Raw genomic sequence first — 56932 nt, 5'->3', positions numbered from 1 at the left:
CACCGCGGCAGGCGCGCACCGCTGAGGAGGACCACGCCGAGCGTCGTCAGCACGGCGAAGGACGCGATGCCGATGAGCGGGTTCGGGAAGCCCAGCAGCGCCGCCTGCTCGGTCTCCATGACGCTGCCGCACGACAGGACCGGGTTGATGCTGCAGGAGGGCACGTAGCTGGGGTCGAGGGCCAGCTCGAAGCGCTCGACCGTGAGGACGAAGGCGGCGACGAAGCCGACGAGACCGGTGACGAGCATCCACGCGCCGAAGCGCCGGTCGCCGACGACCGGCGCGAGCGGGCCGTCCTCGACGTCGTCCGCCTCGTCGTACGGCTCGACGTCGTGGCGGTCGCCGGGGGCGCGCTGGTCCGTGGCCGACATACCACGCAGGGTAGGCCGCGCTCCCTGGGACCCGCCTGGACGTCACCCCTGCGCCCCGGGGTGAAGAGGGCGCCTCCTCCCCGCGGGAGGAGCCCCCGGACGCGAAGGTGGCGCCCCCTTCACCCGCGGAGCCCCTCACGAGGCGGAGGTGGCGCCCCCTCCGCGCCCGGCGACCGTCAGCGGCCGGCGCGGCCGCAGCGCCAGGGCGACGACGACGGCGGCCAGCAGCACGACGCCTCCCCCGATGGCGGCCGTCACGTCGACGCCGGCGGCGAAGGAGCCCTGCGCGGACGCCAGCAGCGCCGCGCCGTCGGCCCCGCCGAGCAGGCCCGCGGCCTCGACGGCGCCGCCCAGGGTCTGGGTCGCGGCGTCCGCGGTGGCGTGGTCCACGCCCGCGGGCACCGCCAGGTGCGCGCGGTAGACGGCGCCGAGCACGCTGCCGAGCACGGCCGTGCCCAGCACCGCGCCCACCTCGTACGCCGTCTCGGAGACCGCGGACGCGGCGCCCGCCCGGTCGGCGGGCGCCGAGGTGAGGATGGCGTCGTTCGTCAGCGTCTCGGCCAGGCCGACGCCCGCCCCGACGAGCACGGACGCCGCCACGAGCAGCTCCGCCTCGGGGGCGCCGCTCAGCTGCGTCGCGAGCGCGTACCCGAGGGCCGACGTCGCGAGCCCGGCCGGCACGAGGACGTGCAGCGCCCACCGGCGGGCCAACCGGACCACCAGGAGCCCCGTCGCGATGGTCGCGGCCATGCTCGGCAGCAGGTGCAGCGCGGCCGCGAGCGGCGAGAGCCCGACGACGAGCTGCAGGTACTGGGAGGTGAAGAAGAGGAGGCCGACGAAGGCGAAGATGCCCATGAGGTTGGCCGCGACGGACGCGCTGAAGACGGGCACCCGGAAGAGCGAGAGGTCGAGCAGCGGCCGCGTCCGGCGCAGCTGGCGGCGGACGAAGAGGACGCCGCTGGCCGCCCCGAGCAGCGCGGCCGCCACGACGACGTCCGTGAGCCCGTGCTCGGCGGCGCCCTTCACGGCGTAGACGAGCGGCAGCATGGTCGTCAGCGACAGCAGCACCGAGAGCAGGTCGACCGGCCCGGGCGCGCTCTCGCGGGACTCGGGCAGCAGCCGCGGCCCGGCCACGACGATGAGCGCGGACACCGGGACGGCGACGAGGAAGGCCGCGCCCCACCAGAAGTGCTCGAGGAGCACCCCGCCGACGACCGGCCCGACCGCCGCGCCGGCCGAGAAGCCGGTGGCCCAGATCGCCACGGCGAGGCGGCGCTGGCCGCCGTCGGGGAAGACCGAGCGGAGCAGCGCGAGGGTCGGCGGCATGAGCATCGCGCCGAAGACGCCGAGCAGCGCCCGCGCGCCGACGAGGGCGCCCGCCGTCGGCGCGAAGGCGGCCAGGAGCGACACGAGGCCGAAGCCCGCGCTCCCGACGAGCAGGAGGCGGCGGCGGCCGATGCGGTCGCCGAAGGACCCCATGGCGACGAGCAGCCCGGCGAGGACGAGCGGGTAGACGTCGACGACCCACAGCAGCTGGGTGGCGCTGGGGCGCAGCGAGGTGCTGATCGTCGGCAGCGCGAAGGACAGGATCGTGCCGTTCATCGACGTCAGCAGCGTCGGCAGGACGAGCACGACGAGCGCCAGCCACTGCCGGGCCGTGGCGCGGGAGGGTGCGACGACGTCGGGCCGGCGGCGCTGGACGGGCAGCGGGCCGGTGGCGGGTCCGGTGGTGCGGCTGTCGTGCGTGGCGGTGCTCATGGCGGTCCTTCGACGGTCGTGGTGCGGGCGCGCCGCGCGCCGGGCCCGACCGCCGCCGACGGCGGGGTGGTCCCGGGACGTCGGCGTCGCAGGGTGCTGGGGGTGGTGCTGCTGGGCGGCGGCCCCGTCGTCCGGTGCGGGCACGGACGAGCGGGGTCCGCCGTCGTCAACTGTACCGTCTGGACGGTCTATTCCTGACCGCTGGCTACGCTGCCCGGATGACGGCCCGCGACCGCGTGCTCGACGCCTACGAGTCCCTCCTCGTCGAGGCGGGACCGGCCGCGGCGACGCTCGACGCCGTCGCGTCCGCGGCGCAGGTGTCGAAGGGCGGCCTGCTGTACCACTTCCCCAGCAAGGAGGCGCTCGTCACCGGGCTCCTCGAGCGCCTGCGGCAGCGCGGCCTCGAGGACGCCGACGAGATGCGCGCCTCGGACAGCGCGGTCGCCACGTGGCTGCGCGGCTCCGCCCCGCCGCTGCAGGGCGAGAGCGGCCTGTCCCGCACGTACGTCGCCGCCCTGCGCATCGCCGGCGGCGACGAGGCCGCCGCCCTCGCCCGCGCCGTCTTCGCCGAGATCGACGACGCCTGGTTCGCGGCCCTGCTGGACGAGCTCGGCGACCCGGCGCGCGCCCGCCTCGTGCAGCTCGTCGGCGACGGGCTCTACCTGTCGGCGCTCACGGGCGCCGACGACGCCGGCCCGGTGCCGGTGGACGACCTGCTGGCGGCCCTGGCGCCCGTCCTCGACCGGCAGCGCTGACGCCCGGCGCACCGCAGTCGGCAGCGAGAGCTGTGCGCCGAGGTCGCGGTGCACCGCGACGTGAGCGCACCGCTCGGCGCGGGCCGAGGGCTGCCGGGCGCCCGACCGGTCAGAACGCGTAGCGCACGGTGAGCCACGGCGTCTTCTCGGCCATGAGGTCGAGCAGGCGCTGCAGCCAGACCTTCTTCCACCGGGCGCGGTAGCGGACGTTCTCCATGCCGTTCTGCGAGCGCTTGGCCTCCTGGATGTCCGGGCGCCAGATGGCCTCCTCGCCCTTCGGGTGCCAGCCCAGGTTGACCTCGTGGAGCCCCGCGTTGTGGGTGAGGAGGATGACCTCAGCGGCGGCCTGCGCCTTGGCGGCCGGCGACAGGACGTCGTCGAGCTCCTCCAGCAGCTCGGCCCACTCCTCGAGCCAGCCCTCGTGCACGACGACGGGCGAGAGGTTGAGGTGCACCTCGTACCCGGCGGCCACGAAGTCGTCGACGGCCGCGACGCGCTGGGCGACGGGCGAGGTGCGGACGTCGAGCAGGCGCGCCATCCGGTGCGGCATGACGGAGAAGCGCACGCGGGTGCGGCCCTGCGGGTCGTAGTCGAGCAGCTCGCGGTTGACCTGCTTGGTGGCGAAGGACGCCTTCGCCGTCGGCATCGCGCGGAAGGCGGTGACGAGGTCGCGGACGTTGTCGCTGACGACGGCGTCGACGGAGGCGTCGCTGTTCTCGCCGATGTCGTAGACCCACGCGGCGGGGTCGCACTGGTCCGGCCCCGGCTTGACGCCCTGGCGCGCGACGTGGCGCTGGAGGTAGCCGACGACCTGGTCGATGTTGGCGTAGACGGTGATGGGGTTGGCGTACCCCTTGTGCCGCGGCACGTAGCAGTACGCGCACGCCATGGCGCAGCCGTTGGCCGTGGACGGCGCGATCCAGTTGGCGGACCGCTCGTTGCGCCGCGCGGTGAGGGTCTTGCGGACGCCGAGCGCCAGCACCTCCGTCTTCGTGCGCACCCAGCGGTCGACGGACGCGGCGTCGTCGTGCAGGCCCTGGACCCGCTGGGCGGACGGCACCTCGACGACCTCGGCGCCGGGCCACCGCTCGACGACCTGGCGCCCGCGCTCGAGCTCCAGGGCCGCGGGCTCGGCGTAGATGGTGCGGACGTCGAGGAGCTGGCGCGGCGCGCGCGTCCCCCGCACGGGCGCGTCCTCGGCCGTCGCCTCCCGGCCCTGCGCCTCCTCCGCCGCCCCCGTCACGGACGAAGGCTACGAAGTCCGCCGCAGCTGGGCCTCACCGGGGAGAAGGGCGACGAAGTCCGCCGAGAGGAGGCGGGTCAGCGGCGCGGGCGCGAGCGGCGGGCGCCGACGAGGTGGTCGAGGCTCGCCCGGCCGGGGCCGGCGCCGAGGAGGGCGAGCGCGACCGCGGCGACCACGCCGACGAGCTCCCAGCCCCCGCCGTCGACGAGGACGCCGTTGCCGCGGTGCACGAGCCAGAACGCGCCGGCCATGTCCACCAGGACGAGCACCGCGACGAGCGTCGTCGCCGCGCCGAGGACGAGCAGGAGCCCGCCGAGCAGCTCGACGACGCCGACGGCCACGGCGGCCACCTCGGGGGCGGGCACGCCGAGGGAGCCGAAGAAGCCCGCGGTGCCCTGCACGCCCTGGTCGGCGAGCTTGTCCCAGCCGTGGACGGCGAGGACGACGCCGACGAGGACGCGGGCCAGCAGGAGGGCGAGGTCGCGGACGGGCTCGGGCAGCACGCGCGCCACCCTAGCGGCCGTGTGCATGAACGCTCAACGAGTGGTGGGCGTGGCGCCCCGAGCGCGCCTGGGAGCACGCCGACCAGGGCGTGCGCGTCAACGCCGTCGGGCCCGCCTTCATCGCGACGCCGCTCGTCGAGGCCTCGCTCGACGAGCGCTCCCGGACGGCCCTCGGCGCCGCCCACGCCGTCGGCCGCCTCGGCACCCCCGAGGAGGTCGCCGGCCTCGTCGCCTTCCTCGCCAGCGACGACGCCGCCTCCACCACCGGCAGCTACCACCTGGTCGACGGCGGGTACTCCGCCCGCTGACGCGCCACCCGTCCACCGCTGGGGTCCACCGCCGGGGCGTCAGAGCGGCGGCAGCGGCTCCGCCGGTGCGCCCAGCACGTCGAGCACCCACGCGTACTCGAAGGCGCGCTCCTCCCAGCTCTTGTAGCGCCCGGAGGCGCCGCCGTGGCCGGCGTCCATCTCGGTGCGCAGCAGCACCGGCCGCGAGCCCGTGCCGACCTCGCGCAGCCGGGCCACCCACTTCGCGGGCTCGACGTAGAGCACACGCGTGTCGTTGAGGCTCGTCATCGCGAGCACCGCCGGGTGGTCGACGGCGGCGACGTTCTCGTACGGCGAGTACGCCTTCATGTACGCGTAGACCTCCGGGTCCTCGAGCGGGTTGCCCCACTCGTCCCACTCGGTGACCGTCAGCGGCAGCGAGGGGTCGAGGATCGACGTCAGCGGGTCCACGAAGGGCACCTGCGCGAGGACCCCGGCGAAGGCCTCGGGCGCCAGGTTCAGCGCCGCGCCCATGAGCAGGCCGCCGGCCGACCCGCCCATCGCGACGGTCCGCTCCGGCGTCGTCCAGCCCTGCTCCACGAGCGCCGCCGCGGACGCCGTGAAGTCGGTGAAGGTGTTGGTCTTCCGCAGCTTCTTGCCGTCGTCGTACCAGTGCCGCCCCATCTCGCCGCCGCCCCGCACGTGCGCGACGGCGAAGACGACGCCGCGGTCGAGCAGCGACAGCCGTGAGATCGAGAAGGACGGGTCCATGCTCGCCTCGTAGGACCCGTAGCCGTAGAGCACCGCCGGCGCGGGCTCGCCGCGCTCGACGGCGGCGGCCACGTCGCGGCGCGCGACGACGGAGACGGGCACGCGGACGCCGTCGGGCGCCGTGGCCCACGTGCGGCGCTGGACGTAGTCCTCCGAGGCGTAGCCGCCGAGCACGGGCGTCTCGCGGCGGAGCACCTGCTCGCCCGTCGCGACGTCGAGGTCGAGCACGCGGGGCGGCGTGACGAACGAGGTACGCACGAGGCGCAGGAGCGGCTGGTCGAAGGCGCGGTTGCCACCGAGCCCGACGCTGAAGAGCTCCTCGTCGACCTCGACCTCCCGCGGCTCCCCGATCGCCTCGGACGTCAGCGGCGCGACGGCGAGGCGCGGCAGGACGTCGCGGCGGTAGGCCAGGGCGACGAAGCCCGCGAAGGGGGCGACGCCCTCGAGCCGGGTGCCGGGCACGTGCGGCAGCACCGTCTCCCAGCGCTCCGGCGACGGGTCGTCCACGTCGACGACGGCGAGCTGGAAGTCCTCGGCGCCGCCGTCGTTGTGGAGCACGAGGAAGCGGTCGCGCACCGAGCCGTCCGGCTGGGGCAGGGCGACGTGCTCGACGTCGTACTCCACGCCCGCCCGGCGCGGCGCCACGACCCGCAGCCCGGCACCGGGGTCGAGGGTGTCGAGCACGTGGGTCTCGCTCGTCGTCTTCGCCGCGCTCTCGACGACGAGGTAGCGGCGGCTGCGCGTGCGCCCGACGCCGACCCAGAAGCGCTCGTCGTCCTCGCGGAAGAGGACGTCGTCCTCCGAGGCGGGGGTGCCCACGCGGTGCCGGCGGACCTCGTGGGGGCGCCAGGCGTCGTCGACGACCGTGTAGTGGACGACGGCCGAGTCGGCCGACCAGGTGGCCCCGTAGAAGGCCCCCGGCACCTCGTCGGGGAGGTCCTCGCCGGTCGCGAGGTCGCGGACCCGCAGCGTGTACCGCTCGTCGCCGGTCGTGTCGCTGGACCAGGCCAGCAGCGCGCCGTCCGGGCTGACGGACGCGGCGCCGAGGGAGAAGAAGTCGTGGCCCTCCGCCTCGACGTTGGCGTCGAGGAGCACCTGCTCGCCGGGCAGGGCCCCGTCGGGGCCGGCGGCGGGCGGGTCCCAGCTGTCGGCGTCGGCCACGGGCGCGCGGCACGAGAGCCCGTACTGCTGGCCCTCGACCGTGCGCCCGTAGTACCACCAGTCGCCCTCGCGGCTCGGGACGGACAGGTCCGTCTCCTGCGTGCGGGCCCTGATCTCGCCGAAGACGGCGGCGCGCAGCCCCTCCTGGCCGGCCGTGACGGCGCGGGTGTGGGCGTTCTCCGCCTCGAGGTGCGCGCGGACCTCCGGGTCGTCCTTGGCGCGCAGCCACTCGTACGGGTCCTCGACGACGTCGCCGTGGTGCTCGCGGCGCACGGGGCGGCGCTCGGCGACGGGCGGGCCGGACGAGCCGCCGGCGGGGGCTGCGGAGGTGCTCATGCCGCGACCGTAGGCGGCGGTCAGCCCTGCCGGCTCGCCGGGCCGGGGCGCGAGGGGTGGGCGAGGGGCCCCGGCGCGCGGTGCTCGACGCCGCGCTGGGCGGGGGGCCCCGCGGTGCGCAGGCAGGCCCAGACGTGCTTGCGACCGTCCTCGACGTACCAGCCGCGGTGGCTGGCGAGCATGGCCACGAGCGGCAGGCCGTGCCCGCCGAGCCCGGGCGAGCGGTCGTGCTCGGGGGTGGGCGGCGAGTCGACGTCGGGGTCCGCCACGTCGAGCAGGCACGTGCTCTCGTCCGCGACCACCGACACCTGGGCGGGCGGGCGGGCGTGGCGCAGGGCGTTGGTGACGAGCTCGCTCAGCAGCAGCGCCAGGGTGTCGGGAAGGCTGATGGAGCCCTGCCACCCCTCACCGGCCGAAGGGAGCTCGGCCGCGTGCGCGGCGAGCTCCCGACGGGCGCTCGTGAGGTCGGTGGCGTTCTCGACGACCCAGGTGCCGACCAGGCGGCCCTCGACGTCGGGGCGCCGTCGGGGCCAGACGGTGCTGCCGCCCACCGTCCACCCCACCCTCGACCACCACGGTCATCGTCACCGGCGCTCGTCGTCGCCCCTGCCCGTCCCACGGTAGGTGCGACCTCCGCTCGGCGCGCGCCCGGTCCGGGCCGGGTCTCCCCGCGCGCGGGGGAGCCCGGCTCGAGGCACCCCGTCAGGCGCCGCGGGCGGCGGCGTCCACGCGGGCCGACGCGGCGGCGAGCAGCGAGGCCCACCGCGGGTCGTCGCGCAGCGGGGCGGAGACGGCGAGGACGCGGTCGCGGGTCGCCAGCACCGCGGTGAGGTGGTCGGCGTCCGGGCGCACGGCCACGGCGACGTCGGCGAGCAGGTGGAGCAGCGCCGAGACGACCATGGGGTCGCCCGACCCGTAGATCGCCGGCTGGCCGACGACGACGTCGAGCACCTCCGGCACGCCGTCGCGGCGCAGGACCACCCGCACGTCCCCGTCGTCGTCGCGCACGAGGGCGTCGCCCACCCCGTGCGCGAGCGCCTCCGGGACCGCGGCGCGCAGGTGCGTGACGGCGTGGACGGCCGTCGTCGGGTCGTTGAGGGAGGACGAGACGGCGCGCATGGCGACGTCGGCGAGCTGCCGCAGGCCGAAGGTGGGGTCCTGGTCGGCCGCCCGCTCCTCCCCCACGGAGACGGCCCGCCGGACCGCCCCCTCGACCTCGGCGTCGTGGGAGCCGGCGCCGGGCGACCGGCCGCCCGGCCCCGCCGCGAGGTCCCGCGGCAGGAGGCGCGCGAGCAGCGTGCCCGGCACGGCGACGGCGCCGGGCGTGGCCCGGACGTCGACGACGGCGTCGTGCTCGCGGGCCAGCTCGACGAGCGCGCCCTCGTCGACCGACGTCACGAAGCCGGTGCGCTCGGAGGTGACGGCGAGGCCGTCCTCGCGCCCCTGGAGGGAGGCGGGCACCACCTCGGCGGGCCGGCTCCGGGAGAGGACGCCGCTGGCCTCGGCGTGGACGTCGACGAGGATCGGCTCGATGCGGATCTTCCGCGACAGGTGGGCGAGGAAGACGACGAGCGTGACGACGCCGACGAGCGCGAGGAGCACCGCGAGGGTCACCGAGAGCCGGGGCACGAACTCGGCGGTGGAGTCGTCCGAGTCGCGCACCGTCCGCAGCACCACGAGGCAGTAGGCGAAGGAGCCGAGGAAGACGCCCAGCGTGACCTGCACCGCCCGGTCGCTGGCGAAGGTGCGCAGCAGGCGCGGGGAGTACTGGCTGCTCGCCAGCTGGAGCGTCACCACGGTGAGGGAGAAGGTCAGCGAGCTGACCGTCATGAAGGCGCTGGCGACGGTCTTGAGGACGTCGCGGGCGGCCGAGGACCCGCCCCCGAAGACGACGGTCTCGACGAAGAGGGGCAGGTCGCCGTCGACGGCCTCGTCGAGCAGCGGCAGGAGGACTCCCGCGACCACGGCCAGGAGGACGAAGGCCACGGGCAGCGGCCACAGGCTCGCGCGCGCCGTCTCGGCGAGCGTGGACAGCGACCGCCGCCCGGGGAGGCCGGCCACCTAGCGCCCCTCGCGGACGCCCTCGCGCCGCTCCCGCTCCTCCCGCTCCTCCTGCTCGGCGCGGGACTCGCCGCCGTTGCGCAGGCGCAGCTGGTAGCCCTCGTCGATCGCCTCGCGCATCTTCGCGTCCTTCTTGTCGCTCGCGCGGGTGTCGCGCGGGGGCAGCTGGACGGTGTCCTCGGCGGGCAGGCCCGCCTGGAGCTGGCGGCCGCGCTCGACCTCGGCGTCGACCTCCGCGCCGAGCAGCAGGGCGATGTTCGTGATCCACAGCCAGAGCAGGAACAGCACCGCTCCGGCGAGGGCGCCGTAGGTCGCGCTGGCGCTGCTCTGCCCGGTCACCACGACGTACACCGCGAAGGCGACCGACGCGAGGATCCACACCACGATGGCGATGAGCGCGCCGAGGCTCATCCAGCGGAACTTCGGCTGCTGGACGTTCGGGGTCGCGTAGTAGAGGACGGCCACGATGACGACGACGATGGCGAGCAGCACGGGCCACTTGGCGATCGACCAGACCGTCACCGCCGTCGACCCGAGGCCGACGACGTCCCCGATCGCCTGGGCCACCGGCCCGCTGACGACGAGGATGACGAGGGCGACGGCGATGAGCACGAGGGCGCCGAGCGTCATCAGGTAGTGCAGCGGCTTGAGCTTCCAGACCGGGCGTCCCTCGTCGACCTCGTAGATGCGGTTCATGGCCCGGGAGAAGGCGCCGACGTACTTCGACGCCGAGTAGACCGCGCCGAGGATGCCCAGCACCACGCCGAAGCTGGCGCCGGTGGTGCTGCGGTTGCTGATGAAGCTGGTGATGAACTGGTTGACGCCGCCGGAGGCGTCCGAGCTCGGCGACAGCGTGCTGACGATCTGCGTGATGCCGTCGGAGACCGCCTGGCTCTGCCCGAAGAGCCCGAGCAGCGACACCAGCGCGATGAGCGCCGGGAAGAGCGCGAGGACGGAGAAGTAGACGAGGGCCGCCGCGAGGTCGGTCACCTGGTCCTTGGAGAACTCCCGCAGCGCGCGCTTGACGATGTAGCCGGCGGTCGGCTTCGCCAGGTCGTCGGGGCTGTCGGGCTTGCGCCCGTCCTCCGGGTGCGGCGCGTCCTGCGCCTTCGCGCTGGTCTGCGACATCTCCTGGGCCTCCGGGTGGGCGTACGGCGTCGAGGCCCGTGGCTGGACCGCGTCACAGCCTGGCCCTCCTCGGGCGGGGGCGCGATCGGGACGGGCCCGCCGACCGCGCGACCTCGTCACCGCCGACTGGGCCCTCCGCACCGCCGGCCGCTCAAGGCGGGCCGGTGACGTGCCGACGACGATCCCGTGAGCGCCCCGACCAGCCCCGCCCCGCGGGCGGCGACCGCCCTCCGGCGGGTCGCGGCCCTCCTCCGGCCCCGGCCGCTCCGCGCGGCGCAGCCCCGCGCCGGCGCCGCGCGCGCCGGCGGGCCCGCCGTCGTGACGGCGCCCGACCGCGACGCGCTGCACCGCCTGCTGACCGGCCTCCTGCTGGAGCACCCCGGCGAGCCGATGGCCCTGCTGCTCGTCGGCCTCCTCCCCGCGGACGGCCGCGACGGCGTCGGGGACGGCTCCGAGGACCTCCTGCGCGCCGTGGTCGGCCGCGCCGCGGACGCCGTGCGCGACCGCGACGTCGTCGTCCGTCTCCCCGACGGCCGGCTGGCCGTGCTCGTCGTCGGCGGCACCGCGAGCAGCGCCCGTCGGGTCGGCGAGCGCGTGCGCGCGGCGCTGCAGGCGGGGGTCGTCGTCGGCGGGGCCCTCGTCGACGTCGACGCCAGCGTCGGCGCCGGCGGGTCCCGCGCGGGCGCGACGGCGCCGACGGGCCCGCACCCCACCCCCGCCGAGGCCGCGGCGCGCTGCGCCGACCGCCTCCTCGCCGAGGTGGACGCCGCCCTCGAGGTGGCGCGCAGCGCGGGCACGGGCGTCGCGGTCGTCGACCCGGGCGAGCGCGAGGGCGCCCGCCTGGCGGACCTCGCCCGGCTCGGGACCGACCTGCGCCGCGCGCTCGCGGCGGAGGAGGACGGCCGCCCGGCGTCCGACGCCCTCCGGCTGCGGTGGCAGCCGCGCTTCGACGTCCGCGCCGGTCGCTGGACGACGGCGACGGCCCGGCTGGTCTGGGCGGACGACGCCCGGGCCCCGCGCGACCTCGCCGCCGGGACGGCGCTCGCCCCCGACCTGCTGCAGCTCGAGCTGCGCCGCGCCCTGCGCGCCGTCGTCGCCTGGCACGCCGACGGCGTCCGGGTCCAGGCGGCGGTCCGCGTCCCCGGCGAGGCCCTCGGCCGCCCGGGCCTCGTCGACCTCGTGGCCGGCGCCCTCGAGGAGGCCGGGGCCGCCCCGGGGAGCCTGCGCCTGCTCGTGGACGACGACGACGTGGCCGCCGACCCCTCGGCGGCGGCGGTGGCGCTCGCCCGCCTCTCCGTCCTCGGGGTCCCGACGTCGGTGACGGGCCTCGGCGCCAGCCGCTCGTCCGTCGCGGCGCTCGGCGCCCTCCCGGTGGACGAGCTCGTCGTCGACGCCCGGCTGGTGGCCTCCCTGCGCTCCGGGCGCGAGGGCGACGCGCGCCTCGTGCGCGCCGTCGTGGGGCTCGGCCACGGCCTGGGCCTGCGCGTCGTCGCCGCGGGCGTCGACGACGCGGCCACCCACCGCGCCGCCGTCGCCCTGGGCTGCGACGCGGTCGAGGGCGAGCACGTGGGCCCCGTCGCGGGCCGCGCGGACGTGGCCGGCCTCGTCCTGCGCGGCGAGGGCGGGGACCTGCTGGCCCCCTCGCGCCGCCCGGTGCTGCCCGCGCCCCGCCGCGCGCCCGGGCGCCCCTGACGCTCGGGCCGGTCGGCCACCGGACGCCGGACGCCGAGAGGACCACGCGTCGAGGCGTCTGCACTGATCGGCTGACGACCGGCCCGCGCAGGCGCACGAGCGGGCGGGGCCGTGCACGCGGAGAGCACGTGAGGCCGGCGCCCGGACCCCAGCGCTCCCCGACCGCAGAGCGCCGAGCCAGTGCCGGAGCGTGCGCGGCCTCGTCCGCGGACCCGGCCGAAGCGCACGAGCGGGCGGGGCCGCGCACGCGGAGAGCACGTGAGGCCGGCGCCCGGACCCCAGCGCTCCCCGACCGCAGAGCGCCGAGCCAGTGCCGGAGCGTGCGCGGCCTCGTCCGCGGACCCGGCCGAAGCGCACGAGCGGGCGGGGCCGCGCACGCGGAGAGCACGTGAGGCCGGCGCCCGGACCCCAGCGCTCCCCGACCGCAGAGCGCCGAGCCAGTGCCGGAGCGTGCGCGGCCTCGTCCGCGGACCCGGCCGAAGCGCACGAGCGGGCGGGGCCGCGCACGCGGAGAGCACGTGAGGCCGGCGCCCGGACCCCAGCGCTCCCCGACCGCAGGGCGCCGAGCCAGTGCCGGAGCGTGCGCGGCCCCGTCCGCGGACCCGGCCAGAGGCGGCCAGAGGCGGCCGCCCCGGCTCAGGCCTCGACGTCGAAGAAGTCGGTCATCGCCGTGACCTCGAGCATCTGCACGACGGGGCGCGAGGGGCGCAGCAGGCGGACGCGGACGCCGCGCTCGCGCGCGGCGACGGCCGCGGTGATGAGGCAGTGCAGCCCCATCGAGTCGATGAAGGTCACCTCGCCGGCGTCGACGACCTCGACCCGGCGCAGGCCCGCGTCGAGGTCGGGGCCGGCGGTCTCGACGGCGTGCAGGTCGACCTCGCCGCGCAGGTGCAGCAGCGTCGGGTCGCCCGCGTCGAGGACGACGGCTCCCCCGCCGGTGCTCGGCTCGACGGGCGGGAGGTCGTCGGCAGCGGTCACGGGCCCATCGTCGCCCTCGGGAACCCCTGCCCGCACGACGGACCCGGTGGTGGGCCCGGTCGGCGGCCCGGTGACGAGCCGGTCGGGCGCGCCGGACCCGGACGCACGTCGACCCCGGGAGCCGACGGGGGGGACGGCTCGACCGGGGTCGACGAGGGCAAGCCTACGCACCCGTAGGGGGTGCTCGCGCGCACGACCCGCCGCCGTCGTCCGTACGCTGGTCCCGCGCCGTCACGACCCCGCCGGCCGCCCGCCCGGAGCCCTGCCCGGGCGGTCGCCCGCCGCCCGGCCCAGGAGCCCCCCGATGCCGCCCGACGTCCTCCTCCCCGCGTCCGACGCGGACACGTCGCTGCGGCTCTCGCTGCCGTCCGACCTCTCGGACGCCTCCCTCGTCGTCGCGACCGTCGTCGCCGTCGTGGACGTGGTGCTGCGCGTCGTCGCGCTCGCCGTCGTCCCGCGGGACCGCCGGCCGTCGTCGGCGATGGCCTGGCTCATCCTCATCTTCTTCGTGCCGTCGCTCGGCGTCGTCGCCTACCTCCTCATCGGCAGCCCCAAGCTGCCGCGGGCGCGCCGGGAGAAGCAGGCGAGCATGAACCGGCTCATCGAGGAGGCCGCGCGGGGGGCCGACGACGTCGTCGAGGAGCACCCGTGGCCGCCGTGGGTGGAGGGCGTCACGCGCCTCAACCACGCGCTCGGCGCGATGCCGCTGCTGTCGAGCAACGACGCCCACATCATCCCGGACTACCGCGACCAGCTGCGGGAGCTCGCCGAGGGCGTGGCCAAGGCGCAGCGCTACGTCCACGTCGAGTTCTACATCCTGTCCTACGACGACGCGACGGCCCCGGTCTTCGCGGCGATGGAGGACGCCGTCGCCCGCGGCGTCACGGTGCGGGTCCTGCTCGACCACATCGGCTCGTGGCGCTACCCGGGCTACAAGCGGGCGGTGCGCGAGCTCGACCGCATCGGCGTGCGGTGGCGCCTCATGCTGCCGGTGCAGCCGCTCAAGGGGCGCTACCAGCGCCCCGACCTGCGCAACCACCGCAAGCTCGTCGTCGTCGACGGCGAGACGGCGTTCGTCGGGTCGCTCAACCTCATCGACCGCACCTACGACAAGCGCGCCACCATCAAGCGGGGCCTGCTGTGGCAGGACCTCCTCGTGCGCCTGCACGGCCCGGTGGTCCACGAGGTCGACGCACTCTTCGTCACCGACTGGTACAGCGAGACCGACGAGGTCGTCTCCCAGGCGACCGACCACCTCGCGCCGCCCGACCCGGGCCGCCGGCTGCACTGCCAGGTGGTCCCGAGCGGCCCGGGGTTCGAGGGGCAGAACAACCTCAAGCTCTTCAACGCGCTGCTCTACGGCGCCTCGCGCCGCGTCTCCATCACGAGCCCGTACTTCGTGCCGGACGAGTCGCTGCTCACGGCCGTGACGACGGCGGCCGAGCGCGGCGTGGCGGTCGAGCTGTTCGTCGGGGCGATCGGCGACCAGGTGCTCGTCTTCCACGCCCAGCGCTCCTACTACGAGGCGCTGCTGCGGGCGGGGGTGCGGATCTGGCTCTACCCGGCGCCGTACGTGCTCCACGCCAAGCACATGTCCGTCGACGACGACGTCGCCGTCGTCGGCTCGAGCAACATGGACATCCGGTCGTTCGAGCTGGACCTCGAGCTGACGCTGCTCGTCCTCGGGCGCGAGTTCACCGACGAGCTGCGGCGCGTGGAGGACGACTACCGCTCCCGCAGCACCGAGCTGACGCTGGAGGCCTGGTCCGGCCGCGGCTTCTGGCGCCGGCTGGCCGACGACCTGGCCCGGCTGACCTCCGCCGTCCAGTGACGACGACGCCCGCCGCCCGTCAGCGGGCGGCGGGCGGGTCGTCCGGCGTCAGAGGCCCCGGCGGCGGGCGGCGCGGTCGGTGCCCTCGGACGGCACGAGCACCCAGAGCACGACGTAGACGAGCAGCTGGGTGCCCGGGAGCAGGAAGGACAGGACGAAGAGCAGGCGGACGAGGGTCCTGCTGAGGCCGAAGCGGTCGGCGAGGCCGGCGCAGACGCCGGCGACGACGCGGCCGGAGCGGGGGCGGACGAGCACGGGGGCCTCCTCGGGGGTCGGGACGGTCGGTCGAGCCTGGCAGCGGCGGGCGCCGGGCGCCCGCCAGGACCCGGCGTCAGCCGGTGGGGGCGGCCGAGGCGGCGACCTCCGACAGCGGCACGGCGCCCTCGGGCGCCTCCACGACCACGTCGGCGCCCCAGTCGGAGAAGTCGACGGTGGACGTCGAGGAGACCTGCTGGCCGCCCGAGCTGGTCTCGACGCTCGTGGTCATGCGCACGGGCAGGCCGTCGGGGCCGACGTAGAGGTCGAAGGGGACGCTCGAGAGGCCCAGCTGCTCGTACTGGCTCCGCAGCTGCTCGGGGTCGGCGCCCTCCTGCTGCGCGCGCTCGGCGGCCGCCTCGAGGTCGACCGTGCCGGTGTAGTGGGTCGTCGCGGTGCCGTCGACGTCCTCCGGGCCGACCTCCTCGACGTCGTCGCCGGCCTGCTCGAGCAGGCGCAGCTGCTGCGAGGGGTCGGCGCCCCCGAGCGGGCCGCTGGAGGCGCCGAGCTCCTGCAGCGACGCCTGCACCCACCGGTCGGGCGGCTGGCCGGGCAGCCCGGAGACGTAGACCGAGCCGTCCACCTGGCGCAGGTCGAGGGCGACCTCCCCCTGGCCGGGCAGCTGGGAGGTCAGCCGCACCTCGAGGGTCTGCGCCGCGCTGTCGAAGGCGCCCTGGCCCGTGGCCGTGACCACCTGGCCGCCCGCGCTGGTCTGGGAGGAGAAGTCGAAGGAGCCGCTCCCCGCCTCCTGGCTGGCCGCGAGCGCCCCGGCCACCGCGGCGGCGGCGCCCGAGGACGACGTCGAGGACGCCGAGGAGGTCGCCGACGGGCTCGGCGCGGAGGTCGCGGCGGCGCTCCCGCCGTCCGAGGTGCCGCCGCCCGAGCCCCCGCTGCAGCCGGCCAGCGCGAGCGCCCCGGCCGCGAGCAGGGCCGCGGGCGCGCGCAGGGCCCGGCGGGGGCGCAGCTCCCGACGGGCGCCCGGCTCCTGGTGGAGAGCGGCGGCGGGCGCTGCGTCGCGGTCGGGGACGGCGTGGGCCGCGCGGGTCGTGCCGGTCATGGGGGGCCTCCTCGTGCGGGCGGGCTCCCACCGTCGCACGCCGGGCCGGGCGGCGCCGGGGGGCGACCCGTCGGCCGGTCCGTCAGCGGGCGGTGGCCCGGCGCACGAAGTCGGCGAGGTCGGCGCTCTGCTGCCGCCGGCTCGGCTCGTGGACGTACATCATGTGGCCCGCCTCGTAGTACCGGTGCTCGACGAGCTCGCGCTGCGCGGCCGGGACGCGCAGGTGCGCGAGGTCGTCCTCGGCGCTCGAGAAGGGCGTGGCCCCGTCGTAGCGGCCGAGCGCGACGTGGACGCGCAGGTGCGGGTTCTGGCGCATCGCCCGCGACAGGCGGTCGAGGACGCTGACCGAGGCGTTCTCGAACTCCTTGTAGCTCCACGCCTCGTGGACGCCCGGGCCGAAGACGTGGAACGGCGCGGTGTCCTCCACGCCGAGCTCGGCGCGCAGGAGGTGCTGGTTCGCGGCCGCGTAGGCGCCGAGGAGCGCGTCCACGGCGGGGTCGTCCTCGAGGGCCTCCGCCGTGCCCGAGGCGGCGGGCCCGGTGAAGCGCGAGTCGAGGCGCCCGACGACGAGGCCCTCGTCACGCAGCAGCTCGGCGAAGAAGCGCAGGTGCTCGACGCGCAGGTCGGCGCGGTCGACGTACGCCTCCGAGAGGCCGGTCAGCCGGGCCAGCGTCGCCACGGCGTCCGCCCGCTCCTCGGCCGTGAGGCGGGAGCCGCGCGCGAGGACGACGGGGTAGCGCTGCTCCGCGTACGCCTCGGCCTCGGCGACGACGTCGGCCAGCTCCCGGCCGGGGTGGCGGCCGTGGCGGTGCGCCGTCGCGGCGTAGAAGGGCAGGTACCGCGGGTAGGAGCGGTCGTCGCCCGGGGTGGCGAGCAGGACGCCGAAGTTCAGCACCGCCGAGACGAGGACGAGCCCGGACAGGTACAGGCCCGCGCCCTGCAGGTGCTCGGCGAGGGCGGCGGCGCGCGTGGTGCCGTAGGACTCCCCCGCGAGCAGCTTGGGCGAGAGCCAGCGCCCCTCCGCGGTCACCCACTGCCGGACGACCTCCCCGACGGACTCGACGTCGGCGGTGAAGCCGTGGAAGTCGCCGGCCCGCTCGCCCTCGACGACGCGGGAGCGGCCGGTGGAGACGGGGTCGACGAAGACGAGGTCGCTCACGGCCAGCAGCGACTCGGGGTTGTCGACGAGGCGCCCCGGCGGCGGCTCGGGCGCCCCCGCGTCGCCGGCGACGACGCGGCGCGGGCCGAGGAGGCCGAGGTGCAGCCAGACGCTCGAGGAGCCGGGACCGCCGTTGAAGGCGAAGGTGACGGGGCGCGTGAGGGGGTCGGCGCCGTCGAGCGTGTAGGCCGTGATGCCGACCTGCGCGCGGGGCCGCCGCCCCTTCCACACGCCGTCCTCGACCCGGTCGCCGGAGAGGACGACGCGGCCCGCGCGGGCGGTGTAGCGCAGCTCGCCGTCGGGGGTGGCGAGGACGTGGTGGGTCGTCACCAGCTCGTCCTCGACGGGGGCCGCGCCGCTGCCGGTCGGCCCACCGCCGGCCGTCCCGCCCTCGGCCGACCCGGCGGGGCGTCCGGGGGCGTCCGCGTCGTCGCGGCGCTCGCGGGGGCGGTCGGGCTGGTCGGCGTCGTCGCTCACGGCGCGACGCTAGCCGCCGCAGCGCCCCGCCCGGCCCCACGAGACGGGCTCATGAGGGCCGGCTCACGCGGGCCGCAGCTGGTCGGCGCCGAGCCAGGACTCGACGACCGTGGCCATCTCCCCGTCGCCGAGGGCGTAGACGACGCGGGCCAGCCAGCCCGTCGGGCCCAGCCGCCACTCGGCCACGACGCCGGCGAAGGGCTCCTCCTGCTCCCCGCCCTCCCCCGGCTCGTCGGGCAGCACCCAGCAGTGGCGGTGCGCCCGGCGCAGCTCCGCCGGGTCCGCCGCGGGGCGGTCGTCGCCGGGCGCCTCGTGCTCCTCGACGGGCGGCGGCGCGGAGGGCCCCGAGGGGACGGCGCGACCCGACCGGTGGGCGCCCCCGGGGCCCCCGTCCGGCCCGGACCGGCCGAGCAGCGCGCCGCCCGCCGCCGTCCGCGCCACCGGCTCACCGCGCCGGGGCCCGCGCCCGGCCGTCATCCCGCCCGCCACGGCTCCATGGTGCCCCGCCGCAGCCCTCCTGTCGAACGGGTGTTCGATTCCGGCTGTCCCGTGGGGGCGCCGGCCGGGACTCCGGCGGGCCGTCAGAGGGCGCGCGGCCGGTGGGCCTCGACGAGCCGGTCCATGACGCCGTCCATGTGCGGGTCGACGACCTGGCGCGCCGGGTCCGCGTCGTACCACTCGACGACCTCGCGGGCGCCCCGCGCGAAGGGGACGGTCGCGGCGAAGCCCGGCACGAGGGTCTTGAGGACGGTGTTGTCGAAGACCATGGAGTGCGCCTTGTCGCCGAGCAGCCCGGCGCCCCACTCCGCGTCGGCCGCCGCGATCGCGTCCGACGGCACGTGGACGATCCGCGGCTCGACGCCGGCCGCCGCCGCGACGGTCCGGTAGATCGCGTCCCACGGCAGCGCCTCGTCGGAGGTGATGTGCACGGCCTCGCCCAGCGCGCGCTCGTTCCCCAGCAGGCCGGTGAAGCCCCGGGCGAAGTCGCGGTGGTGCGTCAGGGTCCACAGCGACGTCCCGTCGCCGTGCACGACGACCTCCTTCCCGCGGCGCATGCGGTCGACGACCGTCCAGCCGCCGTCGAAGGGCAGCAGGGTCCTGTCGTAGGTGTGCGAGGGGCGCACGACGGTCACGGGGAAGCCGTCCTCGCGGTAGGCGGCCGTGAGCAGCTCCTCGCAGGCGATCTTGTCGCGGCTGTACTGCCAGAAGGGGTTGCGCAGCGGCGTCGACTCGACCACGGGCACGCGCAGGGGCGGCGTCTGGTACGCCGAGGCGGAGCTGATGAAGACGTACTGCCCGGTGCGCCCGCTGAAGAGCTCGACGTCGGTGCGCACGTGGTCGGGGGTGAAGGCGACCCAGTCGACGACGACGTCGAACTCCTCGTCCCCCAGCGCCTCCCGCACGGAGGCGGGGTCGCGGACGTCCGCCTGCAGCACCCGGGCGCCCTCGGGCAGGGGCCGCGTCGTCGTCGTGCCGCGGTTGAGGACGGTGAGGTCGATCCCCCGCTCGACCGCGAGGGCCGAGCAGGCCGAGCTGATGACGCCGCTGCCGCCGATGAACAGGACCTTGAGGACGCTCATGCCCTCACGCTAGGTCCGCGGCGTCGTCGGGGCCCGTCCCGACCGCGGGCGCCGGGTCGCGCTCGCCCCCGCTCGACCCCAGCGACGACAGGACGAGCCCGACGACGAGACCCACCAGCGTCCCGCCGCCGACGAAGGGCAGGCCGTCGACGCCGATCTCCGCGCCCGCCGGGGCGGTGAGGAGGAGGGACACCAGTCCACCCGGCAGCGCCGCGAAGAGGAAGGGGCCGGCCAGGAGGCCCGCGAGCTCCTCGAGCGGGCCCCCGCCGAGGAGCACCGCGACGGCAGCGGTCCCGGGCGTCGCGGCCGCCGCGGCGAGGGCGACCCGCCGCCGCCCGGGACGGAGAGTCGGCCCGAGCAGCACGAACGTGACGGTGAGGACGCCGAGCACGGCCGCGGACAGCGCGGCCGATGCGGCGGCCGCAGGGACGAGCAGGTACCCCCAGCCGTCGCCGAGACCGTCGACCTCCAGCCCGTTGGTCCCCAGCGCCACCGCGGTCCCCGCGGCGGCGCCGCCGCCCCCGAGCCGGACGGGGAGCGGCAGGGGGCCGCCGTCGGCGCCGCTCGCCCGCGTGCCGGGCAGGGCGGCGGCGAGCGCGCTCCCGACCACGCCACCCACCAGGACGACCGCCAGCAGGGCACCGGTCCCCGCGAGGACGCCCGACGCCCCTGGGCCGACGGACGGGGCCACGACGACGTTGCCCACCACGAGGGCCGCACCGCCACCGAGCACCACGGGCCAGCGAGGACGCCTCGTGGCCCGGTCCCTCCCGGTGACCAGGAGCACCAGCCCCAGGAGCACCGCCACGAGAGCGCCGAGGCGGACGTCGTGGAGGACCAGGTCGACGGTGCCCGCGCTGTCGACCTGCCACGGATCGACCCCGGGCGGCGCCCCCGCCTCGACCAGCGCGAGCTCGGCAGCGCGGGCGGCGCCGGTCGAGGCGACCGCGAGCGCCCACGCGACAGCGCCGCCGAGGGCGGCGACCGCCCCGACGGCACGCCCGAGCCGGGAACCCGCGGCGGTCCCCGCCGCCGGTGGCGTGGTCGTCCTCGTCATGGCCGCTCCCCCCGTCGCGGGAGTCCGACCGGGCTCCCGCACCTGCGCCCCGCGCTCACGGGGCAGGCCCAGCCTCCCCGACCCGGCCGCACGGCACCAGGTCCGCCGGCCACGACGGCGCGACCCGGTCGACCCCGAGCAGCCGCCGCGTCAGCGGCGCGGGCCCGGCACCGGAGCGGCCGCCAGCGGTCCTCCACCGGGGCGGGGCGCCGGCACGGGCGGGACCCCGCAGGCACCTGCCGCCCCCAGCGCCTGCTCGGCGAGCTCCGCCGCGGGCACCGGCCGGCCGAAGAACCGGCCCTGGCCGTAGCGCACGCCGAGCGCGAGGAGGGCGTCGCGCTGCTCGGTCGTCTCGACCCCCTCGGCGAGGACGTCGAGGGCCACCTCGCGCGCCATCGCCGCGATGCCCGCGACGACGGGGGACCGCCCCTCGCCCACGACCCTCGTGGTGACGGCGCGGTCGAGCTTGAGCACCTCCACCGGGAAGCGGTGGAGGTAGTCCATCGACGTGTAGCCGGTGCCGTAGTCGTCGAGGTGCACGCCCACGCCCGCCGCCGCGAGCGCCCGCAGGTTGTCGGTCACGACGTCGTCCTCGGGCAGCCGCTCGTGCTCGGTCACCTCCACGACGAGGAGGGGGGCGGGGACGGCGGCGGACGCCAGCGCGGCGACGAGCCGCTCCGCGAGCCCCGGCCGGACGAGGCTCCCGACCGTCAGGTTGACGCTCACCGGCGGGGGCTCGAGGCCCTGCGCCCGCCAGGTCGCGAGCTGGACGACGACCTGGTCGAGCACGCACTGGTCGAGGAAGGGGTCGAGCCCGCCGTCGGTGACGGCGCCGAGGAAGGCGCCCGGGGCGAGCAGGCCCCGCTCCGGGTGGTGCCAGCGGACGAGCGCCTCGGCGCCGGCCAGGCGGCCCGTCGCCAGCTCGACGAGCGGCTGGTAGTGCACCTCGAGCCGGCCGACGCCCTCGTGGCCCTCGAGCAGGCGGCGCACCTCCGACCCGGTGCGGACCCGCTCCGCCACCGCCTCGCGCAGCGCGGGCTCGAAGACGGCCGCCCCGTCGCGCCCGGCCGCCTTGGCCGCGTAGAGGGCCACGTCGGCGCGGGTCAGCGCCCCGGCCAGGTCCTCCTCCGGCTCCGGCGGCGCCACGCCGAGGCTCGCGGTGCAGCGCACGACGACCCCGGCGACCACCGCCTCGCGGCGCAGGCCGGCGAGCGTCCGCGCGACGACGCCGTCGACGGCCGCGGCGGGGACGAGGAGGACGAACTCGTCGCCGCCCAGGCGGGCGACGGCGTCCCCGGGGTCGACGGCCGCGAGGAGCCGGTCGCGCACCTCGAGGAGCAGAGCGTCCCCGACGTCGTGCCCGTGGGCGTCGTTGACGTGCTTGAAGTCGTCGACGTCGACGAGCACCAGGGCGACGGCCCGGTCCTCCTCGAGGGCCCGCGCGTGCGCGGCGGCGAGACCTCGCCGGTTGAGCAGGTCGGTGAGGGGGTCGTGCTCGGCCAGGTGCTCGCTGCCGCGCAGCGCGAGGTACCCGCGGACGAGGCAGAGGGCCGCGAGGACGGCTCCGACGACGAGGAAGATGCCGACGGGCAACCCGGCCCCCGCGGGCGCCGAGCGCCCGAACCACCACAGGCCGACGGGGACGGCGACGAGGGGCGCGAGGCCGAGGAGGGCGGCGGACGGCGCGCGACGGCGCTGCAGCGACTCCGCCGTCAGCGCCTCGCGGACCGACGGGTGCAGCGCCGACGCCGTGAAGAGGGCCACGCAGAGGAGGCCGAGGGCCTGGAGGGGCTCTCCGGGGAGGGCCACCCGGTGCGCGGCCCCGGGGCCGAGGTTGTCGTAGGTGCTGATCGCGACGGCCGCCGCGAGGAAGAGGTGCGTGCTGCGCGTGAGGCCCCGACGCGAGACGAGGAAGCGCAGGCAGACCCCGAGGACCGCCATGTTGGCGCTGGGGAGCAGGACGGGGCCGAGGTCCCGGCCGGCGGTCGGGAGGGCGAGCGCCGCGACCTGCGCGGCCGTCAGGCCGAGGACGACCGCCAGGACGAGCATCTCGACGCGGTGCGACGCCTGCGGTCCCGCGGCCGGGCTCCGGCGCACGGCGGGGCGCCGGCGCACGAGCCCCACGACGGCGACCGCCGCGGCGCCCTGGCCGGCGGTGAAGGCCACGACGGCGGCGGCCGTCCCGTCGGGCCCGAGGGAGGGCAGGGCGAGGGCCGCGCACAGCAGCACCACCATGGCGGCGAGGAGCCACCACGTGCGGCGGGCGCGGGGGCGGTGGTGGTGGACGCCGAGCAGCGTGCCGACGGCTCCGCCGGCCGCGCCCAGCAGCGTCAGCGGCTCGCGCAGCGGCGGGACGGCGAGCGCGAGGGCCCCTGCGAGGCCCCCGGCGGCCACGACCGCCCACGAGGTCCGCGCCCACCGGCGCTCTCGGCGCGACGCCCCCATGCCGTGCCCGTCGGCACGCGACGACGTCGCCTTAAGCTCGGCGGACCGGCGTCTCCGACCGCGGGGAGACCCCGCGCCCCCGGGCCGCGGTGAGGTGGCAGCCCCTCGTCGTGCTCCTCCACGACGAGGGGCCCCCACCTCGGCGACCTCAGGCCTGGGCGGCGTCCTGGGAGCGCGACGGGCGCTGCACGTGCCCGAAGCGGTGCCGCGTGCGGCTCACGGCCTGCTCGCGGACGACGGTGAGCAGCTCGCGCCGGCCCGCGGCGAGCGCGGGGCCCGGGACGAGGCTCGTGCCCGCCTCGGCGGCCGCGGTGGCGACGGCGTCCTCGAGCCCGCCGAGGACGCGCAGCCGCTCCCCCGCCCGGCCCGCGCGCAGGCGGGCGCCGAGCGCGGCGGCGTCCTCGACGACGACCCGCACCCGCGGCGCCGGGGCCGCCCCCGCCGCCGCGACGGCCCGCAGGTCGTCGCGCCCGGCCGGGACGCTGAGCTCGAGCGGCGTGCCGGCGCGAGCCGCGGCGAGGCGCACGCGGGCGACGTCGCGCGGCGTCGTCCCGGGCCCGCACCGCACGCGCAGCGACGGCAGCGGCCGGTAGCGGAAGGTGTTCTCCTCGACCTCGAGGCCCGTCTCGTCGTGCTCGACGCCGACCTCGGCGGCCCAGGCGCGCTCGTCGGAGGCGGCGGCGGCGCGCAGCCACGCCGCGTCGTCGTCGCCCACGTGGGACGTCGTGGCGGCCAGCACCGCGGCGACGGGCGGGACGACGTCGCCGCCCGTGGCCGTCGGGAGCGGCTCGGCGTCGGCCCAGGTGCCCAGCTGGGCGACGTAGTTCGGCCCGCCGGCCTTGGCGCCGGGGCCCACGGTCGAGCCGTCCCAGCCGCCGAAGGACTGCCGCTGGACGATCGCCCCGGTGATGTGGCGGTTGACGTAGGCGTTGCCCACGGGCGCCAGCTCGAGCCAGGCGTCGACCTCGGCGTCGTCGAGCGTGTGGATGCCGCCGGTGAGGCCGTAGCCGGTCTCGGCGGCCACCTGCGCGGCCTCCTCGAGGTCGCGCACCGCCATGACGCCGAGGACGGGGCCGAAGCACTCCGTCGTCGCGAACCACGAGCCGCGCCGCACGCCCTCGCGCACACCGGGCGACCAGAGGCGACCCGAGCCGTCGAGCGGTCGCGGCTCGACGAGCCAGCGCTCGCCGGGCTCGAGCGTCGTCAGGCCGCGCAGCAGCTTGCCGCTCGGCGGCTCGATGACGGGGCCCACGACGGTGGACAGGTCGGTGCCCCACCCGACGGGCAGCGAGCGGACGGCGTCGGCCAGCTGGCGGCGGAAGCGGTCGGAGCGCGCCACGCTGCCGACGGCCAGCACGAGGCTCGCGGCGGAGCACTTCTGGCCGGCGTGGCCGAAGGCGGAGCGGACGACGTCGGCGACCGCCAGGTCGACGTCCGCCGACGGCGTGACGACGAGGGCGTTCTTGCCGCTGGTCTCGGCGAGCAGCCGCAGGTCGGGCCGCCACGAGCGGAAGAGCCGCGCCGTGTCGGAGGCGCCCGTGAGGACGACGGCGTCGACGGCCGGGTGCGTCACGAGACGTCGCCCGGCGTCGGCCTCGTCGGTGCGCAGCAGCTGCAGCAGCCCCTCGGGCGCTCCCGCCTCGGCGAGCGCCCGCTGGATCGGCTCGAGGCCGACCTCGGAGCACCGCACCACCTGCGGCGCGGGCTTGATGACGACGCCCGCCCCGGCCGCGAGGCCCGCGAGCACGCCGCCCATGGGGATGGCGACGGGGAAGTTCCACGGCGGCGTGACGACGACGACGCGCGCGGGGGTGAAGGCGGCGCCCTCGACGCGCTCGAGCTCGACGGCGCTGCGCGCGTAGTAGCGGGCGAAGTCGGCGGCCTCGGAGACCTCGGGGTCGGCCTCGGCGACCGTCTTGCCGGCCTCGTGCGCCATGACGGCGACGAGGTCGCCGCGGCGGGAGGCCAGGAGGTCGCCGGCGCGGCGCAGGACGGCGGCGCGCTCGGCGGCCGGGACGCGCGCCCAGGCCTCGCCGGCCGCGCGCGCCCGCTCGACGGCGGCGTCGACGGCCGCGACGTCGGTGACCACGGACGCGCGCACCGGGCCGGGCTCACGGGCGAGCACCTGCTCGGCCCAGACGCGGTTGGCCGGCAGCGAGGGGTCGGTGTCGGGCTCGCCGGTGAAGGCGAGCGCCTCGTCGGGGGCGCTGCCGGTCGTGCGCTCCCCCGGGCTCCGCTCGCCGCCGGAGGCCTCCTCGGCGAGCCGGTCCTGCGTGCGCCGCGGCGCGGCGGGCACCGCGAAGCGGCGGCGCACGGAGTCGCGGAAGCGCTGCTCCTGGTCGGCCAGGGGCGCCCCGCCCGCGGAGTCCGGCGCGAAGAGCGCGTAGAGGTAGTTCTGCGGCGCGGCGTTCTCCTCGAGGCGGCGCACGAGGTAGGAGACGGCGACGTCGAAGTCCTCGGGGTGGACGACGGGCGTGTAGAGCACGAGCCGCCCGGCGTCGGCCCGCACGGCGCGCGCCTGCGCGGGCGCCATCCCCTGCAGCATCTCGACGTCGAGGCCGTCCTCGGCCCCGCGAGCGCGGGCCACCTCCACCGCCAGCGCCACGTCGGGGAGGTTGTGGCTGGCGACGCCGATGCGCACCCAGCGCGTGCGCTCGGGCGTGAGGGCGACGTCGAGGAGGCGGACGTAGTTGGCGTCGACGTCCTCCTTCGAGGTGTACGGCGCCTGCGGCCAGTCGTGCACCTCGGCGTCGACGTGCTCCATCGCGAGGTTGGCGCCCTTGACGAGGCGGACCTTGACGGGCGCCCCACCGGCCTCGACCCGGGCGCGGGCGAAGGCCGTGATGCGCTCGAGGGCGGGGAGCGCGTCGGGCAGGTAGGCCTGCAGGACGATGCCCGCCTCGAGGTCCTCGAGCCCGGGGGTGGACACGAGCTGCTCGAAGACGTCGACGGTGAGGTGGAGGTCCTTGTACTCCTCCATGTCGAGGTTGAGGAAGACGTGCGGCGAGCGCGAGCGCGCCGTCCGGTACAGCGGCAGCAGCCGCTCGACGAGCCGGTCACGGCTGCCCTCGACGTCCCACGGCACGAGCTGGGCCGCGACCGACGACGCCTTGACCGAGACGTAGTCGACGTCCTCGCGCTCGACGATCCGGCGGACGGCGTCGAGGCGGCGGTCGGCCTCCTCGTGGCCGAGCACGGCCTCGCCGAGGAGGTTGAGGTTGAGCTGGACGCCGTCGCGCCGGGCCTTGGCCAGGTGCCGGCCGAGCGGCCGGTCGCCGGCGTCGGCGACGAGGTGGCCGACGAGCTGGCGCAGGCGCAGCCGGGCGGCGGGCATCGCGACCCGCGGCAGGAGCGGCGCGAGGCGCGCGCCGGCGGCCATGAGCACCTTGTCGGGCACGGAGAGGAAGTCCGGGACGTCGCTGCCGACCATCTCGCGGAGCGCCCGGGCGGCGACGGCGTCGTCCTCGGGGCGCGCGACGCGGTCGACGAAGAACATCGTCATGTCGACGCCGGCGGGGTCGTGGACGAGGGAGGCGAGGCGCTCGGTCGCCTTCTTCTCGTCGGCGGCCTGCGGGCCCTTCGTGGCCTCGACCCAGCGCTGCGCGCGCTCCAGCGCCGCGGGCACGCAGCGCTCGACGACGTCGTCGAGGGGCGCCGACGGCGCGCCGGCCACGACGGCGTCCCAGGCGCGGCGCTGCTCCTCCAGGCTGCGCCGGGCGGAGGTGCCCGGGGCGGCGGTGCCCGGGGCGGCGGCGGGGTCGGTGAGCGTCATGCCCCGAGGGTGCGCCTGCCCGGGGGCACCTGTCTTGTACGGTCCCGACTCCCATGACGAGCGGCGCGCACCACGGCCCCGACGGGGGCGAGCGCGGCGCCGTCGACAGCGGCGCCGCCCCGCTCCCCGCCGCCGGCCGCCTCCCCGGCGGGTGGCCCGCGGAGGCCCTCGCGCCCGCCCTCCTCGACCTGCTCGACGAGACCGCCGACGTCATGTTCTGCGCGAAGGACGCGGGCGGGCGGTACACGGCCGTCAACGACGCCTTCGTGCGGCGCACGGGCGAGCGCTCGCGCCGCGACGTCGTCGGCCGCACCGCGCGCGAGCTTTTCGTGCCCGACCTCGCCGAGCGCTACGAGGAGCAGGACGCCGGCGTGCTGCGCACGGGCGAGCCGCTGCGCCACGAGCTCGAGCTCATCCGCCGCGAGGGCGGCGCCCCGGGCTGGTACCTGACGACGAAGCTGCCGGTGCGCGGGGCGGACGGCGCGGTGCTCGGGCTCGTGAGCCTCAGCCAGGACCTCCGCGAGGCTGACGACGCGGACCCGGCCCTCACCGGCCTGTCACGGGTCGTCGAGCTCGTCCAGGCGTCGGTCGCCGCCCCGCCCCGCACCAGCGACCTCGCCGCCGCGGCGGGCTGCTCGGTGCCCGTGCTCGAGCGGCGCGTCCGCCGGGTGTTCGGCCTGTCGCCCCGCCAGCTCGTGCTGCGCACGCGCATCGACCGCGCCGCCGACCTGCTGACGACGACGGACACCCCGCTCGCCGACGTCGCCGCCGCCTGCGGCTTCTACGACCAGCCGTCCTTCACCCGGCAGTTCGCCCGCCTCGCCGGCGAGACGCCGGGGCAGTTCCGGCGGCGGGGCCGGGGCTGAGGGGCGCCCGCAGGCACCGGTCAGCCGACCTGCGCGGACAGCGCGAACACCCGGCGCAGGCCCCAGCCGGAGAAGTCCCCGTCCCCGCCGCTGAAGCCCTCGACGTGCCGGTCGATCACCTGCTGCCAGGAGTCGTTGGCCGGTTCCCGGCCCATGGCCGTCATCGCGGCCACGAAGTCGTCGCACTCCACGAGGTGGAAGACGTCGAGCCCGTCGCGCCAGATGCGCCAGTCCCGGATCCCGTGCCGGGCGAAGGCCTCGGCGAGGTCGTCGGGGACCCGCGCGTGGTCCCGGTCGTAGTCCTCCTCGTGCCCCGGTACGAGCCGGGAGTGCAACGCCACGATCATGTCGTCGTCCTCGTCCGTCGTCCGTCGTCCGTCGTCCGTCGCCGGCTCAGCGGTCCGCGCGAGCCCCGGTCCCCGCGGCGAGCGCCTCGACCTCGGCCGACGTCGCCATCGACGTGTCCCCGGGGGTCGTCATCACCAGCGCGCCGTGGGCGGCCCCCAGCTCGACGGCGCGGTGGAGGGACGCCCCCGCCAGCAGGCCGTGCAGGAGACCGGCCGCGAAGGCGTCTCCGCTGCCGACGCGGTCGAGGACCTCCACGCCCTCGCGCCGGGTGGCCTCGACCACGCCCGTCGCGCGGCTCCAGGCCGCGGCCCCCCAGTCGTTCAGGCTGGCCGAGCGCACGACGCGACGGGTGGTCGCGACCACCGACAGCAGCGGGAACTCCTCCGCCGCTGCCTCGGCGGCGAGCCCGAAGGCCGCGGCACCGAGGCCGCGCGGCTCCTCGGCCGCGGTCGGCGCGGCCACCCCCAGCCGGTCCACCAGGTCGTCCTCGCCGCCGACGACCACGTCGGCGTGCTGCACGAGCGCCCGCGTCACCTCCCGCGCCCGCTCAGCGCCGCCCTCGCCGCGCCACAGGCTCGGACGGAAGTTGCAGTCGTAGGAGACGAGCGTGCCGTGCCGTCGCGCGGCCCTCATCGCCGTGAGCGCCACCTCGGGCGTCGTCGCCGACAGCGCCGCGAAGACGCCACCGGTGTGCAGGAGGCGGACGCCGACCTCGCCGAAGAGGTGGTCCCAGTCGACGTCGCCCGGCTGCATCTGGCTCACGGCGGTGTGGCCGCGGTCCGAGACCCCGAGAGCTCCCCGGACGCCGAGGCCCCGCTCGGTGAAGTTGAGGCCGTTGCGGGCGGCGCGCCCGGTGCCGTCGAAGGGCACCCAGCGCACGAGGGAGGTGTCCACGCCGCCCGTGAGGACGAGGTCCTCCACGAGCCGTCCGACCTCGTTGTCGACGAGCGCCGTGACGACGGCGGTCCGCAGGCCGAAGCAGCGCCGGAGCCCCCGGGCGACGTTGTACTCGCCCCCGCCCTCCCAGACGCCGAGGGCCCGGGCCGTGCGGGTCCTCCCCTCGCCCGGATCGAGGCGGAGCATGACCTCGCCGAGGGACACGGCGTCGTAGCGGCACTCGAGCGCGGGCCGCAGCACGAGCGCGCTCACGCCCTCACCGGCCGGAGCAGGCCCCGCTGCTCGAGGTCCGCCCACAGGTCGACGGGGACCTCCTCCGCCAGCAGCGCCAGGTTCCGACGGACCTCCTCGGGGCTGCGCATGCCGAGGGCCACGTCGACCACCGCCGGGTGCCGCAGCGGGAAGGCGAGGGCCGCCGCCGGCAGGCTCGTGCCGTGCTCGGCGCAGACCCGGGCCAGGAGCCGCGCGCGCTCGAGCACCGACGGCGGCGCCTGCGCGTAGTCGTAGGTGGCGTCGTCCGGCACGTCGGACCGCGCGAGCAGGCCGGAGTTGAAGGCGCCGACGGCGATGACCGACCGTCCCGTCTCCAGCGCCGCCGGCAGCACGTCGTCGAGGGCGCCCTGCTCGAGCAGCGTGTACCGCCCGGCGAGCATGACGACGTCCACGTCGGTCTCGCGCAGGAAGCGGCTGAGCATCGCCGACTGGTTCATCCCGGCGCCGACCGCCCCCACGACGCCCTCCTCGCGCAGCTGCACGAGCGCGGGCACCGCCTCCCGGGACGCCTGCTCCCAATGGTCGTCGGGGTCGTGGACGAGCACCACGTCGAGGCGGTCCAGCCCGGTGCGCCGCAGCGACTCCTCGACCGACCGCAGCACGCCGTCCCGGCTGTAGTCGAGGCGTCTCCGCAGGTCTCCCGGCACGTCGAAGCCGTCGTCGTCCCGGTCCGCCGGGGGAACGCGCGCCTCCAGGAGGCGGCCCACCTTGCTGGACACGACGACGTCGTCGCGCGACCCCCCGGCCGCGAGGTGCTGGGCGATCAGGGGACGCAGCGCCCGGCCGAGGCGTCGCTCGGAGAGCCCGAGGCCGTAGTGCGGCGCGGTGTCGAAGTAGCGGACGCCCCCGGCCCACGCGGCCTCGACCGCGCCGCGCGCGGTCTCGTCGTCCACCGCGCGGGAGAGGTTGCCGATGACCGACCCGCCGAAGCCGAGCGCGGTGAGCGAGACCCCGGTGCCGCGGACCTCACGGCGGGGAAGGACGGCGTCCCGCCCCGGGCGCTGTCCGCCGGCGCTCACGGCGTCACCGACCGCACCGCGGCGGCGACCTCGTCCACCAGCGCGCGGGAGGCGCCCCGGTCGTGCCCGTCGAGGGCCGCCACCCGGCGCCGGTCGACGAACCAGCTGCCCCCCACGCCCGCGACCGACGGCAGGGCGAGGTAGTCGGGGACGACCTCGGGACCGACGCCCCCGGTCGGCACGAAGCGCACCTCCGGGAAGGGGCCGGCGAGCGCACGCACCATCGCGGGGCCCCCGAGCGGCTGGGCGGGGAAGAGCTTGAGCAGCCTGAGCCCCAACCGCGACGCGCGCTGCACCTCCGTCGCGCTTGCGACCCCCGGGACCCCGAGGACGCCGTGCTCGGCGGCGGCCGCGATGACGCCCTCGTCGAGGCCCGGGCTGACGCAGAAGGCAGCACCGGCGACGACGGCCGCGGCCACCTGGGCATCGCGCAGGACGGTCCCGGCCCCGACAAGGAGCCCCGGGGTCGCGGCCATCTCCTCTAGCACGCGCAGCGCGGCGGGGGTGCGCAGGGTCACCTCCGCGCAGCCCAGTCCTCCCTCGACGAGCACCCGGCCGAGCTCGACGCCGTCGGTGCCCTCGTCGACCACGAGGACCGGCAGGAGCGGGCAGCGGCCGAGCGCCTCGTCGAGCGACCGCTGCGGCACGGGGGCGCCGTCCGCGGGCCCCCCGGTCGTCGCGTCGATCACCGTGCGAGCCACCCGCCGTCGACGGGGAGCACGACGCCGTGGACGTAGTCCGCAGCCGGGCTCGCGAGGTAGACGACGGCACCCGCGACGTCCTGCGCCGTCGCCCAGCGGCCCGCCGGGATCCGGTCGAGGATCGCGCGCGAGCGCTCGGGGTCGTCGCGCAGGGCCCGGGTGTTGTCGGTCGCCACATAGCCGGGCGCCACCGCGTTGACGTTGACGCCGCTGGCGGCCCACTCGTTGGCGAGCGCCTTCGTCAGCCCGGCGATGGCGTGCTTCGCGGCGGCGTACCCGGGCACGGTGATGCCGCCCTGGAAGCTCAGCAGCGACGCCGTGAAGACGACCTTCCCGGAGCCGCGGGCGACCATCGTCCGACCGACCGCCTGGGCGAGCAGGAAGGGGCTCGTGAGGTCGACGGCGAGCACCTCGTCCCAATCCGCCAGGGGGTGCGTGGCGGCCGGCTCGCGACGAATGGTCCCGGCGTTGTTGACGAGGACGTCGACGGGTCGGTCCCGTCCGGCCAGCTCGTCCGCCAGCTCCCGCACGGCCGCCCGGTCACCGAGGTCCGCGGCGATCCCATCGAAGGAGCGCCCGTGTGCGCGCACGGCCCCCGCGACGTCCTCGCCCGGCGGGCGGGATGAGCCGAGGCCGACAACGTCAGCCCCCGCGGCCGCGAGCGCGACCGCCGCGGCGGCACCGATCCCCCGGGTGGCGCCCGTCACCACGGCCAGGCGCCCGGTGAGGTCGAAGGGCCCGCTCACGGCGTCCCCGTCCCAGGGGCGCCCGCCGCACCGGACTGGCAGTCGACGAGGACCTTCACCACTCCTCCGCCGGCGGCCAGGGCCGTGAAGGCGTCCGCGACCTCGTCCAGCGGCACCACCTCGCTGACGAGGCGGTCGACGGCGAGCTCGCCCGAGGCGACGAGGCGCAGCGCCTCCTCCCAGTCCGGCCGGCTATACAGGCGGGCGCCCAGCAGCTCGAGCTCCCGCCAGAAGAAGCGGTGCAGGTCCACCGTGCGCGGCGCGGCGTGGATGCCCACCTGGCACAGCCGCCCGCGGACGGCCAGGGCGCCGGCCGCGGTCTCCAGGCCGGGCTGCGTGCCGCTGACCTCGAAGGCCACGTCGGCGCCCGCCCCGCCGGTGCGCTCGGCCACCGCTCCCGCGACGTCCTGCGCCCGGGGGTCGAGGACGTCCAGCCCGAGGTCGGCGGCGGCCTCCCGCCGGGTCGGGTCCGGCTCGGCGACGACCACGTCCGCGCCGACGGACCGGGCCACCAGGGCGATGAGCAGCCCCACGGGCCCACCGCCCACGACGAGCGCGGCCTCGCCGGCCGCCAGCCGCGCCCGCCGCACGTCGTGGACCGCCACCGCGGTCGGCTCGAGCAGCGCCGCGGTCCGCAGCTCGAGGTCGTCCGGGAGCCGCAGCAGCGTGTGCTCGGGGACGACCCAGCGCTCGGCCAGCGCTCCGGTCGAGTCGATGCCGAGGAAGTCCATGCGCTCGCAGACGTGGCCGTTGCCGGCCCGGCAGGCGGGGCACGTGCCGTCCGGGCGCAGCGGGACGACGGTCACCGGGTCCCCGGGGCTCCACCCCGTCACGCCGTCCCCGACGGCCGTGACGCGACCGGCGGTCTCGTGGCCGATGACGGCGGGCAGCGAGACGCGGGCGTCCATGTCACCGGCCAGGACGTGGAGGTCGGTGCCGCAGATCCCGGTGTAGGCGGGTGCGATCTCGACCTGCCCGGGCCCCGGCGGTGCTCCCTCGACGGTCGCCGTCGTGATGGAGCGCCCACCCAGGTACTGGGCTGCGCGGTGCGTCGTGGTCACAGGTCCTCCGTCGTGGTGGGGGTCGGCTCGTCACCGGGGGCGGTCGCCGTCGTCGGGCTCGACCCGACGCGGGACGGGAGGCCGTAGACGCGGGTCGCGGTGCCGGCCAGCACGTCCTCGCGCTCCGGCCCGGACAACCCGCGGAGCAGCTCCCGCGTCAGCGGCCACGAGGTGGCGTACCCGCCGTGCAGCAGGGAGATGGGCCAGTCGCCGCCGTACATCAGCCGGGCGGCGCCGAAGACCTCGAGAGCGTGCTCCACCGGTGGGCGGACCCGCTGGAGGACGTCGGCGCCGCTTCCCGGGTAGAGGCCGCTGACCTTGGCGCAGGCGCGGGGGTTGCTCGCGAGGGCGCCCAGCAGGTCCCACCACTCCCCCTCGCGACCGCCGTCGAGCGGTGGGGCCCCGAGGTGGTCCAGCACGAGGGTCAGGTCGGGCAGCAGCTCGGAGATCCGCAGCGCGGAGCGCAGGTGCTCCGTCCGCACCGCGACGACGTCGAAGGGCAGCCCGTGGCGCGCGAGCGCCGCGAGGCCCTCGAGGACCTCCTCGCGGAGCAGCCACCAGGGGTCCGGCTGCTCGTGGACCAGGACCCGGACGCCGCAGACGACGGGCTCGTCCGTCCGGTAGCGGTCGAGGACGCGCTCGGCCTCCGCCGGGTCGTGCAGGGGGGCGTAGGCGACGACCCCCGCCACGCGGTCGTGCCGCCTGGCCGACTCGAGCATGAGCGCGGTGTCCGCGGGGTCGTCGGCCGACTGGACCAGCACCACCGAGGTGATCCCCGCCTCGTCCAGCTCGGGCGCGACGTCCTCGAGCGCCAGGGCGCGGTCGATGACCGCCGGCCCCCCGACGAGCCAGGGGTAGGAGGCCCGGGCCGGGTCCCACACGTGCAGGTGGGCGTCCACGACGTGGCGCACCGCGTCCTCACCGGCACCCACCTCAGGACACCGCCGTGCGCAGCGCGCCCCCGTCGGCCTCGGGCACCAGCCGCAGGCCCGCTCGCGGTGGGCGGACGTGCGGCCCCGCGACCTCCGCCCAGCCCCGGCCCGCGCCGAGGTCTCGCAGCAGCGCCTCGTCCACGCTGATCCCGTTGCCCGGCTCGTCCCCCAGGACGATGCCGCCGTCGACGAACTCCTGGTCGATGCTCATGCCGGTCGCCGGCTTGAGGTCCTGCACCTCGACGGCCAGCAGGTTGGGCAGGGACGCCGCCGCGGGCGCGATGACGGGCGTGAAGCCGATGGGGCTCACGGGCAGGTCGTGCGCGTGGGCCAGGGCGGACACGCGCAGGAGATGGGTGATGCCCCACGAGGCGCCCGGCTGCACCACGTCCAGCGCGTCGGCGTCCAGAAGGGGGCGCAGCTGCTCGAGCCCGGTGAGGTTCTCCCCGCTGGCCACACCCGCACGGATCCCCGCCCGGACCGCTGCCATGCCCGCCGCGTCCCACCGGCGGACGGGCTCCTCGACCCAGACCAGGTCCACGTGCTCCTCGAGCCGGCTGACGTACCGCACGGCCTGGGACCGGTGCCACGACTCGTTGGCGTCGAGCATGAGACCGGGTGCCGAGGAGGTCGTCGAGAAGACCTCCTCGAGCAGGCGCAGGCGGCGCAGGTCGTGCTCGAACCACCGACCGCCCTTGAGCTTCGCCGCGCCGAACCCGCGGTCGGCGAAGGCCCCGTAGACCCGTACCAGCTCCTCGTCCGTGAGGGCGATCTCCAGCGCGGAGGCGTATCCGGGGACGTGGCGGTCCCTCGCCCCCAGGAGGCGCCACAGGGGCTCCTCGGCCGCCTTGGCCTTGAGGTCCCAGAGCGCCATGTCGATCGCGCCCAGGGTCCCGAAGACCGAGCCCGCGTGCCCGAGCTTGAAGACCCGCGCGAGCATCCGGTCGTACAGCGCGACGACGCCCCGCGGGTCCTCGCCGTCGATGCCGGGGAAGACGCGCTCGATGTCCGGGTGCGCCCCGACACCGACGCCCTCGAGCCCGGAGTCGGTGGTCAGGACGAGCACGTCCGTCTGCGTCGCCGTCCCGGAGATGTGGCCGTTGACGTCCCCGACGGGCCGCCCCCAGTCGTGCTGGGTGACGAGGGAGCGGTAGCCGGTGATCTTCATGCGGTGCCTTCCGGAGTGGTGGTGCACGTCATTCCTTCGTCCCGCCGGCGGTGAGCCCGGTCACGAGGAACCGCTGGGAGAAGAGGAAGACGACGAGGACGGGCAGGACGCTCACCACCGTCGCCAGCGCGAGCGTCGACAGGGACACGGAGTCGGACCCGGCGGCGCTCGGGTTGAAGGCCGGGGAGCTCGACAGCAGCGTCGTCAGCCCGACCTGCATCGGGTAGGTGTCGCTCGAGGGCAGCATCACGAAGGGCAGGAAGTAGTTGTTCCAGTTCTGCACGAAGCTGAAGAAGCCGACGAGGGCGACGGCGGGGGCCGCCAGCGGCAGCGCGACCCGGGTGAAGACCTGACCCTCCGAGCAACCGTCCAGACGAGCCGCGGCGAGAAGGTCCGCCGGGATGCTGGTGGAGAAGTAGATGAATGCCAGGTAGACCCCGAAGGGGAAGAAGGAGAAGGGCAGGATGACGGCCAGGGCGTTCCCGACGAGACCCAGCAGGTTCATCTCGAGGAAGACGGGCAGAACCAGCGCGGTGCTCGGCATGAGCATCACGACCAGCGTCACGACGAGGAGCGCACGGCGCCCCGGGAAGCGCACGAGCGCCAGCGCGTAGCCCGCCGGGACCGACACGAGGAGCGTCAGCACCAGCGCGCCGAGCGCGTAGACGACCGAGTTGACGAGCCAGGTGGTCACCGCTCCCGACTGGAAGGCGAAGAGCTCCCGCGCGTTGTCGACGAGCCCGTCCCACGAGCCGACGGCGAAGGGGTTGGCCCGCACCAGCTCGCCGCCCGTCTTGGTCACGGCGAGCAGCAGCCAGACGAGCGGGACGGTGAAGAACAGGAGGAAGAAGGCGAGCACGAGCACGCCGAGACCACGCCCGCCCCGACCGCTCAGGTCGGCCCTCCGACGGGTGCGGGCCCGCCGACCCACGTCAGCAGCAGCGCTCATGACTCCTCCGTCTCGAACAGGCCGCCCTTGAGCACGAACACGGTGGACAACCCCAGCGACACGACGAGCAGGATCACCGCCAGCGCGGCGGCGCCGTTGAAGTCGCCGAGGTTGAAGGCGTACTGGTAGGCCAGCTGGTTGAGCGAGTAGTCGTTGGGCACCACGCCGTTGCTCGCCTGCGACAGAAGCGTCGGCTCCACGAAGAGCTGGGTGCCCATCGCCAGCGCCAGGACGCCCATGTAGGCGATCCACTTCCGCAGCAGCGGCAACTGGATCCGCAGCGCGATCTGGACGGGGCTTGCGCCGTCGATGCGAGCCGCCTCCATGATCTCGGTGGGGATGTTGTTGAGCGCGCCGAACATGACGATCACCCACTGACCGGCTCCGGTCCAGAAGGCGATGATCGCGAAGACCAGGGGGAGCCCACCGGGCTGGATGGTCTGGGAGAAGCTCTCGAGACCCAGGGCGCGGAGGAGGAAGCCGACCGGGCTGGCGTTCGGGTCGAGCACAAAGAGCCACAGCAGGACGGCCGACGCCCCCGCCAGCGCCCCCGGCAGGTAGTACAGGAGCCGTAGGGCGCCGCTCACCCAGCGGGTCGTCACCGCGTGGACGAGGAGGGCCATGACCACCACGAGGACGGTCAGCAGCAGCAGCCAGATGACCAGGTAGACGGTCACGTGCTGGACCGCCGGCAGGAACCGGTAGTCACCCACGACGCGGGTGAGGTTCGCGATGCCCGCGAACCCTCCCTCGGGGGCGCTGAAGGCCAGGGCGAGCGCGTAGACCGCGGGGAAGATGCCGAAGGCGAGCAGCAGCACGACGTAGGGCAGGACGAAGGCGACGCCCATGACCCGCGGCGGGCCGGCCCCCCGCCCGGTGCGCGGTGGCCGCCCGCGGGTCGCCTCGGGGGCGCCGGCGACGGCTGTGGCCTCCGTGGTCACTGGACGGAGTAGCCGAAGACCTGGGCCTGGTCCTCGATCGCCTGCTGCCAGGTGTCCAGCTCGTCCGTGAGCGGCTGGCCGGAAGTCAGGAGCGGCTGCATCGTCTTCGCCCAGATAGCCTCCTGGCTGAAGGCGGGTGCTCCCCAGCCCGACCACACCAGCGGCGCGGCCTCGGTGAGCCCGGCGAGGTCGGAGGCGTAGTAGCCGCTGTCCTCCTGGCCCGACACCCACTTGTCGGCGGCGGGGGCGTAGGCCGGGTACCCGGGCGCCTGCTCCACCTGGTAGTCGTCCGCAGTGGTGACGAACTCGACGAACTGCGTCGCCGCCTCGAGGTTCCGCGAGTGGCTGGAGACGAACCAGGTGCCACCGCCCACGTTGCCCGTGACGGCGTCCTCGTCGCCCCAGGGCAGGGGCGGAGCCACTCCGATCTGACCGGGCGGCACCGCCAGGGAGTCGGGGTTGTCGAAGATGGCGCCGGCGAACCACGCCGGCCCCGGCATCATGACCACCTTGCCGGAGTACTGCTGCACGAACTCGGGGGAGAAGACGCTGAGGTCGGTCAACCAGCCCTGCTCGACGCCGGCGTCGACGAGCTCCGCCGCACGCTGGCACTCGGGCGAGGTGGTGTCGACCACCATCGTCGACGGCCCCTCGACGTCGTTGGCCTGGCAGCGGCTGGCCCAGAAGAAGATCTCCGGCGTCCACGGGTCGCCCACGGACCCGGTGATGTACCCGGGGTGCTCCTCGGCGACGCGCGCGCTGAGCTCCCCGTACTCCTCCCACGTGGTCGGCAGCTCGTAGCCGAACTCGTCCATCAGCGACTGGTCGTACCAGAGCACGCCCTGGGCCAGGTCGTTGCGCAGGCAGTAGACGGAGCCGTCGACCGTGCAGGGGTCCAGCGACCCCTCGGTGAACCCGCCGAGCACGTCGTCCCCGATGAGGCCCTGGTCGAGCACCGCCGCGAAGGGCTGCTGGCCGTTGGCGCCCTGGCTGGCCCAGGCCGCGTCGTTGTTCTGCGTCGAGAAGACGACGTCCGGCCAGCCGTCGCCAGCGCGGTCGAGGAGACCGATCTTCGTCTTGAACGAGTCCGACCCGTTCGCCGAGCCGTCGTAGGTGACGACGTCGACCTCGACGTCGGGGTTGGCCGCCGTGAAGGCGTCCGCCGCCGCCGCGCGGCTCGCGTCCACCCAGACGGTGATGGGGCTGCCCTCCTCCTGCTGGGCCTCGGCGAAGCCGCGGGCGCCCTCCTCGTCCGTCGTGCCCCCCGGCGAGGCGCAGGCCGCGACCAGCGCCACCCCCGCGGCGGCGGCGGCAGCGGCGGCCCGGGAGGCGCAGTGGTGCGCACTTCTGCGTGTCGTGGTCATCGAGGTCCTCCAGGTGTCGACGTCTCCAGCGACGTCCCGCCCCGTGAGGGCGAGGTCCGGGCCAACGTTGGCCCTGCGAGAAGTGGAACATACGTCATACGTCATGGCAATGGCCGGGGCGGCGGCAGGCGCCCGTACAGTGAGGCCGTGGACGACCCCGCGCCCGGCACCGGCCCAGGAGTGCGCGCCCTGCCCATCACCGGGCGCAGCCCGGCCCCCCGCTTAGGGGTGGCGGTCGTCGACGCCCTCGTCGACGTCATCGTGTCGGGGGCCGTCCTGCCGGGCGACACGCTGCCGCCGGAGTCGGCCCTGAGCCAGCAGTTCGGCGTCAGCCGGACCGTCCTGCGCGAGTCGGTCAAGCGGCTGGAGGAGAAGGGACTAGTCGCCGTCGGCCAGGGCCGCGGCACGGTCGTCCAGCCCACCCGGTCGTGGAACACCATGGACCGCGTCGTGCTGAAGGCGCTCATCGCCCACGACGAGACGCTGGGCGTCCTGGACGAGCTCACGGTCGTCCGCAGCAGCCTGGAGGCGGCGATGGCCGCGGAGACCGCGCGCCGTCGGTCCGCCGTCCAGCTCGAGCTCCTGCGGAGCGCGCTCGAGGAGATGCGCCGCTCCGTGCAGGACGCGGCTGCCTTCAACGCCGCCGACATCACCTTCCACGAGGTCGTCATGGCCACCTCCGGCAACCGGCTCGCGGAGAGCATCGCCAGGGTCCTGTACGAGCGCGCACGGGAGAGCGCGCGCTACGACGTCTACGCGCCGCCCGCCCTCCGGGAGGTGACGCTGAGGGAGCACCAGGCGGTCTTCGCGGCCGTGGAAGCCGGTCTCGACGACGCGGCCGAGCGCGCGATGCACGCCCACGTCACCGACGCCTGGACCCGCCGGCGCCCGCCGGACCACGAGGGCACCCAGCGGGAGCGCTGACGCCACCACGCCGTCCTGATCCGGACAGGTCTTCCACAAAGGTCACACGTGTGCTGTTCTGAGACGCGCCAGGGGGCAGAGCTGCCCCGTTGCCGCTCGAGGAGCAGACCATGATGACGACGTCACACCAAGTGCGAGCCGTGCCGCGCGAGAGGGTGCGCGCCCGCCGCGCCGCTGCGGCGGCGGCCGCCACCGCCCTCGCCCTCACCACCGCGTCCCCGCTCGCCGCCTCGGCCGCCGCGCCGCGGGACGGGGCCCGGACGCTCTACGCCGCCCCCGACGGCGTCGACCGGGGCCTGTGCCGCGACAGCGCCCGCCCGTGCTCGCTGCTGCGCGCCAAGTCCGTCGCCAGCCGCGAGGCGATCGCCGCCAGGGACGTCACGGTCGTGCTGGCCGACGGGGTCTACCGCCTCGATGCGCCCCTCGAGTTCGGGCGCCGCGACGGCGGCCGCCGCGGGGCCACCACGACCTGGGAGGCGGCGCCGGGCGCCACCCCAGAGATCACGGGCGCCCGGCAGGTCACCGGGTGGCGCGTCGACGACGCCGACGCCGGCGTCTACGTCGCCGACCTCCCGGTGGGGCTCGACACGCGACAGCTGTACGTCGACGGCCGCGCCGAGCCGCGGGCGTCCCTCCCCCTCGACCCCTCCGACCTGGAGCTGACCCCCGAGGGCCTGCACCTGCTCGACCCCGACCTGTCCTACCTCGGTGACCTCCCGGACCGCCAGCGCCTCGAGTTCCTCTCCCTGGGCGACTTCACCACGCGCTACTCCCCCGTCGCGGACGTCGTCGGGGACCGCGTCGACATGGAGCAGCCGACCTGGGACAACCAGACCTGGGGCTACGACACCGTCCAGCAGTCGTTCCTCGCCGCCCCGACGTGGTCGCTGGAGAACGCGCGGGCCTTCGTCGACGAGCCGGGTGAGTGGTCCGTCGACCCCGACGCCGGCGAGTTGTACTACAAGCCGGCCGACGGCGTCGACCCCGACGGCCTGGACGTGGAGGTGCCGACGCTGGAGTCGCTCGTGAGTATCAGCGGCACCTACGACGCACCGGTGACCGGCCTGACCTTCCGCGGCCTCCGCTTCACCGGCACCTCGTGGCTCGAGCCCTCCCGGTCCGGCTACGCGAACCAGCAGAACGGGACCTTCCTGAGCGGCGAGTACGACTACCGCCCCGAGGACGCCTTCACCTCCTGCGCCCGCGGCTGCGAGGCCTTCGAGCGCGCACGCAACACGTGGAAGCAGGAGCCGGCGGCGGTGCAGGTCTCGGCCGCTCGGCGCATCACCTTCGAGGGCAGCACCTTCACCGAGCTGGGCCAGTCCGCGCTGGGCATCGGCAACGACGCGAACGCGACCCGCTCCGGTGTCGGCCTCGGCGCCCGGGACGTCGACGTTCTGGCCAACGTCTTCACGGAGGTCGGTGGCCACGGCATCGTCGTCGGTGGCGTGCGCCCCGACGCCCACCACCCCTCGGACGTCCGGATGACCAACCGCGACGTCGTGCTCCGGGACAACACGGTCCGCCGGGTGGCCACGGAGTACCGCGACAACTCGGGCATCCTCAGCACCTACGTCACGGGTGCGCAGATCCTCCACAACGAGGTCGCCGACGTGTCCTACGACGGCATCGACACCGGCTTCGGCTGGGGGTCCAACGACCCCGGAGGCTCGGACGAGTACCTGCGTCGCGGCTACTACGACTGGAACACGCTCTACACGACGCCCACGACGCTGCGGGACAACCTGGTCGCGGGCAACCTCGTGCACGACACGAAGGCGGCCTTCGCCGACGGCGGTTCGGTGTACAACCTCTCCGCAAGCCCCGGTTCGGTCTTCGAGCGCAACTACCTGTACGACGTCTCCGGCGTCGCCCTCTACCTTGACGAGGGGACCCGCTACACGACGTGGCGGCAGAACGTCCTCGAGGGCACGAGCCCCTGGGTCTTCACCAACGCCTACAGCGCGGGGAACGGCACCGCGGACAACCTGCTCGAGAGCAACTGGTACACCTCCGGCGGGGCGCAGGTGCCGAACGCGGAGGAGCGTAACAACCGCCTCGTGGACAACCGCCTCGTCGACCCGGAGCAGTACCCGCCCGGCGCGGTGGACGTCATCTGCGAGGCGGGCGTGTCGCCCGACGTGCGGACGGACCTCAACGCCGACGTCGACGCCTTCCCCGTGTGCGCGTCGGCCGACGGCGAGGACTGACCGCCCTCGCGGTGACGGGCTGACGACCAAGGGCGCGGCGTCCGGAGTCCCCGGCTCCGGACGCCGCGCGGCAGGTCAGGCCAGGGGGTCGTTGCCCCAGTTCATGAGCGAGTAGCGCCACTTCGAGTGCTCGACGTCGTCCTTCGGCTTCTGCGCCCGGTGGCGGTGCACGTAGCCGACGACCTTCCTCATGTGCGCGACGTCGTCCTCGGTGAGGTCGTCCTTCTTGGTCCGCTGGATCTCGACGATCCGCCGCCCGCTCTGGTGGCCGGTCGACTCGCCGTCCCCGCCCGTGTCGCCGACGGACTGCGACTCGTCGGTCTCGAGCCACTCCTCGAGCTGCTTCGGCGTCATGTTCACCGCGTCCTGCCAGTCGTCCCACACGTCGTCGAGGCCCTCGGCCCGCTGCTTCGCCATGGCCAGCACTCTGCGGCAGGCCCCCGGCGGCGGCACCTCGAGGCCGGGAGGGCGGAGGTGCCCGCCGACGAGGAGGACGATGTCCCGAGTTTCGCGCGTCGTCGCAGGTCAGCGGCTCGGCCTCGTGGAGGGGAGGGACTTCGTCCTCCTCGGCGGCGCCTACCCCCGCGGCGCGTACATGATCACGCCGACCCCGAGGACGCAGATCGCGGCGCCGACGACGTCGGCCGTCGTCGGGCGGAAGCCGTCGAGGGCGACGCCCCACAGCAGCGACCCGACGACGAAGACCCCGCCGTAGGCGGCGAGCACGCGGCCGAAGGAGGCGTCGGGCTGCAGGGTGGCGACGAAGCCGTACGCGCCGAGGGCCATGACGCCGAGACCCGCCCACCACCACGGCCGGCCCTCGCGCACGGCCTGCCACACGAGCCACGCCCCGCCGATCTCGGCGAGCGCGGCGAGGGCGAAGAGCGGGACCGAGCGCAGGACCGTCATGCGCCGACCCTCCCAGCGGACGGCGGTCCCCGGTTCGGGCGAAGCTCGGCGCGGCGGGACGGGGTCGCGCCAGGATGCTGGGGCGGGCGCCCGCCCGCGCCGACGAGGAGGTGGCCGTGGACGTCAGGCGGAGCGAGCCGGGCCGTGGGCGGGGCTTCGCGGTCCCCGTCGTCGCCGGACTGGCGCTGTGGCTGGTGACGACGTCGCTGCTGCCGGTCCTCGTCCCCTTCCTGCAGGACCAGACGGGCCTCTACCCGCCGTACGTGCTCACCGCGCTCTGGTCGGCGGTCCAGGTGGCGCTCGTCGCCCTCGCCCTCGTCCTCGTGCTGCTCGGCGTCTTCCGCCTCCTGCGCGCGCTCGAGCTGCACCTCGCGGCGGGACGCCCCGGGGTGGAGGCGCGGGTCGGCACGCCGCGGGAGGACCCCTCCACCGGCGTCCGGAGCGGCCGGGACTGACGCCCGGCAGCGCCCTCGCCGTCCACCGGGAAAGCGCTGGGCTGTCGCGCCCGGTGTCCCTACGGTCCCCCTGTGGACGCCGACGACCTCCCGCCCGAGCTGGCCGCCAACCGGCGCAACTGGGACGAGCGCGTCCCCGTCCACCTCGTCGGCTACGGCGCGGACGCCTTCGCCGCCGACCCGGGGCGCCTGAGCGACGTGGCTCGCGAGGACCTCGCCCTCATGGCGCCCCACCTGCCCGGAGGCACCGTGGCGGGGCTCGACCTCGTGCACCTGCAGTGCCACATCGGCACCGACACGCTCTCCTTCGCCCGCCTCGGCGCGCGCATGACGGGCGTCGACCTCTCCCCGGCGGCCGTCGCCGCGGCCCGCGACCTCGCCCGGCGGGCCGGGCTCGCGGCCGACTTCGTCGAGGCCGAGGTCACCGCGGCGGCGGACGTGCTGGGCCGGACCTTCGACGTCGTCCACACGAGCATCGGCGCGCTGTGCTGGCTGCCCGACCTCGACGCGTGGGCGCGGACCGTCGCGGCGCTCCTGCGCCCGGGCGGTCTCTTCTTCGTCCGCGACACCCACCCCGTCCTCGCCGCCCTGGACGACGAGCGCGACGACGACCAGCTGGTCCTCACCCGCCGGTACTTCGCCGGGCCACCGCTGCGGTGGGACGACGACGTCAGCTACGTCAACCAGGAGGTGCGCATCGAGAGCCGCGAGACGTGGGAGTGGCACCACCCGCTGTCGGAGGTCGTCGGCGCGCTGCTCGGCGCCGGCCTGCGCGTCACCTCGCTCGGCGAGCAGATGACGCTGCCGTGGAGGGCGCTGCCGCACATGGTCGAGGTGGAGACCGAGCACGGCACCGCCCACGCGCTGCCGGAGGGGCCCGAGCGCCTGCCGCTCACCTTCTCCCTCACCGCCGTCCGCGACGGCTGAGCACCCGGGACCGGACCGGCGCTCAGACCGGCGCCCGAGCCCGGCGCGGCGGGTCGGGAAGCAGCCGCACTGCTCAAGCGTTCACACACCTCGCGCGCCGACGGTCGGCGCGGGGACGGAGCACCTGCCATGTCGATCGTCGTCACCGGGGCCACCGGCCAGCTGGGCCGCCTCGTCGTCGAGGAGCTCCTGGAGCGCGGCGCCGCCGCCGACCAGGTGCTCGCGACGGGACGCCGCACGGACCGGCTCGAGGACCTCGCCGCGCGCGGCGTCCGCACCGCGCAGGTCGACCACGACGACCCGACGACGCTCGACGGCGTCATCGGGCGCGGCGACGTCCTCCTCCTCGTCTCGGGCTCCTCCCCCGGCGCGCGGGTGGAGCAGCACCGCGCCGTGGTCGACGCGGCGGTGCGCGCGGGCGCCGCGCACGTCGTCTACACGTCGGCGACGCGGGCCGACGACACCCCGCTCGTGCTGGCGCCCGACCACGCCGAGACCGAGGAGCTGCTCCGGGCCGCCGACGTGCCGGTCACGGTGCTGCGGAACGACTGGTACACGGAGAACTACGGCGCGGACCTCGAGCGCGCCCGTGAGACCGGCGTGCTCGCCGCGGGCGCCGGCGACGGCCGGGTCGCGAGCGCCTGCCGCCGCGACTACGCCGCCGCGACGGCCGCCGTCCTCCTCGACCCGGCGGCACACGCGGGGCGCACGTACGAGCTCGGCGGCGACGTCGCCTGGACCTACGACGAGCTGGCCGCCGCGATGGGCGAGGTCCTCGGGCGGGAGGTCACCTACCAGCGCCTCTCGCCCGAGCAGCAGGGCGCCGCCCTGCGCAGCGCCGGGCTCGACGAGCAGACGGCGGGCTTCGTCGTCGCGCTCGACCAGAACATCGCGGCCGGGGCGCTCGACGTCACGACGGGCGACCTCGCGCGCCTCGCGGGCCGCCCCAGCACCCCGCTCGTCGAGGGCCTGCGCCCGCTGGCGGGCTGAGCCCGCTCCCGGGGGCCCGCCGCCTCAGGGCAGCGGGCCCCCGGGGAGGTCGAGCAGGTCCGGGGTGAGGTCGGCGGCGCGCGGAGCTCCGACCTGCTGCAGCACGAGGGCCAGCTCGTCGGTGAGGCGCCGGAGGACCTCGGTGACGCCCGCCTCCCCGTCGGCCGCCAGGCCCCACATCGCCGGGCGCCCGACGAAGGCGGCACGGGCGCCCAGCGCCAGGGCCGCCGCCACGTGGCCCCCGGAGCGCAGGCCGCTGTCGACGAGGACCTCTGCGCGGTCCCCCACCGCGGCGACCACCTCGGGGAGCGCGCGCAGCGCTGTCACGGACGTGCCGAGCCGCCGCCCGCCGTGGGTGGACACGACGACGCCCGCCGCGCCGGCGTCGACGCAGCGCACGGCGTCGTCGCCGCGCAGCACGCCCTTGACGAGGACGGGGAGGCCCGAGACCTCACGGAGCCAGCCGACGGTCCCGGCGTCGACGTCGCGCACCGTGCCCGTGGCGCCCTCCTCGCGGTCGGCGAGGTCCTCGGCCGTCAGCGCCGTCGCCCGCTCGCGAGCCGGCCCGGGCGGCCACTCGGTGGGCTCGACGCCGGGGACGGACGAGACGAGCGCCGTCGTGTCGAGCGTGAGCACCAGGGCGCGGGCCCCCGCCGCTGCGGCGCGCTCGACGAGCAGGCGCGTCAGGCCCCGGTCGCGCATGACGTAGACCTGGTACCACCACGGCGCCCCCGTGGCCGTGACGGCGTCGAAGGGCACGGCCGTGTTCGTCGAGACGCCGAGCAGCGAGCCCGCTGCGGCGACGGCGCGGCCCGTGGCCGCCTCGCCCTCGGGGTGGGCCGCCACCTGCTGCGCCATGGGCGCGACGAGGACGGGGGTGCGGAGCGAGGTGCCGAGGACGGTCGTCGAGAGGTCGACGGCGCTCGTGTCCGTGAGCACCCGCGGCCGCCACCGCAGCGCCTCCCAGCCCGCCAGCTCCTCCGCGAGGCACTCGCCGCCGCCGGCGCCGGCGGCGTAGTAGCCCGCCACGTGCGCGGGCAGCGCGGCGCGCGCCCGCTCCTCCAGGTCCTGCAGCCAGGTCACGCCCGCGAGCATCCTCCTGGCGGCGGCGCAGCGGCTGGCACGGTCGTGCGGGGCGCCGCCGAGGGGCGCCGCGCCGGGGCCCCGCTGTCGGTGGTCGGCGCTAGCGTCCCCGCACCGCGGCCGACGGCGGCCGGGGCCGGGTGAGGGAGGGGCCATGACCACGCTCGAGGGCCGCACGGGCACGGCGCTGCTGGTGGTGGACGTGCAGGTCGACGTCGTCGCCGGCGCCCACGACCGCGACGCCGTGGTGGGCCGCGTCGCCCGCCTGGTGGAGAGGTCTCGCACGGCGGACGTGCCCGTCGTGTGGGTGCAGCACTCCGACGCCGGGCTGGTGAGCGGCAGTCCGGGGTGGCAGCTCGTCCCCGAGCTCCTGCGGCGCGACGACGAGGCGCTCGTCCACAAGGAGCACGGGGACTCGTTCGAGGGCACCGACCTCGAGCACGTGCTGGCCGGCGTGGGCGCCGGGCACCTCGTCGTCGCCGGCGCGCAGACGGACGCGTGCATCCGCTCCACCGTCCACGGCGCCCTCACCCGCGGCTACGACGTCACGCTCGTCGGCGACGCCCACACCACCGAGGACCTCAGCGCCTACGGCGCCCCGCCTCCGGCGGCCGTCATCGCCCACACGAACCTCTACTGGCAGCACCAGACGGCGCCGGGGCGCACGGCCCGCGTGGTCACGGCCGAGGAGGTGCGCCTCGACGGCTGAGCCGCGGGCGGCCGGGTTCAGGCGCCCGCCGGCTGGTCCCGGTCGTGCACCTGCGCGGGCGGGTGGGTGGCCTCGACGGCGGTGAAGGGCTCGAGGATCGCGTAGGCGTGCACGGCGCCCTTCGGCACGACCCACGAGTCGCCCGCCTCGAGGACCACGACCTGGCCCTCGCTGCGCAGCTCGGCGCGGCCGGCGATGACGTAGCCGACCGTCTCGTACTCGCGCGCCACCTCGGGCTCCGGGTCCCCGGGCGGCTGCTCGCGCCACATCCGCATGCTCGTCGTCGCCCCGCTGGCGAGGTGCACCTGCCCCATGGCGCCGCGCGGGGAGTGCGCGCTGTCGACCTTGATGATCGTCGTGTCACCCATGCCGCGACGCTACGGCCGCCCCGCGGCGTCAGCGAGCCGCGGACCTGCGGGCGGCCCACCGGCCGTCACGGCGAGGACGTCCACGAGCGTGACCGTGCACGGTCACGCTCGTGGACGTCGTCGGCTGCAGGGGCGACCGCTCACGCCCCCCGTGACGGGCGCGACGGCCCCGTGACGCGGTCCAACCACTCCCGCAGCAGCTCCCGCTCCGCCGGGCTGAGCTCGTCGAGCCCCGGGAGCTCGGCGCGCAGGGCGTTGGCCGCGGGCACGGCCCCCGCCGCCGGGCGCTCGACGGCGTCGGTCGTGACGGCGGCCATGACGGCGTCGAACGTGCTGCGCGACAGGGCGGCGTCGCGCTCCCCCTCCTCGAGCCCGAGGAGCGTGAGGACGACGCCGCAGGCCGCCGCGTGCACCATGTCGGCGGCGAGCTGCACGTCGACGCGCAGGCGCCCCGCAGCGGCGATCGCCGTCATCCGGGAGCGCAGCACGCCGAGCGCCCGCGACGCCGCCTCGGGCCGCCGCCCCGGGACCGGGTCTCCGTACATGAGCGAGAAGAGCGCGGGGTTGGCGAGGCCGAAGCCGACGTGGAGGTCCCAGCCCCTGCGGAGCTCGGCCACCGGGTCGCCGCCCCCCGCGGGCGGCTTCGCGGCGAGGTAGGTGGCGTACTCGTGCTCGGCGACGGCGGCGAGCAGCCCGGCCTTGTCGCCGAAGAGGCGGTAGATGGTCGGCGCCTGCGTCCCCGCGGCGGCCGCGACCGCTCGGGTCGAGACGGCGTCGCGACCGCCCGCGGCGAGCAGGTCGAGCGTCGCGCGGACGACGTCGCCGCGCAGGCGCCCTCGGCCGGGATCGGCGACCGCTGGGACCTCTCCGACGCCCTGGCTCATGGTTCCGATGATAACTGGCGCTTGCTAACGATGGACAACGACGCTTACGGTCGTGGCGTTATCGACGGAAGCATCAGAGGGAGAACACCGTGATCATCGTCACCGGGGCCACCGGCCAGCTCGGCCGCGCCAGCGTCGAGCACCTGCTCGATCGCGTCCCCGCCTCCGAGGTGGGCGTCAGCGTCCGCGACCCTGAGCGGGCCCAGGACCTCGCCGACCGCGGCGTCCGCGTCCGCCGCGGGGACTTCACCGAGCCCGAGACGCTGGCGGCCGCCTTCGAGGGCGCCACGCAGCTCCTGCTCGTCTCGGGCCCGGCGGGGGCCGAGCCCCACCGCGCCGCCGTCGACGCCGCCGTGGCCGCCGGCGCGGAGCGCGTCGTCTACACCTCGCACATGGCCGCCGGAGCGACCCCGGCGCCGCTCTTCGCGCCGGCCGTCGGCCACGCCGAGACCGAGCGCGACCTCGAGCGCAGCGGCGTCGCGTCCACGGCCCTGCGCGACGGCTTCCACGCCACCAGCGCGCTGCACATGCTGGGTCGCGGCGTCGAGACGGGGGAGCTGCGCCTGCCCGAGGGCGGCCCCGTCTGCTGGACGGCGCAGGACGACCTCGGCGTCGCCGCCGCCGTCGCCCTCACCGCGCCGGAGCGCCTGTCGGGCACCACACCCCCGCTCACGGGCTCCGAGTTGCTCGACATGGACGAGGTCGCCGACGTCGTCGCGGAGCTGACGGGCCGCCCGCTGCGGCGGACCACCGTGTCGGACGAGGACTTCCTCGCGGAGCTCGTGGCGGGCGGCACGCCGGAGGCCTACGCGCCGCTCGCGCTCACCTTCTTCACCGCGGGCCGCCGTGGCGACTTCGCCGTCACCGACCCGACCCTCGCCAGGCTCCTCGGCCGCGAGCCGGTGCGCCTGCGCGACGTGCTGGCCGCCCAGCTGGGCGTCGCCGCACCCGCCGGCGCCTGACGCCGGGCCGTCACGGCGGAGCCGTCCAGGAGCTCGGGCGGCGGAGCCGTCCACGAGCACCGACGACGGAGCCGTCCACGGACGTGACCGTGCACGGTCACGCTCGTGGACGGCTCCCCGGGCTCACACCGACCCGGCGACGTCCTCGTACGCCTGCGCCGCGGGCAGCTCGGCCGGTGCGTAGACGAGCCGCAGCACGCCGGTGGGCAACGCCTGCGAGCCCAGCAGCCGCAGCGGCTGCACCGCGTCGCCCTCGTCGAAGAGCCGCCCGCCGCGGCGGGCGGCCACGGGGTGCACGAGCAGGCGCAGCTCGTCGAGCACCCCGGCGGCGAGGAGCTGGCGCACCACCGTGGGGGACCCCGCGACGAGCACCTTCCCCACCGACGCGTCCTCCCGCAGGGCCCGCACCGCAGCGACGACGTCGGGCGCCGCCTCCGCGTTCCGCCACCCCAGGTCCTGCGCGCCCCGCGTCGCGACGACCTTGCGGACGTCGCCGAGCTGCCGGGCGAAGTCGGCGTCCTCCCCGCCGGCGGCCTCGCGGTCGGGCCAGGCGCCGGCGAAGCTCTCGTACGTCACGCGCCCGAGGACGAGGACGTCGACGTCCTCGTAGTCCTCGCTCACCGCCGCCCCCATGGCGTCGTCGAAGTAGGGGAAGTGCCAGGCGGGGTCGACCTCCACGACACCGTCGAGGGCGGAGAACAGGGTCGAGACGACTGCTGCCACGGGGGGACCTCCCGGCCGTCGCGCCCGTCCGGCACGGGCGCTGGTGCCGGGGTGGACCCGCGCCGCCACCGCAGCTCATCGGTCGCCCACGGCCGTTGCGCGCACAGCGACCTGCAGAACGGCGTCCCGGAGGACGTGGCAGCGCCCTGACCTGCGGTGACGCCCCCGTGACGGCCCTTTCCGCAGGTCGCCCTGCGCCCCGAGCACCGCGAGGGGCTTGATTCCCACGGTGCTGGTGAGGGTAGCCTCACCTCCATGCCAGCCGAGTGGGCGCTCCGCGCCGAGGACGTCGAGGTGCGCTTCGGCGACGCGACCGCGGTCGACGGGGTGAGCGCCTCCCTCGAGCGGGGCTGCGTCACCGCGCTCGTGGGGCCCAACGGGTCGGGCAAGTCGACGCTCCTGCGGGCGATGTCGCGCCTCGTCGTGCCGCGGGCGGGCGCGGTGGCGCTGCCGGACGTGCCCGACGTCGCCGTCCTCCGCGGCCGCGACCTCGCCCGCCGCATCGGGCTGCTCGCGCAGCAGCGGCCGACGCCCGCGGGCATCACCGTGCGGGACCTCGTCGGCTACGGCCGCCACCCGCACCGCCGCGGCTGGCGGGGCACCGACGCCGGCGGCGCGACCGCCGTCGCGCGGGCGCTGTCGCTCACCGGCCTCGAGGAGCTGGCGGAGCAGGCCCTCGAGACCCTCTCGGGCGGCCAGCTGCAGCGCGCGTGGCTCGCCTCGGCGCTCGCGCAGGAGACGGACGTGCTCCTGCTCGACGAGCCCATCAACCACCTCGACCTGCGCTACCAGGTGGAGGTGCTCGACCTCGTCCGCTCCCTGGCGGACGAGCACGGCGTCGCGGTGGGGGTCGTGCTGCACGACCTCGACCACGCCGCCGAGGTCGCCGACCGCGTCCTCGTCCTCTCCCGCGGGCGCGTCGTCGCCGACGGGACGCCGGAGGAGGCCCTCACCGAGGACGTCCTCTCGGCGGTCTACGAGATCGACGTCCGCGTCGGCCGCGACCCCGTCGACGGGGCCCTGCGGGTGCGCACGCGCCCCGTCCGGGGCTGCGCCCGACGCCCCGCCCCCGTCTGAGCGGACCAGCAGCCCTTCCCCCACCGGGCCGGTCGACGGCCCTCCCCGAACGCGACCACGGTCGCCGACCCAGAGATGCGGTGCCCCATGCCCTCCTCCCCCTCCGCCGGCGCGCCCCGCGGCGTCCACCCCGGCCGCGCCGCCCTGCTGCCGGCCGCGCTCCTCGCCCTGCTGCCCGCCCTGGCCGCCTGCGGCACGACGAGCGACGCCGTCGACCCCGGCACCTCCTCGACGGCCGGCGCGGTCACGGTGCAGGACGCCACCGGCGCCGACGTCGTGCTCGAGGACGGTCCGGCCACCCGGGTCGTCGCGCTCGAGTGGGCCCAGGCCGAGATGCTCTCGAGCCTCGGCACCGAGCTCGTCGGCCTCTCGGACGTCGAGGGTTACGAGAGCTGGGTCGCCGCCGCGGTCCCGCTGACCTCCGAGCCCACCGACGTCGGACTGCGCACCGAGCCCAGCGTCGAGCAGATCGCCGACCTCGAGCCGGACCTCATCGCCGGCGTCACCGAGTCCGTGCCCGACGCGGTGCGCGAGCAGATGGAGCAGGTCGCGCCCGTCCTGCTCCAGGCCGGCGCTGACGCCTCCGACCCCCTCGGCTCGGTCACGGCGGACCTGCGGACCCTGGCGACGGCGGTCGGGGCCGAGGAGGCGGCGGACGAGGTCGTGACCGCGATGGAGAGCACGCTCGAGGACAACGCGCAGGTCCTCGCCGACGCCGGGCTCGCGGGCACGCCCGTCACCTTCACCTCCCCTTACGCGGAGGGCGCCAACGTGACCGTCCGCATGCACGGCCCCGGCTCGGCGCCGCAGGCGGTGCTGACGGAGATGGGCCTCGAGCCGGCGTGGACCGAGGCCGGCGACGAGGCGTACGCCATCTCGAGCACCGACGTCGAGGGCCTCACCGCCCTGCCCGAGGGCACCTGGTTCACCTGGTGGGCCAACGGCGCGAGCGAGGACCCGGTGGAGACGTCGCTGTCCTCCAACGCCGTGTGGCAGAGCCTGCCGTTCGTCCAGGAGGGCCGCGTCGCCGGCGTTGCCGACGGCGTGTGGGTCTACGGCGGTCCCGCCTCCCTCGCCGCCTTCAGCGACGAGATGACCGAGCTCCTCACCTCCGCCCAGGCGGGCTGAGGCCGCCGTGGGGGCCCCGACGGCGACGGACGGCGGCGCGCGACGGCCGTCGTCGTCGGGCGCGCCCGTCCCGCCGGCGCCGGGCGGCGGCCCGGTGGCGCCACCGCGGCCGCCGGGCTCGCGGCGCGGCGCCCTGCTCGTCGCGCTCGCCGTCGGGGCGTGGCTCGTCGTCGCCGTCGCGGCGCACCTGGCGCAGGGGACGGCGGAGGTCGACGTCGCCACGCTGCTGGCCGCCGCCACGGGCCAGGACCTGCCCCAGGCCTCCGCCGTCCTCCTCGAGTCGCGGCTCCCGCGGCTGGCGGCGGCGCTCGTCGTCGGCGGGGCCCTCGGCCTGTCGGGCGCTGCCATGCAGTCGGTCTCGCGCAACCCGCTCGCCTCGCCCGACACCACCGGAGTCGCCGCGGGCGCCCACCTCGCCATGACGGCGGCGGCCGCGCTCGGCCTCGGCGGCGGCCCCCTCGCGGGCCTCGCCACCGCCTCCGCCGGGGGCCTCGCGGCGGCGGCCCTCGTCATCGGCCTGTCGGGCGGCGCGCTGTCGCCCGACCGGCTCGTCCTGGCCGGCTCCGTGCTGGCCCTCGGCCTGGCCGCGGTCACCTCCGCGGTCCTCCTGCTCTTCCCGTGGGAGACGCAGGGCCTCTACGCCTGGGGCGCGGGCTCCCTCTCCCAGAACGGCATGGGCGCGATCACCGCGGTCGCACCGGTCCTCGTCGTCGCGACGGCGCTGCTGCTGCTCCTCGGGCGCCGCCTCGACCTCCTCCAGCTGGGCGAGGACCAGGCCTCCGCGCTCGGCGTCCCCGTCGGCAGCACCCGGCGCGCGACCGTGGTCCTCGCCGTCGTCCTCGCGGCCTGCGCGGTCACGGTGGCGGGCCCGGTCGGGTTCGTGGGCCTGTGCGCCCCGGCGCTGCTGCGCCTGCTCGCCCGGCGCGTGCGCGTCCTGCGGCGCCAGCGCGTGCTCCTGGCCGCGAGCGGCGGCGCGGGCGTCGCCCTCGTGCTCAGCGCCGACGTCGTCCTGCGCGCCGCCTTCGGGCCGGTGTCGGGCGTCACGGTGCCCACCGGCGTGCTGACGAGCGTCATCGGCGCCGCCTTCCTCGTCCTGCTCGCGCAGCGGCTGCCGGGGGGCGGCGACGGCGAGGGCCTGGCCGGCCTGCGGGCCGGGACCCGCTGGGGCCGCGCGCACCCGGGCCTCGTGCTGGGCGCCGCGGGCGCGGTGCTCCTCGCCGTCGTCGTCGCGGGCGTCCTGCTCGGCGACAGCCTCGTGCTCCTCGGCGACGTCGCGAACTGGCTGCGCGGCGTGGCCGCCCCCCGCGTCGAGGTCATCCTCGGCTCGCGGGTCCCCCGCGTCGGGGCGGCCCTGCTGGCCGGAGCCTGCCTCGCCCTCGCCGGCGCGGCGGTGCAGGCGGTCACGCGCAACCCCCTGGCCGACCCGGGGATCCTCGGCGTCTCGGCGAGCGCCGGCCTCGGCGCCGTCGCCGTCATCACCCTGGTGCCCCTGCGCAGCGACGGCCTCGTCCTCGCGGGCGCCGGCGTCGGCGCGGCCCTCGCCGCCGTCGTCCTCCTCGTCGCCGGCCGCGGCGGTCAACTGCGGACCGTGCTCGCCGGCATCGGGACCGCCGCCGCCGCGGCCGCGCTGACGACGCTGCTCATCCTGAGGACGGACCCGTGGAGCCAGACCACGGCGATCACCTGGCTCGGCGGGTCCACCTACGGCGCGACCGTCGGCCAGCTCGTCCCCATGGCGCTCGCGCTCGCGGGCGGCGCCGTCGTCTGGGCGCGCACCCACCGCGACCTCGACCTGCTCCAGCTCGACGACACGACGCCGCACGTCCTCGGCGTCGACCTGCCGCGCGCCCGGCTCCTCCACGTCGGGACGGCCGTGGTGCTCACCGCGGCGGCGACGGCGGGCGTCGGCGTCATCGCCTTCGTCGGCCTGGTGGCGCCGCACGCGGCCCGCCTGCTCGTGGGCAAGCGGCACGACGTCCTCGTGCCGCTGGCCGTCCTCCTCGGCGCGGCGCTCGTCGTCGTCGGCGACCTCGTCGGCCGCACGGCCCTCGCCCCGGCGCAGCTGCCCGCGGGCCTCGTCGTGTCGCTCGTCGGCACGCCGTACTTCCTCTGGCTGCTGCGGCGGATGCGCGCCGCCTGACGCCACGGGCGCAGCGGTGGAGCCACGGCGCCCTCAGGCGCGCCGTCGCTCCACCGCCGCCCCGCCCCTGCGCGGGGCTGCGTCAGCGACGGACGGTGCTCATGTCCGGGTAGCGGTCGCCGGCGCTCGCGCCGACGGGCAGCACGGCCTCGAGCCGGTCGAGCTCCTCGCGCGTCAGCTCGACGTCGACGGCGGCCACGTTCTCCACGAGGTAGCTGCGGCGCTTCGTGCCCGGGATCGGGACGACGTCCGGCCCCTTCGCCAGGAGCCAGGCGAGGGCGACCTGGCCCGCCGTCGCGCCCTTCGCCTCCGCGAGCGCCCGCACCTCGTCGACGAGCTGGAGGTTGCGCGTCATGTTCTCGCCCTGGAAGCGCGGGTTGGCGCGGCGGAAGTCGTCCTCGGCCAGGTCGTCGGTGCTGCGGATCGCGCCGGAGAGGAAGCCGCGGCCGAGCGGGGAGTAGGGCACGAACCCGATGCCGAGCTCGCGCGTCGTCGCGAGGACGCCGTCCTCCTCGACGTCGCGGGTCCACAGCGACCACTCGGTCTGCAGCGCGGTGACGGGGTGCGTCGCGTGGGCGCGGCGGATGCTCTCGGGGGACGCCTCGCTGATGCCGAGGTGGCGCACCTTGCCCGCCTGGACGAGCTCGGCCATGGCGCCCCACGTGTCCTCCACGGGCACGGAGGTGTCGACGCGGTGCTGGTAGTAGAGGTCGATGACGTCGACGCCGAGCCGCTGCAGGCTGGCGTCGCACGCCGACCGCACGTACTCGGGTCGGCCGTTGACGCGGAAGCCGCCCTCGGGGAGGGCCTCGTTGCCGAACTTGGTGGCGAGGACGACCTCGTCGCGCCGCGAGGCGATGGCCCGGCCGACGAGCTCCTCGTTGGTGAAGGGCCCGTACATGTCGGCGGTGTCGAGGAGGGTGACGCCGGCGTCGAGCGCCGCGTGGATGGTCGCCGTCGACTCGTCCTCGTCGAGGGCGCCGTAGAAGGCGCTCATGCCCATGCAGCCGAGGCCGAGGGCGGAGACGGTCAGCTCGGTGCCGTTCGCGGCGCTGCCGAGCGTGCGGGTCGGGAGGGTGTCTGCCATGTCCCCACCCTGCGCCTCGAGGGACGAGGGGGCGCGGCGGGACGGCGCGCCCGTCCGGGTCAGGAGGTCGCGGACGACTGACGACCGGGGTGCCGGGGCCCGATGATCGGTGCCCGTTCCGGCGCCGCGCCGGAGCCCGAGGAGGACGGCCCGATGACCGACGTGCAGGCGCCTGCGCCACCCACCGCCGGACGTCCGTCGGCCCGACCCCGCCGGCGCCGGCGACGACGGCTCGGGACGGGCCTCGTCGTCGTCGGGCTCTCCGCGACGACGGTGACGGCGGGCCTCGTGACGGGTGTCGTGGGGCCGAGCCGGCTGGTCGAGGGGAACTCGTGGGGCGTGCGCGTCCTGGACACCGCCCCCGGGGACCCCTACGCCGACGTCGACCTGCGCCCGGACGCCGTCGCGGACGTCTCGAACATCTACGGCAGCGAGTACAGGGTGGACGTCCAGCGCGGCGGCTGGCTCGACGTGACGGCGTCCGTCCGCAACGACTCGCCCGTCCCGATCCGCGTCACCGGCGTCTCGAGCCCCTTCGTGGACGGGGGGCGCCTCGACGTGACGGCGGACGCGCAGGTGACCGTCCCCGTCGACGAGCTGGGCGGCAGCGACGCCTGGCGCCCGCTCGGCGACGGCGTGGTCGTCCCGCCCGGCCTCTCGTGGCGCTTCCGCGTGACCGGTCGCCTCGACGCCGTGTGCGACCACGGGTCGCACGACGTGCCCGACGCGGGGAGCGTGTCGACCGACCAGCCCCTCGACGTCGACTACACGGTCCTCGGCGTCCCGCGCCAGGCGACGCCGACGATGTCGTGGACCATCTCTCTCGTCGGGCCCTTCACCCTCGGCTGCTGACGCGACGTCGCCCTGGCTCACGGACGGCGCGCGCTCGGCCAGGGGCTCGGCGTGCTCGTCCCACGAGGTGTCGGGCGAGGAGCACCGGCCGCCGTCGCGCTCGTACGCGGCCGCGGCCGACCCGGGCCGGATCCCCCCGGCAGCACGTCAGCACGTCACCGCTGGACGCCTGACGACGCAGGCGGAGGTCCCGTCGCTCTCCGCGACGTCGGCGAGGGCGAGGTGGGTGGCGTCAGCGGGGGTCGTGGTCATGCGCGGATCGTCACCCCGCCGCCGGCCGCCCGCCCGTCAGACCTTCCCGTGCAGGATGCGGTGCCAGTAGAGGACCGGCAGCCCGTACCGGTCGAACAGCCAGGTGAGGCGCCGCGGCCGGAAGCGGTGCAGCACCGGCAGGTGACGCGGGCGCGGCCCGGAGCGGTCGCGCTCGACGAGCACGAGCCGCCGGTGGCTCGTCGTCACCGGCATGACGGTGAAGCCGTCGTACCGGTGGAGCTTCCGCCCCTTCGCCGCCGCTGTGAGGTTCTTCGCGAGGACGTCGACCTGCTTGCGCAGCCCGCCGCCCGACGAGCTCGTCTCGAGGGACGCCACGTCGCCGAGCGACCAGACGTCGTCGGACACGGTGGAGCGCATGGTGCCCGGGTCGACGGACACCAGCCGGCCGGGGTCGTCGGTGGCGAGCCCGGCGTCGGCGACCCAGCGCGGCGCGCGGTAGTGGGGGACGACGTGGGCGTGCGCGAGGTCGTCGAGGTGCACCGGACCTGCGGGCGTCGTCAGCTCGACGGACCGCAGCACGGGGTCGACGCGCGCCACACGCGCCCGGCGCAGCACCCGCACGCCGTAGCGCTCGAAGGCCCGCTCGAGCCGGGCGTCGGCCGTCGGAACGCCGATGACGTGCTCCTCGGGGAGGGCCAGCACGACGTCCAGGTCGTCGAGGACGCCAGCCTGCCGCCAGGCGTCGCACGCCATGAGCAGGGGCTTGAGCGCGGTGGCCGCGCAGGGCGCCGGCTCGGGCGGCACGGTGAAGAGCACCGTGCCGGAGCGCACGCCGCTCAGCGCGGGCCAGACGAGCGGGGCCGCGCTCGGCACGTACGTGGAGGTGGCCCAGCCGGCCGTGTACGCCGACTGCAGGCCCGGGGTCTCCTCCCAGTCCTCCTGCGTGCCGGGGCACACGACGAGCGTCGAGTACCGCAGGCGGCGGCCGCGTCCGGTCGTCACGACCTTCGCCGCGTGGTCGACCGAGGCGACGGCGTCCCTCACCCACCGGACGCCGTCCGGGACGACGCGGCCCATCGGCTTCTCGAGCGAGCGCATCCGGGCCTCGCCGGCCCCCACGTAGTTGAGCAGCGGCCGGTAGCGGTGCACGGGCGAGGGCTCGACGAGGACGACGTCACGCCACCCGTCCCGCCGCAGGCGGGCCGCCAGGGAGATCCCGGCGTTGCCACCGCCGACCACGAGGACCTCGGCGTGCTCGGTGCGGGTGTCGGGCAGGGCGGGGGCGCCCGGGGTCGAGAGGGTCACCCCTCGACCATGGGCGCCGCCGCCCGCCCCTGCCACTCGCCTGCACCGGCCCGCCGGACCGCGCC

At 76.4% G+C, this 56932-nt stretch carries 51 protein-coding genes and 1 pseudogene (1 of these 52 only partly in view); 16 read left to right on the top strand and 36 right to left on the bottom strand.

The features are described from left to right. Positions 1-371, bottom strand: the 5' portion of a protein-coding gene (locus WDV85_RS05675) for a vitamin K epoxide reductase family protein (RefSeq protein ID WP_339569715.1). Its footprint begins 310 nt before the window's first position; only the first 371 of its 681 coding nucleotides appear in the window; its start codon is at positions 369-371; its stop codon lies beyond the left edge, outside the window. A 135-nt stretch (positions 372-506) separates the two neighbouring features. Beyond that, the gene (locus tag WDV85_RS05670; RefSeq protein ID WP_339569714.1) at positions 507-2129 is read right to left on the bottom strand and encodes an MFS transporter; all 1623 of its coding nucleotides are present in this window, start codon (positions 2127-2129) and stop codon (positions 507-509) included. Positions 2130-2347: 218 nt separating this feature from the next. Here WDV85_RS05670 and WDV85_RS05665 point away from each other — a divergent pair, with 218 nt between their 5' ends. Next, a complete protein-coding gene (locus WDV85_RS05665) occupies positions 2348-2884 on the top strand; it encodes a TetR/AcrR family transcriptional regulator (RefSeq protein WP_339569713.1) in 537 nt (178 codons plus the stop codon). Positions 2885-2993: 109 nt separating this feature from the next. Here WDV85_RS05665 and WDV85_RS05660 read toward each other — a convergent pair whose 3' ends face one another. Beyond that, entirely contained in the window at positions 2994-4070 is a 1077-nt protein-coding gene (locus tag WDV85_RS05660) for a spore photoproduct lyase family protein (RefSeq protein ID WP_445263235.1), read from the bottom strand. A gap of 134 nt (positions 4071-4204) precedes the next feature. Further along, positions 4205-4630, bottom strand: a complete 426-nt coding sequence (locus WDV85_RS05655; RefSeq protein WP_339569711.1) for a DoxX family protein — start codon at positions 4628-4630, stop codon at positions 4205-4207. 65 nt (positions 4631-4695) lie between these two features. Between WDV85_RS05655 and WDV85_RS05650 the strand changes: the two are divergent. Then, positions 4696-4938: pseudogene (locus tag WDV85_RS05650) on the top strand (SDR family NAD(P)-dependent oxidoreductase); the annotation flags it as partial. Between the two features lie 39 nt (positions 4939-4977). Here WDV85_RS05650 and WDV85_RS05645 read toward each other — a convergent pair. The 4 genes from WDV85_RS05645 to WDV85_RS05630 form a co-directional block, all read right to left on the bottom strand. Then, complete coding sequence (locus tag WDV85_RS05645; protein ID WP_339569710.1) at positions 4978-7164, bottom strand: S9 family peptidase; 2187 nt, start codon at positions 7162-7164, stop codon at positions 4978-4980. 20 nt (positions 7165-7184) lie between these two features. Beyond that, complete coding sequence (locus WDV85_RS05640; protein WP_339569709.1) at positions 7185-7715, bottom strand: ATP-binding protein; 531 nt, start codon at positions 7713-7715, stop codon at positions 7185-7187. Between the two features lie 151 nt (positions 7716-7866). Continuing rightward, positions 7867-9225: a DUF2254 domain-containing protein gene (locus tag WDV85_RS05635; RefSeq protein WP_339569708.1), complete on the bottom strand. Its 1359-nt coding sequence runs from the start codon at positions 9223-9225 to the stop codon at positions 7867-7869. Next, positions 9226-10353, bottom strand: coding sequence for a YihY/virulence factor BrkB family protein (locus WDV85_RS05630; RefSeq protein ID WP_339569707.1), 1128 nt, complete (start codon positions 10351-10353; stop codon positions 9226-9228). It lies immediately after the preceding gene. A gap of 186 nt (positions 10354-10539) precedes the next feature. On the opposite strand from WDV85_RS05630, the gene WDV85_RS05625 reads away from it, so the two are divergent. Continuing rightward, on the top strand, positions 10540-12045 hold the full coding sequence (locus WDV85_RS05625; RefSeq protein WP_339569706.1) for an EAL domain-containing protein: 1506 nt from the start codon (positions 10540-10542) through the stop codon (positions 12043-12045). Positions 12046-12681: 636 nt separating this feature from the next. Here WDV85_RS05625 and WDV85_RS05620 read toward each other — a convergent pair. Then, positions 12682-13023 carry an STAS domain-containing protein gene (locus tag WDV85_RS05620; RefSeq protein ID WP_339569705.1) on the bottom strand — a complete coding sequence of 114 codons (342 nt, stop codon included), beginning with the start codon at positions 13021-13023 and terminating at the stop codon, positions 12682-12684. A gap of 304 nt (positions 13024-13327) precedes the next feature. On the opposite strand from WDV85_RS05620, the gene cls reads away from it, so the two are divergent. Further along, the gene (gene cls, locus WDV85_RS05615; protein ID WP_339569704.1) at positions 13328-14854 is read left to right on the top strand and encodes a cardiolipin synthase; all 1527 of its coding nucleotides are present in this window, start codon (positions 13328-13330) and stop codon (positions 14852-14854) included. A gap of 48 nt (positions 14855-14902) precedes the next feature. Here the strand turns inward: cls and WDV85_RS05610 are convergent, their stop codons facing one another. The 8 genes from WDV85_RS05610 to WDV85_RS05575 all read right to left on the bottom strand — a co-directional run bounded on the left by WDV85_RS05610 (position 14903) and on the right by WDV85_RS05575 (position 26656). Continuing rightward, the gene (locus tag WDV85_RS05610; RefSeq protein ID WP_339569703.1) at positions 14903-15109 is read right to left on the bottom strand and encodes a PspC domain-containing protein; all 207 of its coding nucleotides are present in this window, start codon (positions 15107-15109) and stop codon (positions 14903-14905) included. Between the two features lie 76 nt (positions 15110-15185). Further along, positions 15186-16166, bottom strand: coding sequence for a hypothetical protein (locus WDV85_RS05605; protein ID WP_339569702.1), 981 nt, complete (start codon positions 16164-16166; stop codon positions 15186-15188). Positions 16167-16248: 82 nt separating this feature from the next. Next, positions 16249-17655, bottom strand: a complete 1407-nt coding sequence (locus WDV85_RS05600) for a S10 family peptidase (RefSeq protein WP_445263234.1) — start codon at positions 17653-17655, stop codon at positions 16249-16251. A 210-nt stretch (positions 17656-17865) separates the two neighbouring features. Then, positions 17866-18291, bottom strand: a complete 426-nt coding sequence (locus WDV85_RS05595; RefSeq protein WP_339569700.1) for a hypothetical protein — start codon at positions 18289-18291, stop codon at positions 17866-17868. Between the two features lie 92 nt (positions 18292-18383). Further along, complete coding sequence (locus WDV85_RS05590) at positions 18384-19382, bottom strand: SDR family oxidoreductase (RefSeq protein WP_339569699.1); 999 nt, start codon at positions 19380-19382, stop codon at positions 18384-18386. Between the two features lie 4 nt (positions 19383-19386). Further along, on the bottom strand, positions 19387-20439 hold the full coding sequence (locus tag WDV85_RS05585) for a hypothetical protein (RefSeq protein ID WP_339569698.1): 1053 nt from the start codon (positions 20437-20439) through the stop codon (positions 19387-19389). A gap of 150 nt (positions 20440-20589) precedes the next feature. Next, on the bottom strand, positions 20590-22884 hold the full coding sequence (locus WDV85_RS05580; RefSeq protein ID WP_339569697.1) for a putative bifunctional diguanylate cyclase/phosphodiesterase: 2295 nt from the start codon (positions 22882-22884) through the stop codon (positions 20590-20592). Positions 22885-23032: 148 nt separating this feature from the next. Further along, the gene (locus tag WDV85_RS05575) at positions 23033-26656 is read right to left on the bottom strand and encodes a bifunctional proline dehydrogenase/L-glutamate gamma-semialdehyde dehydrogenase (RefSeq protein WP_339569696.1); all 3624 of its coding nucleotides are present in this window, start codon (positions 26654-26656) and stop codon (positions 23033-23035) included. A 53-nt stretch (positions 26657-26709) separates the two neighbouring features. Here WDV85_RS05575 and WDV85_RS05570 point away from each other — a divergent pair, with 53 nt between their 5' ends. After that, complete coding sequence (locus WDV85_RS05570) at positions 26710-27522, top strand: AraC family transcriptional regulator (protein ID WP_339569695.1); 813 nt, start codon at positions 26710-26712, stop codon at positions 27520-27522. A gap of 20 nt (positions 27523-27542) precedes the next feature. On the opposite strand, the gene WDV85_RS05565 is transcribed toward WDV85_RS05570, so the two are convergent. The 11 genes from WDV85_RS05565 to WDV85_RS05515 all read right to left on the bottom strand — a co-directional run bounded on the left by WDV85_RS05565 (position 27543) and on the right by WDV85_RS05515 (position 37921). After that, on the bottom strand, positions 27543-27869 hold the full coding sequence (locus WDV85_RS05565; RefSeq protein WP_339569694.1) for an L-rhamnose mutarotase: 327 nt from the start codon (positions 27867-27869) through the stop codon (positions 27543-27545). Positions 27870-27915: 46 nt separating this feature from the next. Further along, positions 27916-29019: a sugar kinase gene (locus tag WDV85_RS05560; protein ID WP_339569693.1), complete on the bottom strand. Its 1104-nt coding sequence runs from the start codon at positions 29017-29019 to the stop codon at positions 27916-27918. Beyond that, the gene (locus WDV85_RS05555) at positions 29016-30059 is read right to left on the bottom strand and encodes an aldo/keto reductase (RefSeq protein ID WP_339569692.1); all 1044 of its coding nucleotides are present in this window, start codon (positions 30057-30059) and stop codon (positions 29016-29018) included. Before WDV85_RS05555 ends, WDV85_RS05560 begins: the two co-directional genes overlap by 4 nt. Further along, the gene (locus tag WDV85_RS05550; protein ID WP_339569691.1) at positions 30056-30748 is read right to left on the bottom strand and encodes a bifunctional 4-hydroxy-2-oxoglutarate aldolase/2-dehydro-3-deoxy-phosphogluconate aldolase; all 693 of its coding nucleotides are present in this window, start codon (positions 30746-30748) and stop codon (positions 30056-30058) included. Before WDV85_RS05550 ends, WDV85_RS05555 begins: the two co-directional genes overlap by 4 nt. After that, a complete protein-coding gene (locus tag WDV85_RS05545; RefSeq protein WP_339569690.1) occupies positions 30745-31506 on the bottom strand; it encodes an SDR family oxidoreductase in 762 nt (253 codons plus the stop codon). The genes WDV85_RS05550 and WDV85_RS05545 overlap by 4 nt, the downstream gene beginning before the upstream one ends. Then, the gene (locus WDV85_RS05540; protein WP_339569689.1) at positions 31503-32567 is read right to left on the bottom strand and encodes a zinc-dependent alcohol dehydrogenase; all 1065 of its coding nucleotides are present in this window, start codon (positions 32565-32567) and stop codon (positions 31503-31505) included. Before WDV85_RS05540 ends, WDV85_RS05545 begins: the two co-directional genes overlap by 4 nt. After that, a complete protein-coding gene (locus WDV85_RS05535; protein WP_339569688.1) occupies positions 32564-33478 on the bottom strand; it encodes an amidohydrolase family protein in 915 nt (304 codons plus the stop codon). The genes WDV85_RS05540 and WDV85_RS05535 overlap by 4 nt, the downstream gene beginning before the upstream one ends. A gap of 22 nt (positions 33479-33500) precedes the next feature. Next, complete coding sequence (locus WDV85_RS05530; protein WP_339569687.1) at positions 33501-34667, bottom strand: mandelate racemase/muconate lactonizing enzyme family protein; 1167 nt, start codon at positions 34665-34667, stop codon at positions 33501-33503. Between the two features lie 28 nt (positions 34668-34695). Then, positions 34696-35616 carry a carbohydrate ABC transporter permease gene (locus WDV85_RS05525; RefSeq protein WP_339569686.1) on the bottom strand — a complete coding sequence of 307 codons (921 nt, stop codon included), beginning with the start codon at positions 35614-35616 and terminating at the stop codon, positions 34696-34698. Beyond that, positions 35613-36464 carry a carbohydrate ABC transporter permease gene (locus tag WDV85_RS05520; protein ID WP_445263233.1) on the bottom strand — a complete coding sequence of 284 codons (852 nt, stop codon included), beginning with the start codon at positions 36462-36464 and terminating at the stop codon, positions 35613-35615. The genes WDV85_RS05525 and WDV85_RS05520 overlap by 4 nt, the downstream gene beginning before the upstream one ends. Positions 36465-36553: 89 nt before the next feature. Further along, a complete protein-coding gene (locus WDV85_RS05515; RefSeq protein ID WP_339569684.1) occupies positions 36554-37921 on the bottom strand; it encodes an ABC transporter substrate-binding protein in 1368 nt (455 codons plus the stop codon). Positions 37922-38068: 147 nt separating this feature from the next. Between WDV85_RS05515 and WDV85_RS05510 the strand changes: the two genes are divergently transcribed. Together WDV85_RS05510 and WDV85_RS05505 are read left to right on the top strand one after the other, a co-directional pair. After that, a complete protein-coding gene (locus WDV85_RS05510; RefSeq protein WP_339569683.1) occupies positions 38069-38845 on the top strand; it encodes a FadR/GntR family transcriptional regulator in 777 nt (258 codons plus the stop codon). A 110-nt stretch (positions 38846-38955) separates the two neighbouring features. After that, the gene (locus tag WDV85_RS05505) at positions 38956-41055 is read left to right on the top strand and encodes a hypothetical protein (RefSeq protein ID WP_339569682.1); all 2100 of its coding nucleotides are present in this window, start codon (positions 38956-38958) and stop codon (positions 41053-41055) included. A gap of 75 nt (positions 41056-41130) precedes the next feature. On the opposite strand, the gene WDV85_RS05500 is transcribed toward WDV85_RS05505, so the two are convergent. Together WDV85_RS05500 and WDV85_RS05495 are read right to left on the bottom strand one after the other, a co-directional pair. Beyond that, entirely contained in the window at positions 41131-41472 is a 342-nt protein-coding gene (locus WDV85_RS05500; protein ID WP_339569681.1) for a DUF3140 domain-containing protein, read from the bottom strand. Between the two features lie 159 nt (positions 41473-41631). Beyond that, entirely contained in the window at positions 41632-41964 is a 333-nt protein-coding gene (locus WDV85_RS05495) for a YnfA family protein (RefSeq protein ID WP_339569680.1), read from the bottom strand. A gap of 116 nt (positions 41965-42080) precedes the next feature. On the opposite strand from WDV85_RS05495, the gene WDV85_RS05490 reads away from it, so the two are divergent. The 3 genes from WDV85_RS05490 (at position 42081) to WDV85_RS05480 (ending at position 44336) form a co-directional block, all read left to right on the top strand. After that, positions 42081-42419 carry a hypothetical protein gene (locus tag WDV85_RS05490; RefSeq protein WP_339569679.1) on the top strand — a complete coding sequence of 113 codons (339 nt, stop codon included), beginning with the start codon at positions 42081-42083 and terminating at the stop codon, positions 42417-42419. Between the two features lie 72 nt (positions 42420-42491). Then, positions 42492-43346, top strand: coding sequence for a class I SAM-dependent methyltransferase (locus WDV85_RS05485; protein WP_339569678.1), 855 nt, complete (start codon positions 42492-42494; stop codon positions 43344-43346). 129 nt (positions 43347-43475) lie between these two features. Next, positions 43476-44336 carry an SDR family oxidoreductase gene (locus WDV85_RS05480; protein WP_339569677.1) on the top strand — a complete coding sequence of 287 codons (861 nt, stop codon included), beginning with the start codon at positions 43476-43478 and terminating at the stop codon, positions 44334-44336. Between the two features lie 24 nt (positions 44337-44360). On the opposite strand, the gene WDV85_RS05475 is transcribed toward WDV85_RS05480, so the two are convergent. Continuing rightward, positions 44361-45419, bottom strand: a complete 1059-nt coding sequence (locus WDV85_RS05475; protein ID WP_339569676.1) for an alpha-hydroxy acid oxidase — start codon at positions 45417-45419, stop codon at positions 44361-44363. Positions 45420-45573: 154 nt separating this feature from the next. Here WDV85_RS05475 and WDV85_RS05470 point away from each other — a divergent pair, with 154 nt between their 5' ends. Then, positions 45574-46128 (top strand): isochorismatase family protein, encoded by a 555-nt coding sequence (locus WDV85_RS05470; protein ID WP_339569675.1) that lies wholly within the window; start codon positions 45574-45576, stop codon positions 46126-46128. Between the two features lie 17 nt (positions 46129-46145). Here WDV85_RS05470 and WDV85_RS05465 read toward each other — a convergent pair whose 3' ends face one another. Together WDV85_RS05465 and WDV85_RS05460 are read right to left on the bottom strand one after the other, a co-directional pair. Beyond that, a complete protein-coding gene (locus WDV85_RS05465) occupies positions 46146-46496 on the bottom strand; it encodes a cupin domain-containing protein (protein ID WP_339569674.1) in 351 nt (116 codons plus the stop codon). 140 nt (positions 46497-46636) lie between these two features. Further along, the gene (locus WDV85_RS05460) at positions 46637-47380 is read right to left on the bottom strand and encodes a TetR/AcrR family transcriptional regulator (RefSeq protein WP_339569673.1); all 744 of its coding nucleotides are present in this window, start codon (positions 47378-47380) and stop codon (positions 46637-46639) included. 89 nt (positions 47381-47469) lie between these two features. Between WDV85_RS05460 and WDV85_RS05455 the strand changes: the two genes are divergently transcribed. Next, a complete protein-coding gene (locus WDV85_RS05455) occupies positions 47470-48342 on the top strand; it encodes an NmrA family NAD(P)-binding protein (protein ID WP_339569672.1) in 873 nt (290 codons plus the stop codon). A 123-nt stretch (positions 48343-48465) separates the two neighbouring features. On the opposite strand, the gene WDV85_RS05450 is transcribed toward WDV85_RS05455, so the two are convergent. After that, positions 48466-49065 (bottom strand): dihydrofolate reductase family protein, encoded by a 600-nt coding sequence (locus WDV85_RS05450; RefSeq protein ID WP_339569671.1) that lies wholly within the window; start codon positions 49063-49065, stop codon positions 48466-48468. A gap of 255 nt (positions 49066-49320) precedes the next feature. Between WDV85_RS05450 and WDV85_RS05445 the strand changes: the two genes are divergently transcribed. From WDV85_RS05445 to WDV85_RS05435, 3 genes are all read left to right on the top strand, one after another. After that, complete coding sequence (locus WDV85_RS05445) at positions 49321-50142, top strand: ABC transporter ATP-binding protein (RefSeq protein WP_339569670.1); 822 nt, start codon at positions 49321-49323, stop codon at positions 50140-50142. Between the two features lie 87 nt (positions 50143-50229). Then, the gene (locus tag WDV85_RS05440) at positions 50230-51270 is read left to right on the top strand and encodes an iron-siderophore ABC transporter substrate-binding protein (RefSeq protein WP_339569669.1); all 1041 of its coding nucleotides are present in this window, start codon (positions 50230-50232) and stop codon (positions 51268-51270) included. 7 nt (positions 51271-51277) lie between these two features. Continuing rightward, positions 51278-53410, top strand: coding sequence for an iron ABC transporter permease (locus WDV85_RS05435; RefSeq protein ID WP_339569668.1), 2133 nt, complete (start codon positions 51278-51280; stop codon positions 53408-53410). An 82-nt stretch (positions 53411-53492) separates the two neighbouring features. Here the strand turns inward: WDV85_RS05435 and WDV85_RS05430 are convergent, their stop codons facing one another. After that, positions 53493-54497 carry an aldo/keto reductase gene (locus WDV85_RS05430; RefSeq protein ID WP_339569667.1) on the bottom strand — a complete coding sequence of 335 codons (1005 nt, stop codon included), beginning with the start codon at positions 54495-54497 and terminating at the stop codon, positions 53493-53495. Between the two features lie 153 nt (positions 54498-54650). Here WDV85_RS05430 and WDV85_RS05425 point away from each other — a divergent pair, with 153 nt between their 5' ends. Next, a complete protein-coding gene (locus WDV85_RS05425) occupies positions 54651-55349 on the top strand; it encodes a hypothetical protein (protein WP_339569666.1) in 699 nt (232 codons plus the stop codon). A 288-nt stretch (positions 55350-55637) separates the two neighbouring features. Here WDV85_RS05425 and WDV85_RS05420 read toward each other — a convergent pair whose 3' ends face one another. Continuing rightward, complete coding sequence (locus WDV85_RS05420) at positions 55638-56867, bottom strand: FAD/NAD(P)-binding oxidoreductase (protein ID WP_339569665.1); 1230 nt, start codon at positions 56865-56867, stop codon at positions 55638-55640. Between the last annotated feature and the right edge of the window lie 65 nt (positions 56868-56932).

It is taken from the genome of Pseudokineococcus sp. 5B2Z-1 (genome assembly GCF_037482305.1).
GTDB lineage: Bacteria > Actinomycetota > Actinomycetes > Actinomycetales > Quadrisphaeraceae > Pseudokineococcus.
This window is presented reverse-complemented; position numbering and strand designations above follow the sequence as displayed.

Bases quoted from the DNA above. Each gene is read 5' to 3' on its own strand.
- WDV85_RS05630 (WP_339569707.1), bottom strand. From the start codon at position 10,353: ATGTCGCAGACCAGCGCGAAGGCGCAGGACGCGCCGCACCCGGAGGAC.
- WDV85_RS05445 (WP_339569670.1), top strand. From the start codon at position 49,321: ATGCCAGCCGAGTGGGCGCTCCGCGCCGAGGACGTCGAGGTGCGCTTC.
- cls (WP_339569704.1), top strand. From the start codon at position 13,328: ATGCCGCCCGACGTCCTCCTCCCCGCGTCCGACGCGGACACGTCGCTG.
- WDV85_RS05430 (WP_339569667.1), bottom strand. From the start codon at position 54,497: ATGGCAGACACCCTCCCGACCCGCACGCTCGGCAGCGCCGCGAACGGC.
- WDV85_RS05665 (WP_339569713.1), top strand. From the start codon at position 2,348: ATGACGGCCCGCGACCGCGTGCTCGACGCCTACGAGTCCCTCCTCGTC.
- WDV85_RS05480 (WP_339569677.1), top strand. From the start codon at position 43,476: ATGTCGATCGTCGTCACCGGGGCCACCGGCCAGCTGGGCCGCCTCGTC.
- WDV85_RS05605 (WP_339569702.1), bottom strand. From the start codon at position 16,166: ATGACCGGCACGACCCGCGCGGCCCACGCCGTCCCCGACCGCGACGCA.
- WDV85_RS05495 (WP_339569680.1), bottom strand. From the start codon at position 41,964: ATGACGGTCCTGCGCTCGGTCCCGCTCTTCGCCCTCGCCGCGCTCGCC.
- WDV85_RS05460 (WP_339569673.1), bottom strand. From the start codon at position 47,380: ATGAGCCAGGGCGTCGGAGAGGTCCCAGCGGTCGCCGATCCCGGCCGA.
- WDV85_RS05670 (WP_339569714.1), bottom strand. From the start codon at position 2,129: ATGAGCACCGCCACGCACGACAGCCGCACCACCGGACCCGCCACCGGC.
- WDV85_RS05465 (WP_339569674.1), bottom strand. From the start codon at position 46,496: ATGGGTGACACGACGATCATCAAGGTCGACAGCGCGCACTCCCCGCGC.
- WDV85_RS05500 (WP_339569681.1), bottom strand. From the start codon at position 41,472: ATGGCGAAGCAGCGGGCCGAGGGCCTCGACGACGTGTGGGACGACTGG.
- WDV85_RS05580 (WP_339569697.1), bottom strand. From the start codon at position 22,884: ATGGGGGCGTCGCGCCGAGAGCGCCGGTGGGCGCGGACCTCGTGGGCG.
- WDV85_RS05530 (WP_339569687.1), bottom strand. From the start codon at position 34,667: ATGAAGATCACCGGCTACCGCTCCCTCGTCACCCAGCACGACTGGGGG.
- WDV85_RS05590 (WP_339569699.1), bottom strand. From the start codon at position 19,382: ATGAGCGTCCTCAAGGTCCTGTTCATCGGCGGCAGCGGCGTCATCAGC.
- WDV85_RS05425 (WP_339569666.1), top strand. From the start codon at position 54,651: ATGACCGACGTGCAGGCGCCTGCGCCACCCACCGCCGGACGTCCGTCG.
- WDV85_RS05585 (WP_339569698.1), bottom strand. From the start codon at position 20,439: ATGACGAGGACGACCACGCCACCGGCGGCGGGGACCGCCGCGGGTTCC.
- WDV85_RS05525 (WP_339569686.1), bottom strand. From the start codon at position 35,616: ATGAGCGCTGCTGCTGACGTGGGTCGGCGGGCCCGCACCCGTCGGAGG.
- WDV85_RS05515 (WP_339569684.1), bottom strand. From the start codon at position 37,921: ATGACCACGACACGCAGAAGTGCGCACCACTGCGCCTCCCGGGCCGCC.
- WDV85_RS05505 (WP_339569682.1), top strand. From the start codon at position 38,956: ATGATGACGACGTCACACCAAGTGCGAGCCGTGCCGCGCGAGAGGGTG.
- WDV85_RS05470 (WP_339569675.1), top strand. From the start codon at position 45,574: ATGACCACGCTCGAGGGCCGCACGGGCACGGCGCTGCTGGTGGTGGAC.
- WDV85_RS05520 (WP_445263233.1), bottom strand. From the start codon at position 36,464: ATGGGCGTCGCCTTCGTCCTGCCCTACGTCGTGCTGCTGCTCGCCTTC.
- WDV85_RS05645 (WP_339569710.1), bottom strand. From the start codon at position 7,164: ATGAGCACCTCCGCAGCCCCCGCCGGCGGCTCGTCCGGCCCGCCCGTC.
- WDV85_RS05570 (WP_339569695.1), top strand. From the start codon at position 26,710: ATGACGAGCGGCGCGCACCACGGCCCCGACGGGGGCGAGCGCGGCGCC.
- WDV85_RS05440 (WP_339569669.1), top strand. From the start codon at position 50,230: ATGCCCTCCTCCCCCTCCGCCGGCGCGCCCCGCGGCGTCCACCCCGGC.
- WDV85_RS05575 (WP_339569696.1), bottom strand. From the start codon at position 26,656: ATGACGCTCACCGACCCCGCCGCCGCCCCGGGCACCGCCGCCCCGGGC.
- WDV85_RS05565 (WP_339569694.1), bottom strand. From the start codon at position 27,869: ATGATCGTGGCGTTGCACTCCCGGCTCGTACCGGGGCACGAGGAGGAC.